At 60.4% G+C, this 56154-nt stretch carries 58 protein-coding genes and 1 tRNA gene (2 of these 59 running past the window's edge); 41 read left to right on the top strand and 18 right to left on the bottom strand.

Annotation, left to right across the window (positions count from 1 at the left end; all coding sequences use genetic code 11):
• The 7 genes from HYP802_RS0101730 to hrcA all read right to left on the bottom strand — a co-directional run.
• Nucleotides 1–959 carry the 5' portion of a murein L,D-transpeptidase family protein gene (locus HYP802_RS0101730; protein ID WP_013950292.1) on the bottom strand. 55 nt of this gene lie to the left of the window's left edge, so 959 of the gene's 1014 nt are visible here — the first part of the coding sequence; the start codon lies at nt 957–959; the stop codon falls past the left edge of the window.
• Between the two features lie 176 nt (nt 960–1135).
• Entirely contained in the window at nt 1136–1840 is a 705-nt protein-coding gene (gene pyrF, locus HYP802_RS0101735) for an orotidine-5'-phosphate decarboxylase (protein ID WP_013950294.1), read from the bottom strand.
• A 15-nt stretch (nt 1841–1855) separates the two neighbouring features.
• The gene (locus tag HYP802_RS0101740) at nt 1856–2455 is read right to left on the bottom strand and encodes an NAD(P)H-dependent oxidoreductase (RefSeq protein WP_013950295.1); all 600 of its coding nucleotides are present in this window, start codon (nt 2453–2455) and stop codon (nt 1856–1858) included.
• A 111-nt stretch (nt 2456–2566) separates the two neighbouring features.
• Nucleotides 2567–3715 (bottom strand): molecular chaperone DnaJ, encoded by a 1149-nt coding sequence (gene dnaJ, locus HYP802_RS0101745; RefSeq protein ID WP_013950296.1) that lies wholly within the window; start codon nt 3713–3715, stop codon nt 2567–2569.
• A gap of 156 nt (nt 3716–3871) precedes the next feature.
• Nucleotides 3872–5800: a molecular chaperone DnaK gene (gene dnaK, locus HYP802_RS0101750; RefSeq protein ID WP_024275018.1), complete on the bottom strand. Its 1929-nt coding sequence runs from the start codon at nt 5798–5800 to the stop codon at nt 3872–3874.
• Between the two features lie 340 nt (nt 5801–6140).
• Nucleotides 6141–6782 (bottom strand): nucleotide exchange factor GrpE, encoded by a 642-nt coding sequence (grpE, locus tag HYP802_RS0101755; RefSeq protein ID WP_013950299.1) that lies wholly within the window; start codon nt 6780–6782, stop codon nt 6141–6143.
• A gap of 123 nt (nt 6783–6905) precedes the next feature.
• The gene (gene hrcA, locus HYP802_RS0101760) at nt 6906–7976 is read right to left on the bottom strand and encodes a heat-inducible transcriptional repressor HrcA (RefSeq protein ID WP_024275019.1); all 1071 of its coding nucleotides are present in this window, start codon (nt 7974–7976) and stop codon (nt 6906–6908) included.
• 173 nt (nt 7977–8149) lie between these two features.
• Between hrcA and rph the strand changes: the two genes are divergently transcribed.
• The 8 genes from rph to HYP802_RS0101805 all read left to right on the top strand — a co-directional run bounded on the left by rph (nt 8150) and on the right by HYP802_RS0101805 (nt 14172).
• The gene (gene rph / locus HYP802_RS0101765) at nt 8150–8863 is read left to right on the top strand and encodes a ribonuclease PH (protein WP_013950301.1); all 714 of its coding nucleotides are present in this window, start codon (nt 8150–8152) and stop codon (nt 8861–8863) included.
• Nucleotides 8864–8885: 22 nt separating this feature from the next.
• Nucleotides 8886–9311 (top strand): DUF1772 domain-containing protein, encoded by a 426-nt coding sequence (locus HYP802_RS0101770; protein WP_024275020.1) that lies wholly within the window; start codon nt 8886–8888, stop codon nt 9309–9311.
• Nucleotides 9296–9730 carry a VOC family protein gene (locus tag HYP802_RS0101775; protein ID WP_024275021.1) on the top strand — a complete coding sequence of 145 codons (435 nt, stop codon included), beginning with the start codon at nt 9296–9298 and terminating at the stop codon, nt 9728–9730. The genes HYP802_RS0101770 and HYP802_RS0101775 overlap by 16 nt, the downstream gene beginning before the upstream one ends.
• Complete coding sequence (gene rdgB, locus HYP802_RS0101780; RefSeq protein WP_024275022.1) at nt 9727–10605, top strand: RdgB/HAM1 family non-canonical purine NTP pyrophosphatase; 879 nt, start codon at nt 9727–9729, stop codon at nt 10603–10605. The genes HYP802_RS0101775 and rdgB overlap by 4 nt, the downstream gene beginning before the upstream one ends.
• Entirely contained in the window at nt 10598–11905 is a 1308-nt protein-coding gene (gene hemW, locus HYP802_RS0101785) for a radical SAM family heme chaperone HemW (protein WP_024275023.1), read from the top strand. Before rdgB ends, hemW begins: the two co-directional genes overlap by 8 nt.
• Before the next feature lie 9 nt (nt 11906–11914).
• The gene (locus HYP802_RS0101790) at nt 11915–12496 is read left to right on the top strand and encodes a YqaA family protein (protein ID WP_013950306.1); all 582 of its coding nucleotides are present in this window, start codon (nt 11915–11917) and stop codon (nt 12494–12496) included.
• Nucleotides 12497–12510: 14 nt separating this feature from the next.
• Nucleotides 12511–13035: a disulfide bond formation protein B gene (locus tag HYP802_RS0101795; RefSeq protein ID WP_024275024.1), complete on the top strand. Its 525-nt coding sequence runs from the start codon at nt 12511–12513 to the stop codon at nt 13033–13035.
• A 912-nt stretch (nt 13036–13947) separates the two neighbouring features.
• Nucleotides 13948–14172 carry a hypothetical protein gene (locus HYP802_RS0101805; protein WP_013950309.1) on the top strand — a complete coding sequence of 75 codons (225 nt, stop codon included), beginning with the start codon at nt 13948–13950 and terminating at the stop codon, nt 14170–14172.
• 71 nt (nt 14173–14243) lie between these two features.
• Here HYP802_RS0101805 and HYP802_RS0101810 read toward each other — a convergent pair whose 3' ends face one another.
• Both HYP802_RS0101810 and HYP802_RS0101815 read right to left on the bottom strand, forming a co-directional pair.
• Nucleotides 14244–14792, bottom strand: coding sequence for an HNH endonuclease (locus tag HYP802_RS0101810; protein WP_172636521.1), 549 nt, complete (start codon nt 14790–14792; stop codon nt 14244–14246).
• A 154-nt stretch (nt 14793–14946) separates the two neighbouring features.
• Nucleotides 14947–15633, bottom strand: coding sequence for a hypothetical protein (locus HYP802_RS0101815; protein ID WP_029670699.1), 687 nt, complete (start codon nt 15631–15633; stop codon nt 14947–14949).
• Between the two features lie 528 nt (nt 15634–16161).
• On the opposite strand from HYP802_RS0101815, the gene gluQRS reads away from it, so the two are divergent.
• The 11 genes from gluQRS (at nt 16162) to HYP802_RS0101880 (ending at nt 25354) form a co-directional block, all read left to right on the top strand.
• Nucleotides 16162–17025 carry a tRNA glutamyl-Q(34) synthetase GluQRS gene (gene gluQRS, locus HYP802_RS0101830; RefSeq protein ID WP_013950314.1) on the top strand — a complete coding sequence of 288 codons (864 nt, stop codon included), beginning with the start codon at nt 16162–16164 and terminating at the stop codon, nt 17023–17025.
• A 279-nt stretch (nt 17026–17304) separates the two neighbouring features.
• On the top strand, nt 17305–17706 hold the full coding sequence (locus tag HYP802_RS0101835; protein ID WP_013950315.1) for a hypothetical protein: 402 nt from the start codon (nt 17305–17307) through the stop codon (nt 17704–17706).
• 87 nt (nt 17707–17793) lie between these two features.
• On the top strand, nt 17794–18741 hold the full coding sequence (gene rsmI / locus HYP802_RS0101840) for a 16S rRNA (cytidine(1402)-2'-O)-methyltransferase (RefSeq protein ID WP_013950316.1): 948 nt from the start codon (nt 17794–17796) through the stop codon (nt 18739–18741).
• Nucleotides 18738–19121, top strand: a complete 384-nt coding sequence (locus tag HYP802_RS0101845) for a YraN family protein (protein ID WP_013950317.1) — start codon at nt 18738–18740, stop codon at nt 19119–19121. Before rsmI ends, HYP802_RS0101845 begins: the two co-directional genes overlap by 4 nt.
• A gap of 431 nt (nt 19122–19552) precedes the next feature.
• Nucleotides 19553–20116, top strand: coding sequence for a F0F1 ATP synthase subunit delta (locus HYP802_RS0101850; RefSeq protein ID WP_024275026.1), 564 nt, complete (start codon nt 19553–19555; stop codon nt 20114–20116).
• 123 nt (nt 20117–20239) lie between these two features.
• Nucleotides 20240–21769 carry a F0F1 ATP synthase subunit alpha gene (gene atpA, locus HYP802_RS0101855; protein WP_013950319.1) on the top strand — a complete coding sequence of 510 codons (1530 nt, stop codon included), beginning with the start codon at nt 20240–20242 and terminating at the stop codon, nt 21767–21769.
• A 25-nt stretch (nt 21770–21794) separates the two neighbouring features.
• Nucleotides 21795–22679, top strand: a complete 885-nt coding sequence (locus tag HYP802_RS0101860) for a F0F1 ATP synthase subunit gamma (RefSeq protein WP_013950320.1) — start codon at nt 21795–21797, stop codon at nt 22677–22679.
• Between the two features lie 17 nt (nt 22680–22696).
• Nucleotides 22697–23101, top strand: a complete 405-nt coding sequence (locus HYP802_RS0101865; protein WP_013950321.1) for an organic hydroperoxide resistance protein — start codon at nt 22697–22699, stop codon at nt 23099–23101.
• A gap of 22 nt (nt 23102–23123) precedes the next feature.
• Nucleotides 23124–24557, top strand: a complete 1434-nt coding sequence (gene atpD, locus HYP802_RS0101870) for a F0F1 ATP synthase subunit beta (protein WP_013950322.1) — start codon at nt 23124–23126, stop codon at nt 24555–24557.
• Nucleotides 24558–24620: 63 nt separating this feature from the next.
• Entirely contained in the window at nt 24621–24893 is a 273-nt protein-coding gene (locus tag HYP802_RS0101875; RefSeq protein ID WP_013950323.1) for a hypothetical protein, read from the top strand.
• Nucleotides 24894–24958: 65 nt separating this feature from the next.
• Nucleotides 24959–25354 carry a F0F1 ATP synthase subunit epsilon gene (locus HYP802_RS0101880; RefSeq protein ID WP_013950324.1) on the top strand — a complete coding sequence of 132 codons (396 nt, stop codon included), beginning with the start codon at nt 24959–24961 and terminating at the stop codon, nt 25352–25354.
• 168 nt (nt 25355–25522) lie between these two features.
• Here the strand turns inward: HYP802_RS0101880 and HYP802_RS23445 are convergent, their stop codons facing one another.
• Nucleotides 25523–25849 carry a hypothetical protein gene (locus tag HYP802_RS23445; RefSeq protein WP_013950325.1) on the bottom strand — a complete coding sequence of 109 codons (327 nt, stop codon included), beginning with the start codon at nt 25847–25849 and terminating at the stop codon, nt 25523–25525.
• Nucleotides 25850–26139: 290 nt separating this feature from the next.
• On the opposite strand from HYP802_RS23445, the gene cyoA reads away from it, so the two are divergent.
• The 8 genes from cyoA to HYP802_RS21990 all read left to right on the top strand — a co-directional run bounded on the left by cyoA (nt 26140) and on the right by HYP802_RS21990 (nt 33624).
• Nucleotides 26140–27288 carry a ubiquinol oxidase subunit II gene (gene cyoA / locus HYP802_RS0101890; protein ID WP_013950327.1) on the top strand — a complete coding sequence of 383 codons (1149 nt, stop codon included), beginning with the start codon at nt 26140–26142 and terminating at the stop codon, nt 27286–27288.
• Between the two features lie 34 nt (nt 27289–27322).
• Entirely contained in the window at nt 27323–29329 is a 2007-nt protein-coding gene (cyoB, locus tag HYP802_RS0101895; RefSeq protein WP_024275027.1) for a cytochrome o ubiquinol oxidase subunit I, read from the top strand.
• Nucleotides 29330–29341: 12 nt separating this feature from the next.
• A complete protein-coding gene (gene cyoC, locus HYP802_RS0101900) occupies nt 29342–29983 on the top strand; it encodes a cytochrome o ubiquinol oxidase subunit III (RefSeq protein ID WP_024275028.1) in 642 nt (213 codons plus the stop codon).
• Nucleotides 29980–30396, top strand: a complete 417-nt coding sequence (cyoD, locus tag HYP802_RS0101905) for a cytochrome o ubiquinol oxidase subunit IV (RefSeq protein ID WP_024275029.1) — start codon at nt 29980–29982, stop codon at nt 30394–30396. Before cyoC ends, cyoD begins: the two co-directional genes overlap by 4 nt.
• A gap of 158 nt (nt 30397–30554) precedes the next feature.
• Nucleotides 30555–31244, top strand: a complete 690-nt coding sequence (locus HYP802_RS0101910; RefSeq protein ID WP_155831296.1) for an SURF1 family protein — start codon at nt 30555–30557, stop codon at nt 31242–31244.
• 31 nt (nt 31245–31275) lie between these two features.
• Complete coding sequence (locus HYP802_RS0101915; protein WP_013950332.1) at nt 31276–32604, top strand: ATP-binding protein; 1329 nt, start codon at nt 31276–31278, stop codon at nt 32602–32604.
• Between the two features lie 2 nt (nt 32605–32606).
• On the top strand, nt 32607–33143 hold the full coding sequence (locus HYP802_RS0101920; RefSeq protein WP_013950333.1) for a response regulator transcription factor: 537 nt from the start codon (nt 32607–32609) through the stop codon (nt 33141–33143).
• A 58-nt stretch (nt 33144–33201) separates the two neighbouring features.
• Nucleotides 33202–33624, top strand: coding sequence for a hypothetical protein (locus tag HYP802_RS21990; RefSeq protein WP_024275030.1), 423 nt, complete (start codon nt 33202–33204; stop codon nt 33622–33624).
• Nucleotides 33625–33645: 21 nt separating this feature from the next.
• On the opposite strand, the gene HYP802_RS0101930 is transcribed toward HYP802_RS21990, so the two are convergent.
• From HYP802_RS0101930 to HYP802_RS0101940, 3 genes are all read right to left on the bottom strand, one after another.
• Entirely contained in the window at nt 33646–33837 is a 192-nt protein-coding gene (locus HYP802_RS0101930) for a hypothetical protein (RefSeq protein WP_024275031.1), read from the bottom strand.
• 346 nt (nt 33838–34183) lie between these two features.
• Nucleotides 34184–34801, bottom strand: coding sequence for a hypothetical protein (locus HYP802_RS0101935; RefSeq protein ID WP_024275032.1), 618 nt, complete (start codon nt 34799–34801; stop codon nt 34184–34186).
• 396 nt (nt 34802–35197) lie between these two features.
• A tRNA-His gene (locus HYP802_RS0101940) sits at nt 35198–35274 on the bottom strand.
• Nucleotides 35275–35588: 314 nt separating this feature from the next.
• On the opposite strand from HYP802_RS0101940, the gene HYP802_RS0101945 reads away from it, so the two are divergent.
• The 3 genes from HYP802_RS0101945 (at nt 35589) to HYP802_RS0101955 (ending at nt 38032) form a co-directional block, all read left to right on the top strand.
• Nucleotides 35589–35783 carry a hypothetical protein gene (locus HYP802_RS0101945; protein ID WP_013950339.1) on the top strand — a complete coding sequence of 65 codons (195 nt, stop codon included), beginning with the start codon at nt 35589–35591 and terminating at the stop codon, nt 35781–35783.
• A 209-nt stretch (nt 35784–35992) separates the two neighbouring features.
• Nucleotides 35993–37177: a HAMP domain-containing sensor histidine kinase gene (locus HYP802_RS0101950; protein ID WP_024275033.1), complete on the top strand. Its 1185-nt coding sequence runs from the start codon at nt 35993–35995 to the stop codon at nt 37175–37177.
• A gap of 330 nt (nt 37178–37507) precedes the next feature.
• Entirely contained in the window at nt 37508–38032 is a 525-nt protein-coding gene (locus tag HYP802_RS0101955; RefSeq protein ID WP_013950341.1) for a hypothetical protein, read from the top strand.
• Nucleotides 38033–38042: 10 nt separating this feature from the next.
• Here the strand turns inward: HYP802_RS0101955 and glpD are convergent, their stop codons facing one another.
• Entirely contained in the window at nt 38043–39545 is a 1503-nt protein-coding gene (gene glpD, locus HYP802_RS0101960; RefSeq protein ID WP_024275034.1) for a glycerol-3-phosphate dehydrogenase, read from the bottom strand.
• 77 nt (nt 39546–39622) lie between these two features.
• Nucleotides 39623–41554: a sodium/substrate symporter small subunit gene (locus tag HYP802_RS0101965; protein WP_013950343.1), complete on the bottom strand. Its 1932-nt coding sequence runs from the start codon at nt 41552–41554 to the stop codon at nt 39623–39625.
• A 679-nt stretch (nt 41555–42233) separates the two neighbouring features.
• Here HYP802_RS0101965 and coaBC point away from each other — a divergent pair.
• From coaBC to HYP802_RS0101990, 5 genes are all read left to right on the top strand, one after another.
• Entirely contained in the window at nt 42234–43469 is a 1236-nt protein-coding gene (gene coaBC / locus HYP802_RS0101970; protein ID WP_024275035.1) for a bifunctional phosphopantothenoylcysteine decarboxylase/phosphopantothenate--cysteine ligase CoaBC, read from the top strand.
• Nucleotides 43466–44017 carry a dUTP diphosphatase gene (gene dut / locus HYP802_RS0101975; RefSeq protein ID WP_013950345.1) on the top strand — a complete coding sequence of 184 codons (552 nt, stop codon included), beginning with the start codon at nt 43466–43468 and terminating at the stop codon, nt 44015–44017. Before coaBC ends, dut begins: the two co-directional genes overlap by 4 nt.
• Before the next feature lie 151 nt (nt 44018–44168).
• On the top strand, nt 44169–45170 hold the full coding sequence (cysK, locus tag HYP802_RS0101980) for a cysteine synthase A (RefSeq protein ID WP_013950346.1): 1002 nt from the start codon (nt 44169–44171) through the stop codon (nt 45168–45170).
• A 17-nt stretch (nt 45171–45187) separates the two neighbouring features.
• Nucleotides 45188–46024 carry a molybdopterin-synthase adenylyltransferase MoeB gene (gene moeB, locus HYP802_RS0101985; protein WP_013950347.1) on the top strand — a complete coding sequence of 279 codons (837 nt, stop codon included), beginning with the start codon at nt 45188–45190 and terminating at the stop codon, nt 46022–46024.
• Nucleotides 46025–46139: 115 nt separating this feature from the next.
• Complete coding sequence (locus tag HYP802_RS0101990; protein ID WP_024275036.1) at nt 46140–47366, top strand: site-2 protease family protein; 1227 nt, start codon at nt 46140–46142, stop codon at nt 47364–47366.
• A 25-nt stretch (nt 47367–47391) separates the two neighbouring features.
• Here the strand turns inward: HYP802_RS0101990 and HYP802_RS0101995 are convergent, their stop codons facing one another.
• Nucleotides 47392–48390, bottom strand: coding sequence for a D-glycerate dehydrogenase (locus tag HYP802_RS0101995; RefSeq protein WP_013950349.1), 999 nt, complete (start codon nt 48388–48390; stop codon nt 47392–47394).
• A 284-nt stretch (nt 48391–48674) separates the two neighbouring features.
• On the opposite strand from HYP802_RS0101995, the gene HYP802_RS0102000 reads away from it, so the two are divergent.
• Nucleotides 48675–49163 carry an SH3 domain-containing protein gene (locus HYP802_RS0102000; protein ID WP_244421074.1) on the top strand — a complete coding sequence of 163 codons (489 nt, stop codon included), beginning with the start codon at nt 48675–48677 and terminating at the stop codon, nt 49161–49163.
• Between the two features lie 67 nt (nt 49164–49230).
• Here HYP802_RS0102000 and irrA read toward each other — a convergent pair whose 3' ends face one another.
• Nucleotides 49231–49668: an iron response transcriptional regulator IrrA gene (gene irrA, locus HYP802_RS0102005; RefSeq protein ID WP_024275037.1), complete on the bottom strand. Its 438-nt coding sequence runs from the start codon at nt 49666–49668 to the stop codon at nt 49231–49233.
• Between the two features lie 270 nt (nt 49669–49938).
• Here irrA and fabA point away from each other — a divergent pair, with 270 nt between their 5' ends.
• The 5 genes from fabA to HYP802_RS0102030 all read left to right on the top strand — a co-directional run bounded on the left by fabA (nt 49939) and on the right by HYP802_RS0102030 (nt 54097).
• Nucleotides 49939–50463 (top strand): bifunctional 3-hydroxydecanoyl-ACP dehydratase/trans-2-decenoyl-ACP isomerase, encoded by a 525-nt coding sequence (gene fabA / locus HYP802_RS0102010; RefSeq protein ID WP_013950352.1) that lies wholly within the window; start codon nt 49939–49941, stop codon nt 50461–50463.
• Between the two features lie 64 nt (nt 50464–50527).
• On the top strand, nt 50528–51760 hold the full coding sequence (gene fabB / locus HYP802_RS0102015; protein ID WP_013950353.1) for a beta-ketoacyl-ACP synthase I: 1233 nt from the start codon (nt 50528–50530) through the stop codon (nt 51758–51760).
• A gap of 133 nt (nt 51761–51893) precedes the next feature.
• A complete protein-coding gene (fabI, locus tag HYP802_RS0102020) occupies nt 51894–52763 on the top strand; it encodes an enoyl-ACP reductase FabI (protein WP_013950354.1) in 870 nt (289 codons plus the stop codon).
• Nucleotides 52764–52837: 74 nt separating this feature from the next.
• Nucleotides 52838–53683, top strand: coding sequence for an aspartate/glutamate racemase family protein (locus HYP802_RS0102025; RefSeq protein ID WP_013950355.1), 846 nt, complete (start codon nt 52838–52840; stop codon nt 53681–53683).
• A gap of 138 nt (nt 53684–53821) precedes the next feature.
• A complete protein-coding gene (locus HYP802_RS0102030; protein ID WP_013950356.1) occupies nt 53822–54097 on the top strand; it encodes a hypothetical protein in 276 nt (91 codons plus the stop codon).
• A 195-nt stretch (nt 54098–54292) separates the two neighbouring features.
• Here HYP802_RS0102030 and pnp read toward each other — a convergent pair whose 3' ends face one another.
• Nucleotides 54293–56154 carry the 3' portion of a polyribonucleotide nucleotidyltransferase gene (gene pnp, locus HYP802_RS0102035; protein ID WP_013950357.1) on the bottom strand. Its footprint extends 337 nt past the window's final position, so 1862 of the gene's 2199 nt are visible here — the last part of the coding sequence; its start codon lies off the right edge, out of view; its stop codon occupies nt 54293–54295.

The following is a 56154-nucleotide window of genomic DNA, read 5'->3' on the forward strand; positions in this document are numbered from 1 at the left end:
GATTGCCGGTGCGGCGCAGGGCGCGGCGGATTGGAAGCCGTCGCGACGGACGTGCCCAGCAGATAGGTTTCCCAACTCTGGCTCGCGATCATCACGCCTTTGAGCTTCTTGCCGTTCCCTTCAAGGTCGGGATCGGCCTTAACCAATCGCTTCCGGAAGCGCGGCGATAGCGGCGCCAAGCGTTTGCCGATCAGAACCGGGCAGGCGGCATTCGGATTGTCGCCGACGGATGTCAGCGGATTGACGATATAGCGCTTGCCGCACATGCCGATCTGCGGCGGCTCGCGCGTTCGGGTGAAATCGTCGTAGGCTTCTTTTAACGGCTCCCACGTATCGCATGCCGGATTGTCGGCGTGGCGCTTCATGTTGGCGGCGGTCATGCGGAACGGGAAAATGTGGATCGGCACGGATGTTTCGCCGCCGGCGAGCGCATCGCGCACGAAAGCGTAGATTTCTTCGATCTGATTGTCGGTCATGGCGAAGCAGCCGACGCTTTTGCAATCGCCGTGGACCATGATGTAGCTGCCGGTGCGGCCGAGCGAACGATCGAGCGCGTTCGGATAGCCGACGTTGAGCGCCAAATGATATTTGCTGTTCGGGTTCATGGCGCCGGGCGTGATGCGGTAGAAGCCCTCAGGCGACATCAGATCGCCCTGGGTGCGCTTTGGTCCGAGCGTGCCGCCCCAATTGCAGACAGGGAACGTCTTGATCAGCGCGTAACGGCCGTTCGGGCGGGCCTTCCAGACCTCAAGCTCGGATTCTTCCTTGAAGATACGAAGATAGACAGGGGAATTCTGGTCGATGTCCTTGAGGATCAGGGCGGCTTCCACGGCGGAGGGAAGCGGCTTTTCGGCGGACCGCTCGTCCGCAAGTGCCACGGGCGCGAAAACCTGGATGGCAACGGCGATTGCCGCAGCCAGCAGACGCACCTGCTGGGTCAAGTGCCAAAGCCAACGCATACTGTCCGTGAACCCCGCTTACGCAACGCTTAACCATCATGGACCGTCCAGTTCATGGCCAAAGACGGTTAAGGGGAGGTAAACGGCGAGTGTGCGCACGGCGTGGTGAGAGCTGGGCGCCGATGTGGCAAGGCCATGATCGGCCAGCGACTTATCGCGCGTAAGTGCCTTCGCCGCTAAGCCTGGGCGATGTGCTGCAGGAACGCTTCAGCGGCGGCTTTGGGGTCCTTAGCGGCGTTGATCGGGCGGCCGACGACGATGTGGTTGGCACCGAAGCCGATAGCCTCTTCGGGCGTCGTGACGCGGGTCTGGTCGCCGGCTTCGGCGCCGGGCAACCGGATGCCTGGCGTGACGATGAGGAAATCCGGCCCGGTTTCGGCGCGGATGGCGGCGGCTTCCTGGCCAGAGGCGATGACGCCGTCGAAGCCCGCGAGTTCCGACATGCGGGCGCGGCCGACCACGAGGCCTGCCGGCGTTATGTCGGTAATGCCCTGTTCTTCAAGGTCGGACTGATCGAGGCTCGTCAGCACCGTGACGGCGAGCAGCTTCAGGTTCGAGGAGCCACGGCCTTTGACGGCGGCTTTCAGCGTCTTGGTGTCGTGGCCGTGGACGGTGATGAAATCGACGCCCAGCCCGGCCGCAGACGCGACCGCGCGCTCGACGGTATTGCCGATGTCGAGGAATTTCAGATCGAGGAAAACGCGTTTTCCTTCGCGCTTCAGTTCCTGAGCAAGATCGAGACCGCCCGCAAACAACAGTTCCAAGCCGATCTTGTAGAAGCTGACGGTATCGCCGAGGCGATCAACAAGAGCGCGCGCTTGATCGTAAGACGACAGATCGAGGGCGACGATGAGCTTGTCTCGGGTGGCGGCGTCAATCATCGCGGTATCGTTCCTCTAGCCGTGCAGCACGCGGGCGGCGCGTGCGAGCCGCTGAATGACAGTCTTGAACTGCTCGGTCTGCTCTTTGTTTTTCAGGTGGCCGTGCTCGTCGAAGGCATCGGCGGCGCGGGGTAGTAGAAACTGGTTCGGTAGAACGAGCGCGCCCGTTCCCAGTTCCAGCATCAGGCGGAGTTGTGAGAGGCCGCGCAAACCGCCGGTGCCGCCGTTCGAGGCTGCTCCAAGGGCAAAGACGCGTGTGCGGAACACTTCGAGCGGGCTCTCGCCATCGTCGCGGATATGGCTGATCCAGTCGAGCGTGTTTTTCAAGAGCGGCGTGAAGGACGCGTTGTATTCTGGGCTCATGATGAAAACGCCGGTGTGGGCCATCATCAGGTTTTTGAGCTTGTGCGCGTTCTCGGGCTGGCCGGATGCGGCTTCAAGATCGCCGTCATAAAGTGGCATCGGGTAGTCGGAGAGATCGACGAACGTCGCCGGGATGCTGTTGGCTTCGGCGATCACGGCGCCGAGTCTCGCGACGCGCTTGTTGAACGAGGCTTGGCGGGCGCTGCCTGCGAAGAACAGAAGGCGCGGATCGGGCGCGGGGGCGTCGGTCATCTGGGTCGAAGGTCCGGATCATGAGAGCGCTTTGTGAGCCGGACCCTAGCGGCTTTCGGACCGTTGGCAAGGCTGCGCAAAGGGCTCAGAGGTGACGAGAGCAAACTGCGATCAGCCGCTCTTGCCTTCGAAGAATTCTTTCACGCGGGAGAAGAAGCCTGCACTTTCCGGGCTCGTTTCCTTGTGGCTCGCGCGCTCAAATTCTTCGAGCAGCTCGCGCTGCTTGCGCGTGAGGTTCTTGGGCGTTTCGACATCGACCTCGATGTACATATCGCCCGAGACCTTGGCGCGGAGTACGGGCATGCCCTTGCCGCGCAGACGGAACTGCTTGCGGCTTTCGGTGCCCTCGGGGATTTTCACCCGCGTCGTGGTGCCTTCAAGCGTCGGGACGTCGATCTGGCCGCCGAGCGCCGCCGTCGTCATCGAGATCGGCACCTTGCAGAAAATGTCGGCGCCGTCGCGCTGGAAGAATTCGTGCGGCTTGATCGAGAGGAAGATGTAAAGGTCGCCGGGCGCGCCGCCGCGTAGGCCGGCTTCGCCTTCGCCCGCGAGCCGAATGCGCGTGCCGTCTTCGACGCCGGCCGGGATGTTGACCGAGAGCGTGCGTTCTTTCTGGACGCGGCCTGAACCGGCGCAGTCAACGCACGGATCGTCGATCATCTCGCCGCGGCCCTGGCAATGCGGACAGGTGCGCTCAATCGTGAAGAAGCCCTGGCTGGCGCGGACTTTGCCCATGCCGCCGCAGGTGGTGCAGGTCTTCGCCTTGGTGCCGGGTTTTGCGCCGGTGCCCGAGCACGTTTCGCATTTGACGCTGGCGGGAACGCGGATCTGCGCGGTCTTGCCGGTGTAGGCTTCGGACAGCGTGATTTCGAGATTGTAGCGCAGGTCGGCGCCTGCTTCGCGAGCTGTGCGCGAGCGGCCCTGGGTGCCGCGTCGTCCACCCATGAATTCGCCGAACAGATCGTCGAAGATGTCGGACATCGAAGAGGCGAAATCCGGTCCGAAGCCGGGGCCGCCGCGGCCGCCCATGCCGCCGTCGAAAGCGGCGTGGCCGAACTGGTCATAAGCGGCGCGCTTCTGAGGGTCTTTCAGAACTTCGTAGGCTTCGTTGACTTCCTTGAAGCGGCGCTCGGCTTCTTTGTCGCCCGCATTGCGGTCGGGGTGATATTCCTTGGCGAGAGACCGATAGGCGGATTTGATCTCGATTTCGGTAGCGGACCGCTTGACGGTCAGAACTTCGTAATAATCGCGCTTAGCCATGGTGCGCTGTTCTATGACCTATTGATTGGCAAGTTGCTGGTCGAGGAAGTCGCAGCAATAACAAGCGGTTATATCAATTTTTCGCCCTCAGGCCGGGCGCAGCGTTCCAAAATTGAGAACGCCGCGACAACCCAAGGGCGAATCTAAGTTCGACTTTTAAGCCGATTTCTTCTTGTCGTCTTTGACTTCTTCAAAATCCGCATCGACGACGTCGTCGCCGCTGGCAGATTTCTCAGCCGATGCTTCGGGGCCACCTTCCATGCCTTCAGCGCCACCCTTGGCCGTGTAGACGGCTTCGCCGATCTTCATGGCGACCTGGGTCAACGCGGTTGAAGCCGAGCGGATCGCATCGGCATCTTCGCCGGCGATGGCTTCCTTGGCGGCCGTGATCGCAGCTTCGACTTCGCCCTTGATCGCGGCGACGGCCGGGATCGACTCGTTCTCGGCGAGCGATTTCTCGGTGCCATGGACGAGGGCTTCGGTCTGGTTGCGAAGCTCGACGACCTCGCGACGCTTCTTGTCTTCGGCCGCGTGGACTTCGGCGTCCTTGACCATCTTGTCGATGTCGGCATCCGAGAGGCCACCCGAGGCCTGGATGCGGATCGACTGTTCCTTGCCGGTCGCCTTGTCCTTCGCCGAAACGTGGACGATGCCGTTGGCGTCGATATCGAAAGTGACTTCGATCTGCGGCACGCCGCGCGGCGCTGGCGGGATGCCGACGAGGTCGAACTGGCCGAGCATCTTGTTGTCGGCCGCCATTTCACGCTCGCCCTGGAAGACGCGGATGGTGACAGCGTTCTGGCTATCTTCGGCGGTCGAGAAAGTCTGGCTCTTCTTCGTCGGGATCGTCGTGTTGCGATCGATCAGACGGGTGAAGACGCCACCCAGCGTTTCGATGCCGAGCGACAGCGGCGTGACGTCGAGCAGCAGGACGTCCTTGACCTCGCCCTGCAGAACGCCGCCCTGGATCGCGGCGCCGACGGCGACGACTTCATCCGGGTTGACACCCTTGTGCGGCTCTTTGCCGAAGAGCTGCTTCACGACTTCCTGGACCTTCGGCATACGCGTCATGCCGCCGACGAGAACGACTTCGTCGATCTCGGCAGCCTTGAGGCCAGCGTCCTTCAGAGCCTTTTCGCACGGACCCTTGGTCCGGTTGATGAGGCCATCGACGAGGCTTTCGAGCTTGGCGCGCGTCAGCTTCATCGTGAGATGCTTCGGACCGGTCGCGTCGGCCGTGATGAACGGCAGGTTGACTTCGGTCGAAGGGGCGCTCGACAGCTCGATCTTGGCCTTTTCGGCGGCTTCCTTCAGACGCTGAAGGGCGAGCTTATCGGAGCGCAGGTCGATGCCCTGCTCTTTCTTGAACTCATCGGCGAGGTACGTAACGAGGACCATATCGAAGTCTTCGCCGCCGAGGTGCGTATCGCCGTTCGTCGACTTCACTTCGAAGACGCCGTCGCCGATTTCGAGAATGGACACGTCGAAGGTGCCGCCGCCGAGGTCATAGACCGCGATCGTCTTGGCGTCCGTCTTTTTGTCGAGGCCGTAGGCGAGCGCAGCTGCCGTCGGCTCGTTGATGATGCGCAGAACTTCAAGGCCCGCGATCTTGCCGGCGTCTTTCGTCGCCTGGCGCTGGGCGTCGTTGAAGTAAGCGGGAACGGTGATGACCGCCTGCGTGACCTTCTCGCCGAGCTTGGCTTCGGCGGTTTCTTTCATCTTCTGAAGGATGAAAGCCGAGATCTGCTGCGGGGAATATTGCTTGCCGTGGCTTTCGACCCAGGCGTCGCCGTTGGTGCCCTTCACGATCTTGTACGGAACGAGCTTCTGGTCCTTCGTGACCTCGGGATCGTCGTAGCGGCGGCCGATCAGGCGCTTGATCGCGAAAAAGGTGTTGGTGGGGTTCGTGACTGCCTGGCGCTTGGCCGGCAGACCGACGAGACGTTCGTCGTCGGCAGTAAATGCAACAATGGACGGGGTGGTATTGGCGCCTTCGGAGTTCTCAAGCACTTTCGGTTTGCCGCCATCCATGACGGCGACGCACGAGTTGGTCGTGCCGAGGTCAATACCGATTACTTTTGCCATTCGCATCAATCCTTCTCAGTTGCGGCAGACCGGGTGGACCCTCTATTGGCATCCAACGTGCTCCCCAACGAGAGGTCAGAGGCACCGGTCCCCAGGATTTCAATTGTGTGACCGACGGTTATATAGGGGCCTGATTTCAGCGTGCAACGCTTCTTATCCCCTCCATAGATCAACTTTATCGCCTTTTGATTGCGTCAAAACGGAACTACCCGCCGTGACGCAATGCTTCAATTTGCAAGCTTTTTTCTGCGGTTGAAGCGCATCCTTGCTGAGGAGGAGGCGCCTTGATTTCGCTCAACGTTTGTTCTGGTGCGACGCTGGTCGCGACGTCGCAGCCGCATCAAGCATCGGCAGGCGGCTCCGACGAGGCAGGGGCAGCGTCGTCAGCCTTGGCGACTTTCGGGCCGCCGCGGGAGACGACGACCATCGCCGGACGCAGGTTGCGGTCATCGATCATGTAGCCGACCTGATAGACCTGCAGCACGGTGCCAGCTGGGACGTTTGCGTTCTCCTGCTCCATCACGGCTTGGTGGTGGTGCGGATTGAAGGGTTGGCCGGCCGGGTCGATGGCGCGGACACCGTGACGCTCAAGAGCCGTCTTATAATCACGCTCGGCAAGAATGACCCCATCGAGTAGGGTTTTTAGGGCCGGATCGCTTTCGACGGCATCCTTCGGCACGGCGGCGATAGCGCGCTGGAAGTTGTCGCCGACCGTCAAGATATCCTTGGCAAACTTGGTGATCGCATACTTCGCCGTCTCTTCCTTTTCCTTTTCGAGGCGGCGGCGGACGTTCTCCGTTTCAGCAACGGCGCGCAGGTACTGATCCTGCTTGGCGGCAGCTTCGGCGGACTTCTTTTCGAGATCGGCCTGAAGGGCGGCGATCATCGCCTTGAGCTGCTCGACGCTCACATCTCCCATTTCAGGGGGCGTTGCCGCGGACGGTTGCACGGTCTCGTCTATGGGCTTTTTGTCGTCGCTCATTTTTCTCTTCGCTGGAATAGCACTGCAAAAATTCCGGTGCCGGGGTATCGACCGCTAGGCGGTAAAAATCAAGGCAGTTCAAGTTGGGGTGCGTCAGAAGCGGGTCAAATAGGTCTCGATGCCTCAGCCCATCAAGCGGCTCATCAGCTTGGCTGTATAATCCACCATTGGGATGATGCGGGCATAATTGAGCCGCGTCGGGCCGATGACGCCCAGAACGCCGACGACGTGGCGGGTCTCATCCCGAAATGGGGCAACAATCAACGATGAGCCCGAAAGCGAAAACAGCTTGTTTTCCGAGCCAATAAAAATGCGGACGCCTTCGGCCGTTTCGGAGGCTCCGAGCAACTCGACGATGTCCTGCTTGGATTCGAAGGCGTCGAAGAGCTGGCGGATGCGCTCCAGGTCTTCGGCGGCGGTCACGTCTTTCAGAAGGTTGCTCTGACCGCGGACGATGAGGCTCTTGCGATCATCGGCGACACCTGACCATTCGGCGAGCCCGGCCTTGATGACCTTTTGGGTCAACACGTCGAGTTCTGCCTTGGCGGCATTCAACGACTTTTCGAGTTCGGCCCTGGCTTCGGCGAGCGTCAGGCCGCGCAAATGGGTGTTGAGATAGTTCGAAGCTTCCTGCAAGGCAGACGGTGGCAAGCCATCGGGAAGGTTGATGATGCGATTCTCAACGTTCTGGTCTTCATCGACCAGGATTACGAGGCCGCGTCCGGGTTCGAGCGGCACGAATTCGATGTGGCGCAGGCGGGCGACCTGCTTTTCGGCGAGGACGACGCCCGCGCAGTGGGACAGACCGGACATCAGTTCGCCCGCTTCGCTCAAAAGTTGATCGACCGATTTTTCGCGGCGGACGGCGATCTGGGCTTCGATCTGGCGGCGCTCGTCCGGGGTGATGTCGCCGACTTCAAGAAGACCGTCGACGAACAGGCGCAGGCCGAGCTGGGTGGGCAGGCGCCCCGCAGACGTGTGCGGCGCGATAATGAGGCCGAGCTGCTCCAAGTCCGACATGACGTTGCGGATCGAGGCGGGCGAGAGGGCGATCGGCAAGGCGCGTGAGAGATTGCGAGAGCCGACCGGCTCACCCGTCGCCAGATAGCTTTCGACGATGCGCCGCAGGATCGTCCGCGAGCGCTCGTTAAGCTTTTGCAGCTGCGTTTTGCCGTCCAGGATGGTGGCTGCCACGATTTGATCTTCCGTGTTCACCGTCAAAATCTATGAATGACAGGGGCCTACGTCAAATCCTGTGGTGTTTTCTGGGTATCTGCACCCTTCTTTCAACCGATAAGGTTTCCGGTTGAAGGCCGGGGGGGCCTTCATTAGGGTCGCGGCCGCAATACCAACAATTCAGGGAACTCATGCGACCTTCCAAACGCAAGCCAGACGAGTTGCGCCGTGTTTCAATCGAGCGGGCCGTTTCCAAATATGCCGAAGGCTCCTGCCTCATCAAATTCGGCGACACCCATGTTCTTTGCACGGCGAGCTTGGAAGAGCGCCTCCCGCAGTGGCTGAAAGGTCAGGGCCGTGGCTGGGTGACGGCGGAATACTCGATGCTGCCGCGGTCGACGCACGACCGGACGCGGCGCGAGGTGACGAGCGGCCATCCGTCGGGGCGGACGCAGGAAATTCAGCGTCTCGTCGGCCGGGCGCTTCGCGCGGTCGTCGATCTGACGAAGCTTGGCGAACGGCAGATCACGGTCGACTGCGACGTCATCCAAGCCGATGGCGGCACGCGCACGGCGTCGATCACGGGCGCGTGGGTGGCTCTGCACGATTGTATCCAGTGGATGAAAATGCGCGACATGGTGAAGGACACCGTGCTGCGCGATCACGTGGCCGCCGTATCGTGCGGTCTCTATAAAGGTGAGCCGGTGCTCGATCTCGACTATGCCGAGGACAGCAACGCGGATGCCGATTCCAATTTCGTGATGACCGGCTCGGGCGGCATCGTCGAAATCCAAGGCACGGCCGAGACGACGCCCTTCACAGAAGATAAGTTCACCGAGCTGATGGGGCTCGCCAAGAAGGGGATCGGCGAACTCGTTCAGCTGCAGAAGCTGACGGTCGCTTAAGACCAGACAACGGAGCGAGGCCATGTTCGGACCTTTTGCCCTGACGGTCGCGGCGCTGTTCACAGGCGCGGCGATCTACATCAACTGGGCAGAGCAACCGGCGCGGCTTTCTCTCGACGATGCTGCGATGCTTGCGGAATGGAAGCCCGCCTACCGGCGCGGATTTCAGATGCAGGCATCGCTTGCCGTCATCGGCTTCATTCTGGGTACGCTCGAGTGGCTGGTCACCGGCAAGGTCATCTGGCTTGCCGGTGGTGCAGCGCTACTCACCAATTGGCCGTTTACGATCTTCGCGATCATGCCGGTCAATAAGATCCTTGAAGAGACCCCGTTCGAACGGGCCAACGAAGAGACACGGGCGCTGATCGAGCGCTGGGGCATGCTGCACGGCGTGCGCAGCGTGCTTGGTCTCGTCAGTGTCGGATTGTTCCTATGGGCATCGATCTGAAGCCTGCGCCGCGACCGTCGGGCGTTCTTGAAACGGTTCTGTACGCACCCGATCTCGGGGCCATCCAAGACTTCTACGGTCGCGTGTTTGGGCTCGAACCCTTTGCGGTCGCCGAGGGACGTCATGTTTTTTATCGTTATGGACCGCAGATGCTTTTGATCTTCAATCCGGAGGCGACGCGTATTCCGCCGCCTGCGGGTGCGCTTCCCGTTCCGCCGCATGGCGCGGTGGGTGAAGGGCACGTCTGCTTCCGGGCGTCAGCTGAGGATATTGCGGTGTGGCGTGAACGGCTCGAATCGCTGGGCGTTCCGATCGAAGCCGATTTCGAGTGGCCGCGCGGCGGCCGCTCAATCTACTTTCGCGATCCGGCCGACAATTGCCTCGAATTTGCCGAGCCGCGCATCTGGGGGATGGTGTGAAGAAACTTCAAAAAGGCATGAAGCTCGTCGTCGCGAGCCATAACCCCGGCAAGGTCTGGGAGATCAACCAGCTCATTCAACCTTACGGGCTCGACGCCGTTTCGGCGGGCGAGCTGGCTCTTTCGGAACCTGAAGAAACAGAGACGACGTTTGCGGGCAACGCACGGCTGAAGGCCGTCGCGGCGGCCGAAGGTTCCGGGCTGCCTGCATTGGCTGACGACTCCGGGCTTGAAGTCGAATGCCTCGATGGCGCGCCGGGGATCTATTCGGCACGCTGGGCCGGCCCCGGCAAAGACTTCGGCGTCGCGATGAAGAAAGTCGCCGACGAGATCAGCGCATGCCACGGCTGGACGGCTGAAGGCCCGCGCGCCAATTTCATTTCGGTCTTGTGTCTCGCGTGGCCTGGCGGCGAGGTGGAGCTATTCGAGGGCAAGGTATTTGGCCATCTCGTCTGGCCGGCACGCGGCGGCAACGGCTTCGGCTACGATCCGATGTTCGTGCCGGACGGCGACACCCGCACGTTCGGTGAGATGGAGCCGAAAGAGAAGTATGCAATTTCGCATCGGACGCGGGCCTTTGCGGCCTTCAAGGCGGCGATGCTCGATGGCATTACGCCGACCGCCGCAAAGGTGAGCGCACGACGGGACGTCGATGCGTTTGCAGCGGCGGCTGCGAGCCTTTCGACGCGAGTCGAGGCCGCGGCGTTCGTTGCACGTTTAAAGGACGATCTCGTCACGCACGGTGCCGAATGGAGCAACACGACGCTTGAAAGTTTTCTTGGTGCGCTTGCCCGAGAGTTAGAGCGTGCGCCATCGAAGGATGAACCGGCGTGGCGACAAATCACGAAAGCAATGCTGGCTGCAAGCGATGACTGATCGCGACACCACATTCGGCGTCTACGTGCACTGGCCTTTCTGTGCGCAGAAGTGTCCGTACTGCGACTTCAACAGTCACGTTCGCCACAAGGGCTGGGACGAGGCGCGGTTTCTTTCGGCCTATAAGCGCGAGATCGATTGGGTGGCGGATCGCATCGGCGCGCGGATTGCGACGAGTGTGTTTTTCGGTGGCGGTACGCCATCGCTGATGCAGCCTGCGACGGTTGCGGGCATCCTCGATCACATTGCGAAGCGCTGGGGTATTGCGGATAACGCCGAGATCACGCTCGAAGCCAATCCGGGCAGCGTCGAAGCGGCACGTTTTCGCGGTTTTCGCGACGCGGGCATCAACCGCGTTTCGATCGGCGTGCAATCTCTACGAGATGAAGAACTGCGCAAGCTCGGACGCATTCACAGCGTTGCGGAAGCCAAGGCGGCGCTCGATGTTGCGCGCGGCACGTTCGAGCGGTTTTCGTTCGATCTGATTTATGCACGTCCCGGACAGACCGCAGACGCGTGGCGTCGCGAGCTTGGCGAGGCGCTCGATCTCGCGGGTGATCACCTATCGCTTTATCAACTGACCATCGAACCCGACACGCCTTACGCCGCGCTTCATGCCGCTGGTAAGCTCGTCATTCCGGATGACTACGATGCAGGGGCGCTTTACGAGATCACCGAGGAGATGACGGCGGCGCGCGGGCTCGCGGCTTATGAGGTTTCGAACTACGCGCGCGCCGGTTCGGAAAGCCGGCACAATCTCCTTTATTGGCGCTACGGCGAATATGCCGGGATCGGGCCGGGGGCGCATGGCCGGATTGTGGTCGATGGTCAGCGCGAAGCGACAATCGCCGAGCGCAATCCGGAGGCGTGGGTCGAACGGGTCGAAGACGGAGGTCATGGTTTTATAGAACGGATCGCATTGTCTGACGCAGAGCAGGCGGACGAGATACTTCTAATGGGCCTGCGGCTCTCCGAAGGAGTCGAGCTTGCGCAGCTGGCGAAGATCGGGGGGGTGCGCCCGAGCCAAGCAACAATCGACGAACTGGCGGAACTCGGGCTGCTGGAGACGCTGCCTGCGTCCTTGCGCGCCTCCCCGGCCGGTGGCGACTGGCGGCGGAATGAGCTTGACGAGATTGTCATGTGCTCAGGTCCAGGACTTGCTCCCGAGACGCAACCGCTGTCTGGCGTGCGCATCCGGGTGACACCGCAAGGCCGGCTCGTGCTTAACGCCGTCGTCGCCAAACTCTCAAACAGCTTTCAGCTGACGGACCGCATGGACAAGCTCAGAAGCGCCGTTTAAGCAGCGCTCATGCTGAGGGGACTTTACGATTGGACGATGCGGATGGCGGCCAGCAAACGGGCGCCGTGGGCGCTTGCGGCCGTTTCGTTCGCCGAGAGTTCGTTTTTTCCGATACCGCCCGACATTATGCTGATCCCGATGGTCCTGAGCGACCGGCGGAAAGCGTGGTGGTATGCGACGGTGGCGACCGTCGCATCCGTAATCGGCGGCATTCTCGGGTACGCCATCGGGTACTATTTCTTTGAGGCGGTCGGACTGCCCATCCTGAAGTTCTACGGTCGTGAGCATGCGCTCGATAGCTTCATGGCCTTTGTGCAGGAGTATGGTGTCGAAGCGGTCATCATTAAGGGCGCGACGCCGATCCCTTACAAGGTTGTGACGATTGCGGCTGGCGTTGGCAAAATGAATCTCGGGGCGTTTCTCGGCGCGAGCATCGTTGCGCGGGCCATGCGTTTCTATCTGGTCGCCGGTCTCCTATATTTCTTCGGCGAGCCGATCCGCGCTTTCATCGAGAAACGCCTTGGGATGGTGATGACGGTGTTTCTCGTGCTGCTGGTCGGCGGGTTCGTGGCCGTCAAATACATCTTCTAAGTTGGATTGAAGTCATGGCGTTTGCAGCACGGTCGGCTCGGGGTACGGATTATCAGCTCGGCGCGCTGGCGCTATTTGGAGCGATTGCGACGATCCTGACGGCGCTCGGGTTTCAATACATTGGCGGCTACGTGCCGTGTATGCTGTGCCTGATCGAACGCTACGCCTATTACGCGGGAATTCCGGTTCTTTTCATCGCGTTGGTGCTGACGGCGGGCGGCTATCGGCGGATGGCCGCGCTGCTCTTCGTGTTGGTCGCTTTGGCGTTTCTGGCGAATACGGGGCTTGGCATCTATCACGCCGGAGCGGAGTGGAAGTTCTGGCCCGGCCCGAGCGCCTGTGGCGGTGGGGAATCCCTCACGTCGTCCGCCGGAAATCTTCTGAACGACATCCAGCACATCAAAGTCATCAAGTGCGATGAAGCGGCGTTGCGCTTCCTCGGCATCTCTTTTGCTGGCTGGAACGTCGTCGCTTCGGTGCTGCTGATGGCGGTTGCGTTCGGTGCGGCCTCGGCGGCTTGGACGCGCCGTAACATCTGAGGCGCGCCAGCGTTCCCAACGTCCTGACGCTTGTCCACAATTCTCAAAATCCATGAAAACGTTGATTTTGTTGCTGGCCTAATACTGTCAAGGCGATGTCGCGGTGAATATCACCGGTAAGCCGTGATCGCGCCTTCGCGTTGCCCGAATGTGACGGCTATTCTTGCTTCGTTCGCGGGGCACGGAACGAAACCCGAGCCGGCCCATGTGGATTGTGTGGATATCGTACCAGCGTTGGGAGCGTTCGTGGTGGCGTCTGCGTTGAGTTTGTCGAGTGCAATGCTTGGGACGAGTGACAGCAATCCATTGTCCGAGGCCCAGTCCGCACCATCTTTGAGTACGAGTGGCGTTGTTGCGTTTCGTAGGCGTTCGTTGCGTAGCGTGGTGTCTGTGTACGGACCGAGCCCGAAAGACGTTCTGTCCGAGACGTTTGCAAAATTTAGGCGAACTGCTTCGACAAACTCGTCAAAGCGTATGTCCTCGCGGTTCGCCCGCACTCCTCACGGAGATCGCTCTTTCCCGGAGCGGACCTCTAACGGTTTTGAGGCAAGTGCGCGTTCACCTGATTGGGGATGGCGTCCAGTTGGAGACGTCGCGGGCGATGTGGTGCGAAACGCCATGGTCGCTGCGGCTCTCGCAAAGGCGCAGTGAACCCCTAAGTCGAGCGTTGAGTATCCGGTCGCGTATGCGTCGAGTTTTAAGAGTTGGGAAAAAGGATTTCGGAGAGCGCTGGCTTTCCAACGAGTTGGCAGACGCACGGAGCGTGATTGGAGTTAGCCCTCAATCGAGACATCATGTGACACGGTCTCGCGTAGTGATGTCACAGCGCTCTGTGTGTCTGCCGCCATCGTTAGAAACGCTGAAGCTTCGGTAATCGTTCCACGAATTTCGGTTTAGCGGAGTGCGAAGACAATGACCCCCTCGGTTCCGGAACACGTCAGCCCCATTCAGTGGCATCAGGCCATTGCGGTGAGCCGCGAGCAGTGCGCCAGGATCTTTCGCGATGGCGGCGCGCCGAGCGACGCGCTGGTCGCATTCGGATTGAAATGCGAAGACGGCGCCGACTCCGATTGGGAGCGCGTGGTCGATCTCGTTGCCGCCGAGCTTTGCGCCCATCCGATGGCGCGGGCCGCTTAAGATCGGGCGACGGCCGTACGTGCCCAAATGTGGTGGCCGGGCGTGACCCGGCCATGCGAGGGCGCGGAAGGCTACGGCTCGAGTTCGGTATCCCAGTAGAGATAGTCGAGCCAGCTTTCGTGCAGATAGTTCGGCGGGAAAAGCCGGCCGTTGCGATGCAGTTCGAAGACCGTTGGCCGATATGGCTCGTGCGCCGGGAACATGCCCGCGGCGCGCGGCATCAATCCGCCCTTCTTCAAATTGCACGGTGCGCAGGCGGTGACGACGTTGTCCCATCGCGTCTGGCCGCCACGCGAGCGCGGAATGAGATGATCGAACGTCAGATCATTCCTGTCGCCGCAGTACTGGCAGGCGAAGCGATCGCGCAGGAAAACATTGAAACGCGTGAAGGCCGGATAAAGCGCCGGTTTCACGTAGGTCTTCAGCGAAACGACACTCGGCAGCTTCAGCTCGAATGACGGGCTTCGGACGTAGCGTTCGTATTCCGAGACGATATTTACGCGGTCCAAAAAGACCGCCTTCACCGTGTCCTGCCAGCTCCACAGGGACAGCGGGTAGTAACTGAGCGGCCGGAAGTCGGCGTTCAGCACAAGAGCCGGACAATTGTCCGGTATTGTCACGTGAGCATTCACAGTCGCGCAAACCTCGCGGTTTTTCGATCCGTCGAATCGCGTCTTGGCCCCACTCGGACGCCGGGATACTAGCCGCGCGTATCAGTTCTGTGAAGCATTCGAGCCCATCTGTCGCGGAAATGATTTTTCCGTTATATTTCAGTTATTTATTTGTTTTTGTCCGGATCGGCTTTTGGGCTTTCCCCAGGAGAGCGCGGCGCGCGAAGGCGTAATCGGCCCATAACAGCCGGGCGGCGACGGCGCGTGCGGGGCGCCAGCGATCGGCGATTCGTTCCAGTTCCTCGGCCGTGGGGCGGTTTTCAAGCTTGAAGTGGTGCTGCGCGGCAAGCTGCAAGGCGAGATCGCCCGGCGCGAATGCGTCGCGGCGGCCCAAAGCAAAAAGAATATAGATGTCGGCGGTCCAGGGGCCGATGCCATGGATCGCGGTCAGACGTTCGACGATGACGAGATCATTGGCGGCGTTGAGGGCTTCGAAGTCGAGGCCGTCGTCGAGGACAGCGCGCGTCAGGGCGCGCAGCGTGCGGATCTTGCCGTCCGAAAGTCCAAGCCGTTTGAGGTCGCTATCGCTCGCCGCTTGGATTGCATCAGGCGTGAACGGGAAAAGCGCTTCGGCGACGCGTGTCCAGATGGCAGCGGCGCTCTGGGCTGAAAGCTGTTGCCCGACGACGATTTTTGCCAGTCCGGAGAAATCGGCGGGAAAATCCCGTGGCGGTGGAAGGCCGGTGCGTTTCAATATGCGCGACATGACCTTGCATTGACCGGCGAGCATAATCGCCGCTGCCTTGAGCTGGCGTTCGGTCGTTACGGTCGCATGGCGGCGAGGGGTCAAACGCGTTGTTCCGGGAAGGATTTGCCTCATTCAATTCGCGGGCGATCTTATCGCGCAATGCGGAGCCGGCGAAAAGAGGACGTGGAAAATGACACGGATTGCTGGAATTCTATTGGCGGCGCTCTTTATCGCTTTGCTGATTTCAGACAGTGCGGCAATGCGATTCTGAGGCGTCACGCTTTCGCCATGGCGAGGTTCGACAAGTTTTGGAATGACACACGGAGGCATCTCAGATCAGTGAGTATGGCGCCGACGTAAGACGTGCATGGCAATTGCAAGCATGCCGATCTTTCCGCAAAAGGTGACCATCCGTCTATCGAAGATTTTCAAAACTTCCCTGATCTCCGGCCGCCTTTTCGGTGCATTCAGATCGTGTGCCGGTGAAATTGCTTTGGCATAATAAGTGTCGCGTTCTCTGAGGGTAAGTTCAACAGTTTGGATCGTAGTTGAGGTCATGATTTATCAGTCTGCTGAGTGGAATGCCGGTCATTGTGTCGTTGACGCGCGTTTTGTGAGCCGAAGCGCGTGATGGCCTCGGTTACGCGTTTCGCGCCATCACCCAACGGTCTTTTGCACGTCGGGCACGCGCTCTCTGCTATCATCGCGCACGACACGGCACGGCGGAACGGCGGACGCTTTTTGCTGCGCATCGAGGATATCGATCTCGAACGCCGGCGGCCCGAATTCGTCACGGCAATCTTCGAAGATCTCAATTGGCTTGGGCTGACGTGGGAAGAGCCGGTGCTGGTGCAGTCGGAGCATTTCTCCGAATACCTTGCGGCTGCTGATCGGCTGATTGCGATGGGCTTGCTCTATCCGTGTTTTGCAACGCGCAAGGAAATTGTCGTTGCGGCGGATCCGACAAAAACCGATCCCGATGGCGTTCCGCTTTATCCGGGAATTTGGCGTGGTGCTTCCGCCGAAATAGTTGGTGAGCGGATGGCTGCGGGAGAGACGCCGGCGCTTCGTCTCAACATGGAAGGCGCGTTGCAGGTTCTGAAATCGAAACGCGGCGATGAGCCGTTGACGTTCGTCGAGGTTGAGGATGACGGTTCGCAGCGGACCGTTGTGGCCGATCCGGCGCGCTGGGGCGATGCCGTGATCGTGCGCAAGGAAGTGCCTGCGAGCTATCATCTTTCGGTCGTCGTCGACGATGCGCGGCAAGGCGTGACGCATGTTACGCGCGGACAGGATTTGCTGGCGGCGACCGATCTGCAGCGTCTGCTGCAAGAGTTATTGGATCTGCCGCAGCCGGTCTATTCGCATCATCGGGTGATCCGATGGGCCAACGGGCAAAAACTTTCGAAGTCCAATCAGGATATGGGGCTCCGGGTGCTGCGCGACGAAGGGGCGACAGCGGACGATATCCGGCGGGTCATTTTCGAAGTCTGATCGTGCCGTAACGTTTTTGTGGCCGTTGCGATATGGCGAAGCGTGTTCCGGGGCGGAATTAAATTCCCTAAGGCGCCAACTTTTTTGATTCGGCGCCGGTGCCATATTTCATTGCCGCGTTTCCGGGTCGTATTCCGCGCCGAATTCGTGCGCGATATTTCCCTTATTACTCTTAAGATTCAAAAATAATCGAAAAGCAAATTGGCCCCTCCTTGTAACTTTGGCCAAATCACGTCAATTTTAATCGTTCTCTAATCTATCCACCGGATTCTCGCATTTATGGCAGAAACATCGAAAATTGTCGGTGCCAGATTATCCGTCGCAATTGCGCACGGACTTGCAATCGTCCGTCAATTCGTCATTTGGGCCTTTGCGGACGTCCCGGAAACGGTTGAAGTTCGCAGGCCGGTCGAGCCGCGCCGGCTATCGCTTGCCGATCAATGGAGCCGACTGTCCGACATCGTGATCGGGGCGGCGCAGCAAGCTGAAACAGCGACGCGCTGCCATGCCTCTGCAACCCAGCAGATCGATCTGGCGCAATATGCTTTGTCGTCTTTGATCGATGAATTGTCGTCCGTCATGGATATGGGCGATCGGGTTCGCCGTCGCGCGACGGTGCATGTGTTGGGTGTGGCGCCGATGCCGGCGCTGCGGCCGATCGGCGGCGCAATCGCTGCTTAAACGCTTCACGCAAGACGGCTTTCGGCGTTGGTCCTGGGTTGATATGGGTAGTTCGACTGCCCGCATTTCAGGATCGAGACAATCTCCGTGGCCGATGACCGCTCATCTCTTTCAGCAATAGCAACGCCAAATCTTGGACCGGCGGCGCGTGCGCGGGGCGTGATTGCGGGGCTTTTGTCGGAGCCGTTGGCGGCTGGGCTTTATCTGGTCGCGACGCCAATCGGCAATCTCGGGGATATCACGCTGCGTGCACTGTCGGTGCTGGCGCGGGCCGACATCATTTATTGCGAAGATACGCGTCATTCCGCGAAGCTTTTGCAGCATTATGGCATTGCCACGCGGACGCGGCCATTTCACGACCATAATGAAGAGCGCGAAAGCGCGCGCGTTATTGACGAACTCAAAGCCGATAAGCGCATTGCGATCATATCGGACGCCGGGACGCCCCTGCTTTCGGATCCGGGATTCAAACTTGTGCGCGCTGCGGCGGCGGAAGACATTCCAGTCGTCGCTATTCCCGGCGCGTCGGCGCTGCTGCCAGCGCTGACAACCAGTGGTCTGCCGACGGATGCATTCTTCTTCGCGGGCTTTTTGCCGCCGAAGCAGGCGGCCCGGCGGGCGCGGCTTGCGGAATTATCGGCCATTCCTGGCAGTCTCATCTTTTATGAAGCGCCTCACCGTGTCGCGGAGACGATTCCGGATATGGCGCGTTTGCTCGGTAGCCGAGACGCCGTCATCGCCCGCGAACTGACGAAGCTGCACGAGGATGTTCGGCGCGGCACTCTGGCGGAGCTTGCTGAGGCAACTCCAATGGAGGGCCTCAAGGGCGAGGTTGTCATTGTCGTCGGGCCGGAGCAGGCTCAGGCCGTTAGCGACGAGACGTTGACGGCGCGGCTGGCGGGGGCTCTTGAGGTTATGAGCCTCAAGGATGCCGCCAAAGCCCTGGCCGACGAATTTGGGGTTCCGAAAGCGCGGGTTTATGGGCTTGGGATCAAGGCGAAAGATGAACTAAAGGCGAAGGACGTGGGACGATGAGTTCGAACGTCAATGATGAGCTTCGGCAGCGGCTTGAGCGCAAGCGGCGGCACCATAGTGGTGTCAGGGCCGAGACGATCGTTGCGGCGGTCTATATGGCGACCGGGCATCGCATTTTGGGCCGCCGGTTCAAGACCCCGGTCGGGGAAATCGACCTGATCGCGATCAGGAAAAACCGGGTGGCTTTCATCGAGGTCAAACGGCGGCAGACAACCGAAGAAGCCGAAGACGCCATTACGCTGACGATGCGCCGCCGGGTGCGCCGCGCGGCCGACCTCTGGCTGGCGCGCAACCCGCAATACCGCGAGCACGACGTCGGTTTCGACCTGGTGTTCGTGCTGCCCTGGCGCTTTCCGATTATCATGCGGGATGCACTTTGAGACAAAAAAAAGACCCGCCGAAGCGGGTCTTTAAGTGATTGAACGTGAAGTGCAGGGACCGTCATCGTCTAGGAACGCGCGAGCGCGATAGATTTGCGCTGCATGTTGATGAACGTTTAGCTGGTCGAGCCTGAACGTAATTTGAACGGCGCTCGATCCCTTTGTTCATCCCTCCGGAAGCCGGCCGGGCCGCGAAACGCCCGAAATTCAGGCTCCTTGCGAAAATGTAATGCGGCAACGCGCCCTCTTGGCGCACTGTTGAAGCCTTGCAGAGTGCATGTTAAGGACAGCCCGGCTTTGGAAGGGGGCTGCTGGTGGGTTCCGGCCCCGGCGCTCTTTTTTTGTCAAAGGCCTTTCCTTGGAGCGGGCGCAATTTCGGGCCTTTTCGTGCCCCGCCCTCTATGCGCCCGAAGGCGCGAGGTGAGAGCGACGTGGCGACGGACGAAACAAGCGTGGACGGAGTGGCCGGACGATATGCGTCGGCCTTGTTCGAGCTGGCTAAGGAAAGCTCGAACATCGAGGGGATCGAAAGCGATCTCGTAAATTTCCAATCGTTGCTCGATGAAAGCCCGGATCTGGTGCGCCTTGTGTGCAGCCCGGTGATCGCCGCCGACGATCAAGAGAAGGCGATGGCCGCCATTCTCGACAGGGCAGGCATCGGCGGCTTGACCGCGAACTTCCTGAAGCTCGTGACCGCCAATCGGCGCCTGTTCGTCATTCAGGACATGATCAAAGTTTATCGCTCGCTCGCTGCCAAGGCGCGCGGCGAAATCACGGCTGAGGTCACCAGCGCGTTTGCGCTCAACGACGAGCAGATCTCGGCTCTTAAAGAAACGCTGAAAGCTTCTGTCGGCAAGGATGTGACGCTGCAGTCGCGCGTCGATCCGAGCATTCTCGGCGGCCTGATCGTCAAGGTTGGCAGCCGCATGATCGACTCCTCGCTCAAGACCAAGCTTCAGAACATGAAGACGGCGCTGAACGGAGCCGGGGCTTAAGGCCTGACAGTTTCGCTGCTGGCTGCGAGGCCGGCGGTGTCACCGCAAGGTTTGCACTTAACAAATTGGCATAAGGGGCCGGACCAGGCTCCGTAAATGGAAACGACCAGGGAAGAGGTCTCAATGGAAATCCGGGCCGCAGAAATTTCTTCGATCCTGAAGGATCAGATCAAAAACTTCGGCAAGGAAGCCGAGGTTTCCGAAATCGGCCAGGTGCTGTCGGTCGGCGACGGCATCGCACGCGTCTATGGTCTCGACAACGTCCAGGCGGGCGAGATGGTCGAGTTCCCCGGCGGCATCCGCGGCATGGCGCTGAACCTCGAAGCCGATAATGTCGGCGTCGTTATTTTCGGCGACGATCGCACGATCAAGGAAGGCGACACCGTCAAGCGGACCGGCGCCATCGTCGAAGTTCCGGTCGGCAAGGGGCTTCTCGGTCGCGTCGTCGATGGTCTCGGCAACCCGATCGACGGCAAGGGCCCGATCCAGTTCGAGAAAAAGATGCGCGTCGACGTCAAGGCGCCGGGCATCCTGCCGCGCAAGTCGGTGCACGAGCCGATGGCGACGGGTCTCAAGGCCATCGACGCGCTCATCCCGATCGGCCGCGGCCAGCGCGAGTTGGTCATCGGCGACCGTCAGACGGGCAAGACGGCCGTCGTGCTCGATACCTTCCTCAACCAGAAGCCGCTCAACGCAGGCAACGACGAAAGCGCGAAGCTTTATTGCGTGTACGTTGCCGTCGGCCAGAAGCGCTCGACGGTTGCGCAGTTCGTGAAGGTCCTGGAAGAGCGTGGCGCGCTTGAATATTCGATCGTCGTTGCTGCGACCGCGTCCGATCCGGCGCCGATGCAGTACCTCGCGCCGTTCACCGGCTGCACGATGGGCGAATACTTCCGCGACAACGGCATGCACGCCGTGATCGCCTATGACGATCTCTCGAAGCAGGCTGTCGCTTACCGCCAGATGTCGTTGCTGCTGCGTCGTCCGCCGGGCCGCGAAGCTTATCCGGGCGACGTTTTCTATCTCCATTCTCGTCTGCTCGAGCGCGCCGCTAAGATGGGTGACGCTGCCGGCAAGGGGTCGCTGACGGCGCTTCCGGTTATCGAAACGCAAGCCAACGACGTGTCGGCCTACATTCCTACGAACGTCATCTCGATCACCGACGGCCAGATCTTCCTTGAATCGGATCTCTTCTATCAGGGCATCCGTCCGGCCGTGAACGTCGGTCTGTCGGTGTCGCGCGTCGGCTCGTCGGCGCAGACGAAGGCGATGAAGCAGGTTGCCGGCAAGATCAAAGGCGAGCTTGCACAATATCGCGAAATGGCGGCCTTCGCGCAGTTCGGTTCGGATCTCGACGCCGCCACGCAGAAGCTGCTCGCACGCGGCGCCCGCTTGACGGAACTTCTGAAGCAGCCGCAGTTCTCGCCGCTGAAGATGGAAGAGCAGGTTGCGGTGATCTTCGCGGGTACGCGCGGCTACCTCGATGCCATTCCGGTGTCGGCTGTCGGTAAGTTCGAAGAAGGCGTTCTCGCCGGGCTTCGCTCTGAAAAGACGCTGCTTGAGACGATCGCGAAAGAGAAGGCTCTGTCGGCAGACTCCGAGAAGAAGCTGGTCGAGTTCCTCGACAAGTTTGCCAAGGGTTTTGCAGCTTAATCGGGTTCCTTGAGGAGAACGCCCGATGGCGAGCTTAAAAGATATGCGCAACCGCATCGCCTCGGTGAAGGCGACGCGGAAAATCACGAAAGCCATGCAGATGGTTGCGGCGGCGAAGCTGCGCCGCGCGCAGGAAGCCGCAACTGCCGCCCGGCCCTACGCCGAGCGGATGGCCACCGTGCTCGGCAGCCTGGCTTCGAAGGTTGCGGACAAGAATGGCGCTTCGCCACTTCTCGTTGGCACCGGCAAGGATCAGGTGCATCTGCTGATCGTCATGACGGCGGAACGTGGTCTATGCGGCGGTTTCAATTCGAACATCGCCAAGCTAGCGCGTTCAGATGCGAACCGTTTGATCGCCGCGGGCAAGACGGTGAAGATCATGACGGTCGGCCGCAAGGGCGCCGACAACCTGCGTCGCGATCTCGGCCGCAACATTGTCGAGCGCAAAGACTTTCAGGGTGTGCGTCAGCTGACGTTCGGGCATGCCGAGGGCCTCGCGAAGCGAGTGCTTGAGATGTTCGAAGCCGGCGAGTTTGACATCGCAACGCTCTACTTCTCGGAGTTCAAGTCGGTTATCGCGCAGAAGCCGACGGCGCTGCAGCTCATTCCGGCAACCGTGCCTGAGGCGGCACCGGACGCTGCGAAGGGCGCAGGCGCCATTCACGAGTACGAGCCGAGCGAAGAAGAAGTCTTGGGCTTCCTGCTATCGCGCAATATCTCCACGCAGATCTTCCGCGGTCTGCTCGAGAACTCGGCATCGTTCTATGGTGCGCAGATGACCGCGATGGACAACGCGACGCGCAACGCCGGTGACATGATCAATAAGCTGACGATCGCTTACAACCGTCAGCGTCAGGCAAACATCACTAAGGAATTGATCGAGATCATCTCCGGAGCGGAAGCGGTCTAGGGCGAGGTAGATAGATCATGGCCTATGTAACGCGTGCAACGACGAAGGGCGGCCGGGACGGCCGCGCAGTTCTCGAAGAGGGCAAGCTCGCTCTTGCGATGGCGCTGCCGAAGGATCTCGGTGGATCGGGTGAAGGCCATAACCCCGAGCAGCTGTTTGCGCTCGGGTGGTCGTCTTGCTTCGGTCAGGCGGTTCTGCTGCTGGCCAAGAAGCACGGACTCGACGGTCAGGCCGCCAAGGTTACGTGCGAAGTTGAACTCGACAAAGATGCGACGAGCTTCGGCCTCAAGGCGCATCTGACGCTCGCGATTCCTGGCGCCGATAAGGACAAGCTGCAGGCGCTGATCGAAGAAGCGCATCAGATCTGCCCGTATTCCAAAGCGACACGCAACAATATCCCGGTGACGCTCTCGGTCGCCTGAAACAATTCCGCTGGAGATAAAAATGGCTAAAAACGTAGGGAAGATTCACCAGGTGACGGGTGCCGTCGTTGACGTGCATTTCGCCGACAAGCTGCCGGAAATTCTGAACGCGCTTGAGACCACCAACAACGGCAATCGTCTGGTTCTCGAAGTCGCGCAGCACCTTGGTGAAAACACCGTGCGCACGATCGCGATGGACTCTACCGAAGGCTTGGTCCGCGGCCAGGAAGTCACCGACATGGGCGCTCCGATCTCGGTTCCCGTCGGCGACGAGACGCTCGGGCGGATCATGAACGTTATCGGCGAGCCGGTTGATGAAGCCGGTCCGATCAACAGCAGCTCGGTGCGTGCTATCCACCAACCGGCGCCGACGTTTGAAGATCAGGCAACGGAAGCACAGATCCTCGTCACGGGCATCAAGGTCGTCGACCTGCTCGCTCCTTACGCGAAGGGCGGCAAGATCGGCCTGTTCGGCGGCGCGGGCGTCGGCAAGACGGTTTTGATCATGGAGTTGATCAATAACGTTGCTAAGGCCCACGGCGGCTACTCGGTTTTCGCGGGCGTCGGCGAGCGTACGCGTGAGGGCAACGATCTTTATTACGAAATGATCGAGTCCAACGTGAACAAAGACCCGAAGAAGAACAACGGGTCGGCTGCCGGTTCGAAGTGCGCTCTCGTTTACGGTCAGATGAACGAACCGCCGGGTGCGCGTGCACGCGTCGCTCTTTCGGGTCTGACAGTCGCCGAGCACTTCCGTGACCAGGGCCAGGACGTGCTGTTCTTCGTCGACAACATCTTCCGCTTCACGCAGGCGGGTTCGGAAGTGTCGGCGTTGCTCGGCCGCATTCCTTCGGCGGTTGGTTATCAGCCGACGCTGGCGACCGACATGGGCGCCCTGCAGGAGCGCATCACCACGACGCAGAAGGGTTCGATCACGTCGGTGCAGGCCATTTACGTTCCGGCCGACGACTTGACCGACCCGGCGCCGGCAACCTCGTTCGCTCACCTTGATGCGACGACCGTTCTTTCGCGCTCGATTGCTGAAAAGGGCATCTATCCGGCGGTTGATCCGCTCGACTCGACGTCGCGCATGCTCGATCCGCGCATCGTCGGCGAAGAGCACTACGCCGTTGCCCGTAAGGTCCAGGCGATCCTGCAGAAGTACAAGTCGCTGCAGGACATCATCGCGATCCTTGGCATGGACGAGCTTTCCGAAGAGGATAAGCTCACCGTCGCGCGCGCTCGTAAGATCGAGCGTTTCATGTCGCAGCCGTTCCACGTCGCGGAAGTGTTCACCGGCTCGCCCGGCAAGCTCGTTCCGCTCGCCGATACCATCAAGGCGTTCAAGGGCCTCTGCGACGGTGAGTACGATCACCTTCCCGAGCCGGCGTTCTATATGGTCGGTTCGATCGACGAAGCGATCGCGAAGGCAGAGAAGCTCGCGGAAGCGGCATAACAATAAGGCTGAGCGTTTTCGAGCGGAGGACCCGTCCGAAGGCGCCGCCAGGAGAAAGAGTTCATGGCGGAAGCCGGAAAGACGTTTGGAAGCTGCTGCGAAGAGCTGAAAGAAGCTCTTGAAGGCGGCGACTTCGAGCCCTTGATCACGGTCGGGCCCGATGAGGTCATCTACATGACTGTCGGGCTCGTCGATCTCGAAGAAGAAGAGCCGGGTCTGGTCGATCATCCGCTTTTCTTCTGCCCGTTCTGTGGCACCAAGCTGCAGACGCCGGAAGAGGTGAGAGCCAAAGCCGGCGCCGAAGACGACGGCGAAGAAGAGCCGCGCCAGGCTTGATGGCGCCAAAATAAAAAACGACGGCATTAAATAGGTCGAACGCCTTCGAAGGGTCGGAAATCACCATGGCAGGCACATTCAGGTTTGAACTCGTCTCGCCCGAACGGGTGTTGATGTCGGTCGACGCCGAGCAGGTGGTCGTGCCTGGCACAGACGGAGAGTTCACGGTTCTCGCCGGTCATGTGCCGGTCATCTCGACGCTTGTTCCGGGCGTTCTCGATGTTACGGCCGGCAGTGTGCACAAGCGGCTCTTCGTTAAGTCGGGCTTTGCGGAAGTCGATCCGGCGCGCCTGACGGTTCTGGCTGAAAAGGCCTATGACGTCGACGAGATGTCGGCGGCGACGATCGCTGCGGAGCTCAAGACTGCGGAAGCGGAACTCGCCGCCGCAAAGGACGATGATGCGAAGCGCATGGCCGATACGCTCGTCGGTGAGCTGAAGCGGCTTTCGCCGCAGGCTTAAGCGGCGCGCTCAGACACGATCTATAACTGAAACTCAAAGCGCTTCTTGCAGGCTGGGACGATCTCAGCCTTGCGAGGAGCGCTTTGTCATATCTTAGATCGCCGACCGGTGCGCCATGGTTCTGATGGGTCAGGCCTTCAGGCAGCGCTGTCCGTCGGTTGTTTCCCGTCAGGGTTGGTCCTCTCCTGTCCGTTTGTCGATCCGGAACGAGCCGACATAGCGGGCTGCCTTGCTGCCGACGCCGTTTGGCAAAGGCGCGGCGTTGGTTTGAATTTCGTTGCCATCGCTCAGCGTCATGGCCTCAAGCGCAACGGACCTCTTGGTGAAGGACTTCCAGGCGACCGGAATTGCGTGCAGGTCCGGGCCGACCTGCCAGGCGAAGACATCGTATTTCCCGGAGCATGTTTCTGACGCATCGCAGCCTTGATCAGCTCTTGCGCGGTTTTGGGATCTAAGGGGATCGTCATCAGAACCCCCGGACGCAAGTGGCGCCATGCGATCGGAGCGTCCTCGTGCCTCTCGAGCGGGGGTGGCTCGGTTCGGCATTTTTGGGCACGGCGCCTCCGAGCGACAAATTGGATGGCAAATTTCGTTCAAATCAGGTGTAGTTTTGCCGAGTTCTCAACACCGGTTCGATCGTCACTGAAAGCTATATCTAGGTGTGTTACCCAGGCCGCGGATGTCCTGCGGCCAACTGGCGTTGGGCAAATTGTCCAATTTTGCTTCAACCTGTGCGCGTTTAGCGGGAGATCAGGGGAAGCTCTGTCGATAGGACGCGACCTGCCTTGAAACGTTTTTATATATTCGCTCTGTTGCCGTTTCTTGCCCTTCTGGGCGGCTGCAACGCAATCGTGCTCAATCCCGCCGGCGATATTGCCATCCAGCAGCGCGATCTCGTGATTATCTCGACCGTTCTGATGCTCTTGATCATCGTTCCGGTCATGGCACTCACGGCGTGGTTTGCCTGGCATTATCGAGCCTCGAACACGAACGCGCGATATGAGCCGAACTGGTCGCATTCGACCCATCTTGAGCTGATCATCTGGTCGGCACCGCTTCTGATCATCATCTGCCTTGGCGCCGTAACGTGGATGGCGACGCACATGCTTGATCCGTGGCGCCCGCTCAACCGCACCGGCCCGGACAAGGAAATCTCGGCCACCGCAAAGCCGCTTACCGTTCAGGTCGTCGCGCTCGATTGGAAGTGGCTGTTCATCTATCCAGAACAGGGCATCGCGACCGTGAATGAAATGGCGGCTCCCGTCGACCGGCCGCTCAATTTCAAAATTTCTGCGTCGTCGGTGATGAATGCGTTCTACGTTCCGGCGTTGGCCGGCATGATTTACGCGATGCCGGGCATGCAGACCCAGCTGCACGCGGTGATCAACAAGGCGGGCACCTATAAGGGCTTCTCTTCGAACTATAGCGGCAACGGCTTTTCGGAGATGCGGTTCGACTTTCTGGCAATGGACGATGCCGGCTTCGACAAGTGGGTGTCGGACGTCAAGGCATCGCAGACCGGCAAGCTTGGCCGGACCGAGTATCTTGATCTTGAGCGTCCCAGCGAAGCTGTGCCCGTCAAGAAATTCTCGAGCGTCGATCCGCAGCTCTTCGATCTGATCGTCAACATGTGCGTCCAGCCCGGCAAAATGTGCATGCACGAAATGGCAGCCATCGACGCCAAGGGCGGGCTTGGGCTCGCGGGCAACAACATCGTGCAGTCTCTCGAGTACGACAAGTATGCACGTCGCGGCGATGGGCCGGTCGTGAAGAAGTCGTACGTCGCAAGCGTGTGCACGAAGACGGCGCCGATGGGCATGGATGCGCAGGCTGCTGCCGCAGTCACGCCTGTCAGCTCGACGCCGCTCGTCGGGGCCGGGCTGCCGCAGCCGGGCATGTTCCAATCGTTTGCGCGAAAGCCATCAAATTCCTGAGCCGTCGGGCTCCTGACCGGGATAGTTTCCAGAGATGTTCGAAAACTTTGACCTTCAGAAAGCGATATTCGGGCGGTTGACGCTCGAATCTATTCCCTATCACGAGCCGATTTTGGTGATGACGTTCATCGGCGTCGCTATCGGCGGTGCGGTGGTTCTGGGCGCCATCACCTACTACAGGCTGTGGGGCTACCTCTGGCACGAATGGTTCACGAGCGTCGATCACAAGCGGATCGGCGTCATGTATATCGTGCTCGGCCTGGTGATGCTGCTTCGCGGCTTCGCCGACGCCATCATGATGCGCGCGCAGCAGGCCATCGCCTTCAATGGCAACGAGGGCTATCTGCCGGCGCACCACTTCGACCAGATCTTCACGGCGCATGGCGTGATCATGATCTTCTTCGTGGCGATGCCGCTGGTCACGGGTTTGATGAACTATGTCGTGCCGCTGCAGATCGGCGCGCGCGACGTCGCCTTCCCGTTCCTCAACAACTTCAGCTTCTGGATGACGGTTTCGGGCGGCGTGCTTGTCATGGCGTCGCTGTTCGTCGGTGAGTTCGCGCGGACCGGGTGGCTCGCCTATCCGCCGCTTTCGAACTACGCCTACAGTCCAGATGTCGGGGTCGATTACTACATATGGGCGCTGCAGATAGCCGGCGTCGGAACGCTTCTATCGGGCGTCAACCTGATCGCGACGATCGTGAAGATGCGTTGCCCCGGTATGACGATGATGAAGATGCCGGTCTTCACCTGGACCGCGCTTTGCACCAACGTTCTGATCGTGGCGGCCTTCCCCGTTCTGACGGGTGTGCTGGCCCTGCTCTCTCTCGACCGGTACGTCGGCACGAATTTCTTCACGAACGACTTCGGCGGCAACCCGATGATGTACGTGAACCTCATCTGGATCTGGGGCCATCCCGAAGTTTACATTCTCGTGCTGCCGGTGTTCGGCGTGTTCTCCGAGGTGACCGCGACGTTCTCGGGCAAGCGCCTCTTTGGCTACACGTCGATGGTCTACGCCACGGTCTGTATCACGATCCTGTCGTACCTCGTCTGGCTGCATCACTTCTTCACGATGGGCTCGGGCGCTAGCGTCAACTCGTTCTTCGGCATCACGACGATGATCATCTCGATCCCGACGGGTGCGAAACTCTTCAACTGGCTGTTCACGATGTATCGCGGCCGGATTCGCTTCGAGCTGCCGATGATGTGGACCGTCGCGTTCATGCTGACGTTCGTGATCGGCGGCATGACGGGCGTCCTGCTCGCAGTTCCGCCGGCGGACTTCGTGCTTCACAACAGTCTCTTCCTGATCGCGCATTTCCATAACGTGATCATTGGTGGCGTCGTGTTCGGCTGCTTTGCGGGCATCGCGTACTGGTTCCCGAAGGTCACCGGTTTCAAGCTCGATCCGTTCTGGGGCAAGATGTCGTTCTGGTTCTGGGTCTCGGGCTTCTACCTCGCCTTCATGCCGCTCTACGTTCTTGGCCTGATGGGTGTGACCCGCCGCCTGCGCGTGTTCGACGACCCGTCGCTGCAGATCTACTTCGTCATCGCGGCGTTCGGTGCGTTCCTGATCGCACTCGGTATCGGTTCGTTCCTCATCCAGCTCGCCGTCAGCATCAAGAACCGCGAGAAGCTGCGCGACCTCACCGGCGATCCCTGGAATGCACGGACGCTCGAATGGTCGACGTCATCGCCGCCGCCGGTCTACAATTTCGCCTTTACGCCGGTCGTCTACGATCACGATGCGTGGTGGGACATGAAGGAGCACGGCTATAAGCGGCCGATGGGAGGCTTCAAGCCAATCCATATGCCGAGGAACACCGGAGCCGGTGTCATTCTCGCCGGTCTTAGCTTCATCACCGGTTTCGCTTTGATCTGGTACATCTGGTGGCTGGCCGCCGTTGGCTTCGTTGCGCTACTGGCGACCGCGATTGATCATACCTTCAACTACAATCGGAGCTTCAACATTCCGACGCAGCAGATCGTTGAAACCGAGAGCGAGCGCACTCAGCTCCTTCAATCGGTGGGGGCCTGAGCGATGACGACAATGACGGCAAGTGCGTCGGCGTCCGGGGCCGGAGAGGCAAAGGAAACGCGCCCCTTCTACGTGGCCGATGAGCACGAGCACGGTGACGGTGGCAGCACCCAGCTGGGCTTCTGGCTCTACCTGATGAGCGACTGTCTCATCTTTGCGGTGCTGTTCGCGACTTACGGTGTGCTTGGCGGCAATTTTGCAGCCGGGCCGTCGCCGAAAGATTTGTTCGACCTGCCTCTGGTGGCAGTCAACACGTCGATGCTGCTGTTCTCGTCGATCACGTATGGCTTTGCTGTGCTTGAGATGCAGAAGAACCGCAAGCAGGGCATGCTGATGTGGCTGGCGATCACGATGGCGTTCGGCGCCGCGTTCATCGGCATCGAGCTGTTTGAATTCACGCACATGATCCTCGAAGGCGCGACGCCTCAGAGAAGCGCATTCCTCTCGTCGTTCTTCACGCTCGTCGGCACGCACGGCCTGCACGTGACGTTCGGCATCATCTGGATGATCACGCTGATGGTTCAGGTGACGAGGTTCGGCCTGAATGAGCCGAACAAGCGCCGCATCCTATGCCTCAGCATGTTCTGGCACTTCCTCGACGTCGTCTGGATCGGCGTTTTCACCTTCGTTTATCTTATGGGAGTGCTGCGATGAGCACGGACGCGCACGCCAATCACGGACATGCCGCGCATGGGCATATTGCTCCTGGCGGCGGTCATGACGATCACGGGCATGGCAGCGGCCATCCCGAGTCGACGCTCAGCGGCTATCTGACGGGCTTCGTTCTTTCCGTCGTCCTGACGGCCATTCCGTTCTGGCTCGTGATGTCGGGCGCGCTCGGAAGCAAGGAAGCGACGGCCATCTCGATCCTGGCTATCGGTGCGGTCCAGATCGTCGTCCACATGATCTACTTCCTGCACATGTCGCCGAGTTCGGAGGGCGGTTGGACGCTGATGGCGCTGATCTTCACGGTCGTCATGGTCGTCATCACGCTGACCGGCTCGCTGTGGGTGATGTATCACCTGACGACCAACATGATGCCGATGGATCCGAGCCAACTGCCGTGACATCCGACGCCGGCGGGCGCGGGGGACGAGAAGCGGCGCCCTCGGGCGCAACGGAGTTCAATGCGGATGCGCCGGGTCGCGACTCGGCGCGCACACCTCGTTCGCTGTCTTCGCTGGCAGTCATCAGCCTCGTGGCGCTGCTCGGTGTTGCCGGTCTCATGTGGCTTGGCATTTGGCAGGTTGAGCGGCGAGCTTGGAAGCTCGATTTGATTTCCCGCGTCGAGAGCCGGGTTCACGCAACTCCGGTGCCCGCGCCGGGTCCGGCCGATTGGCCTTCGATCACCGCCAATAACGACGAGTATCGACGCGTCACGGTTTCCGGCCACTTTCTTCATGATCGCGAGACGCTCGTCATGGCCGTCACCGACGAGGGCGGTGGCTATTGGGTGTTGACGCCGCTCAAGACCGCGACAGGTTTCGAAGTGCTCGTCAATCGCGGTTTCGTACCGACCGAAAAGAAGGAGCGTGAGACGCGGCTTGCGGGAGAGATCGACGGCAACGTAACCGTTACGGGTTTACTGCGCATGACGGAGCCGAAGGGCGCATTTCTGCGCGGCAACGATATCTCGGCCGATCGCTGGTATTCCCGCGACGTTGACGCCATCGCGATCAAGCGCGGCCTCGACAATTATGCGCCTTACTTCATCGACGCCGATGCAACACCCAATCCGGGCGGCTATCCGGTCGGTGGTCTGACGGTGATCAAATTCCCGAACAATCACCTCGTTTACGCGTTGACGTGGTTTGCGCTGGCGCTGATGCTCGCGGCTGCCTTCGTCCGGTTCCTGCGCGAAGAGATTCGCATCCGGCAAACGCCGCAGGGGGCCGGCGGTGCGGCTCCGGATTGAGGTCCTCTGATCCCTAGTCTGTGCGCCCGGTATGTCGAAGTTCAGTGACCTCCAGTTCCCTTTTCAGAGCGACGAACTCGCGGCATCGCCTGCCAATGGAGCCGATGCCATTGGCGTGGAAAACATGCTGCTGTTGGTCCAGCTTCGCTGGATCGCGGTTGCGGGCCAGGTGGCGACGATTGTGTTCGTCTGGACCGTCCTTGGGGTCAATCTTCCGCTCGTGCCGATGGGCCTCGTTGCATCGTCGTTGGTGGTTCTCAATCTTGCAAGCCTCTGGTGGCTGCGGCGCGGGCGTGACGTCGGCGCCATGGGTTTGCTCGTTGCGCTGCTACTCGACGTCGCCGGTCTGACGGCACAGCTCTATCTCAGCGGCGGGGCGATGAACCCGTTTGCCTTCCTTTATCTTCTTCAGGTTACGCTGGCAGCGGTGCTGCTCAATGTGCGGCTGACGTCGGTGGTGCTGGCCGCGACGTGCGCGAGCTTCCTTTTGCTTACGCGGTTTTATCGTCCGCTTGAAATTCCGGCCGGAGAGATCAACCTCTTCACGCTACATGTTATCGGCATGCTGGTCTGTTTCGCGGTCGATGCGGCGTTGCTGTTCGTGTTTGTCACGCGCATTACGCGCAATCTCAGGGAGCGCGATGCGCGCCTTGCAGCGCTGAAGCAGCATGCCGCCGAAGAGGATCATATCGTGCGCATGGGGCTTTTGGCGTCGGGTGCTGCGCATGAACTTGGTACGCCATTGGCATCGCTGTCGGTCATTCTCGGCGATTGGCGTCGGATGCCGGTCATCACGGGCAATCCCGAGCTGTTGCAGGAAGTCGATGAAATGCAAGCAGCCGTGAAGCGCTGCAAATCGATCCTGACGGGCGTGCTGCTGTCGGCCGGTGAGGCACGCGGCGAAGCCCCGAGCGTGACCACGGTGACGACCTTCTTTAATGCTCTGATCAACGAGTGGCGGGAAGCGCGAACTCCAAACTATCTCGATTATAACAACGCGTTCGGTGCCGATCTGTCGATCGTTTCCGATTCGACGCTGAAGCAGATCATCTTCAACGTGCTGGACAACGCATACGATTCGTCGCCCGACTGGGTCGGCGTTTCGATTTCGCGTGATGGTGACATGCTTATTCTGCGCGTGCTGGACCGCGGTCCGGGATTTGCGCCGCAAATGCTCGCGCAATTCGGAAAGCCCTATCAATCGAGCAAGGGGAAGCCGGGCGGCGGGCTTGGATTGTTTCTGGTTGTGAATGTGGTCCGCAAACTCGGCGGCAGCGTCATAGCGGCCAACCGCCCCGAAGGCGGTGCGTCCGTGACGCTCAAGCTGCCGCTTTCGGCCCTTGCCCTTGGAGCCCGCTAGACATGGATGATGCCAACCCAACGCTGGTGATCGTCGAAGACGATGCGTCTTTCGCCGCGACGCTCAAGCGTTCGTTCGAGCGGCGCGGGTACAAGGTTGATCACGCCGAAGGCCCCGAGCAACTTCACGACATCCTGCAGGTCCGCACGCCGGGCTTTGCCGTCGTCGATCTGAAGCTTGCTGGCGCTTCCGGTTTGACATGCGTCGAAGCCCTGCATGCGCATGATCCCTCGACCGTTATCGTCGTGCTCACGGGCTTTGCGAGCATCGCCACCGCGGTTGAAGCGATCAAGCTCGGCGCGCGGCATTACCTCGTGAAACCGTCGAGTACGGACGATATCGAGGATGCGTTCGAGCGCGCCCAAGGCGATCCCGGTGTTGCGCTCACGGAACGCCCGACGTCGATCAAGACCGTCGAGTGGGAGCACATTCACCAGATCCTGGTTGAGACGAATTTCAATATTTCCGAGGCGGCGCGGAGGCTTGGCATGCACCGCCGGACGCTGGCGCGGAAGCTTGAAAAGCGGCGCGTAAAATAGCTGTCGCCGTAATCCTGTTCTGCTAGCTTAACGTCAGCAAGCGGAGGGGTTTGGCATCATGCGCAGCGGTTCGGTTTCCATTCATCAGTCGACGACGTTTGTCGGAGTGATGGGATTGACGCTGCTTATTGCTGTCGGCTTTGCAGAAACGAAAGAAGCGCATCGGACGCCGCCGTGCGATGTCGATTGTGTGAGCCGGGACGCCGGTTATGCCTGGGGCAAGGAACTCGGCATCGACGATCCCTCGGAATGCGGAGGAAATTCCGCGGACTTCATTGCGGGCTGTCAGGCCTATGCGACGAAGCATGAAGATCCGATGGCACTGCCGGCGGACGACGCGCAGAGCGATCAGCAATCCGATGACGAACAGGATCAGGCCGACGGCATGACGGTTGACGATAACATCAATGTGCTCACCGGGCCGAGCGCCGATCCGGACTCCAATCTTCCGCTGCCCAGCGAGGCGCCGAGCCAGGACTAAAGCGAGGCCTTCATAGCGCGTTTAGTTCTGCGGGATTTGCGGGCCGGAGACGGGAGCCTGGGGTGCGGGATGCGGCTTGTCGGGAAATGGCCAGCCCGGCCAGTAGAGCCGCACAAGGACGACGAGAACGAAAATATAGATGGCGAGCAGCCACGCGCGGCGCGAGGTCAGGTCATGCTTGGGTTTCGGCTCGGGCGTGTTGTCGGAGGTCATGCTGGTCCTGCAAAGTAAGGGGATAATATAGGATCAAGGAGTGGGGCGAGCGTAGCGAGCACCCCTTCCTACGATCCCTCAAATCTCCCATAAGAGCTATATAGGTAAATGAGTGAATGCCTGAGCCCGCCGTTTAGATACGGCAAATTCTACAGGCGTCTTGAAATGTGGGGTATTTCGTCGGAAGGGGCTTCTTTGAGAGATAAAAGGAAAAAGGTGTAGGGTAATTTCCTTCTTTTCTACAAACGTCTCCCTTAAGGGGATCAGGGGTTTTACCCCTACACGTTGCTACGCTCTCCTGACGTGATATTCGCCTAAAACCCGGAATCGGGCCAGGACTGAACCATTATGACCTTTTGAATTTAAGGAAAGAAAATGGGCCTGCTTGTTGTTTCTCATCAGCCGGAGGCTCAATCATATCTAGAAAGCTTTGAGAGGGACGGGCGCTGAATGGCCTGCCGTGACTCGGGTAAACGACAATTCTCAACGTCCGACGATATGCAGAGTTCGGCAAGTCTTTTGCTAGCTGCTGGCTTATCAATTTTGGATCGAGATAATAAACCGCCTCATCTCCATCTCTGAGTTCTGCGGGCAGCTTGCTGTCGTAACCCGTGTTGCCCAGTGTCTGATAGAAAAATTTCTTCTTGGCGCGTCCCCACCGAAAATATCCGGCTGTCCATCCTATCATGGTGACTCTTACAGGTCGGATTGCCTTATTGATTATTTTGACGACTAAGTACTCAGGTTGTTTTCCTGGTAGACCCACCAGCACCATTACATTGGCGCTCACCGCGAGGGAGATCTTTTCTCCTCGCAATCCTAACCACAGCGCAGCAACAACAGCTGCAATAGTTGCTAGGGATGAAACCCAAACGCCGGATACTTCCCAAAGTCTAAGGGTATGTTCTGACCCATCGAAGAGCCACCCTAAGTTAGGCAGATACGAATAGATGCCATCGAACATTTGTTCGCTCAGCGAATATTGTGAAATCGAAATCCTAAAAATAAGGGGCACCTCTCGGCACCCCTTTGGTCGTTAATGGCTCTTAACGGACAAGTGAATAATAAACCTGATCCGTAGACGTCTAAGTAGAGCTTTCATCGGGTATCTCTCTAAGTCTGAGGATGCCCCGGCCCTGCAAACAGGATGATCCCGTACCCGCCCGATTAGTTCGCACGATTCGCTCTGCAACTCAAATCGGAGCGCAAGATACAGCGGCTATTTCTTCAGTTGGGTCGTCCGCAGCGAAGCGTAGGACGAGGAGCCCGAACACCGTAACGATGTTAGGAAGGTGCTAGGCATTGGGGGGACGACAGCGAAATCAAAGGCGCTAGGAAAGAGCTAGCCTGTTAATTTGGATGGTACCGCCTCCCAGAGTTGAACCGGGGACCTCTAGATCCACAATCTAGCGCTCTAACCAACTGAGCTAAGGCGGCACAAGCCGTTTTCAGGGTAACTTTAGCGCGGTTGGCTGGCGCAGTGCATCTGCAAACGCCTCATCCGTCGCGCCGGAGATCCCCGATTGTCGAGCGGCCCGGAGGTACGCTCGGCGAGCGCTGGTTCCATCACAGGCTGGGGCGAGGGTCAAGGGCGACTTATCGCTCTTTCTGCGGTCCGCCCCGAATTTTCGGGGGGCCTACACGATTGAATATTAACTTTGCATGAACGCATGGAACTCGCTCCCCCGACGGGAGTATAGTGCGCTAGTGGGGAAACCGTAGGGACTGTTTTCGGGGGAAAACGGAAAATCATGACCCTTTGTCATTACAGCTCGGAAGAGCTCGATGAGCTTCAGCAATTGCTGAAAAGCATCATCGACGAAGCACACCAGATGTCGCTCAATATTCCAGATGAGGACATTATCGAGAAACTCTACGACCTGGCCGATCGCGGCGAACGCGACCCGGAGAAGCTCCGCGAGGCCATTCTGACCAAGGCTGCGTAAACCGACGAGGTTGGTGCGCGCCTAGATTGTCATTCTGCGTTTTCGTTCAATCGGTTGATGTGATTCCACCCGCGGTGCAGCGAGGCGCTCGCGCCCGTCTCGCGGTTGGCAGTGGAAAATCGTGCGTTTCGCCATTCTAGGTGTCCGCAAATCACGTACGTTGACGTGGTGCGTTGCGAATAAGCCTTTGGAACGGGCGAACTTTCACGATGGCTGTCGCGGCTAAACCCGTACTCCCGAATGGCCGTGACGATGCAGCGCCGCTCGATGCCGAGCAGGACGCGCAACCCGCTGTCGTCATCGACACTGAAGCTGCGGAAATTCTCGCCGCGAACGAGCGCGGGCGGTCTGCGCTCGGGCTTTTCCCTTATGCAACCTTTCCGATGGCGCTTGATCCGGCGATGCCTGCCGTCGCGCGCCTTCGGCAGATTGCGGCGGCAACGAACCTCGGCAAGGGGACGCCGGAGACCTTGCTGTTCTGGAACAGCGGCCGGCTGAAACGCGTGAAATGCAAGGTAGCGCAACGCGGCGGCAAGGGCTCGAAGGTTTTGCTGCTTCACATCGAGATGGTGGAGGCTCCGGACGATAGCTATCCGCCGTCCCGCCGTGCGGGCACTTCGGCCGGCGCGGTCGAAAAGCTGCCGGACACGCCGGCGAGTGCGCCGGTCGCGGCCCAGCCGGTGGCGGCGTCTATAGCCGCCGGGCTGGACGTCGATACCATCGCCAAGCTCGCGCACGAGCTCAAGACGCCGCTGACGGCGATCGCGGCGGCTGCCGAGATCATGCGCGACGAACGGCTCGGCGAGATGAAGAACCAGCGCTACTTGAGCTACGCTGCGGATATTCACGAAAGCGCAACGCACGCCCTCGACGTCATCACGTCGCTGCTTGCAGAACGCGCCAAGCCTGCGACGGCCGCGTCGCGTCTCATTGCAATCGATCTCAATGCCATCGTCGACCGCACGGTTTCGAGCGTGAAGGCGCTAGCGGAATCGTGTGGATTGAACCTTTCATTCGATTCCGATGGAAGTACCCCGCATGTCGTCGCCAATCCGACGGCGCTGCGGCAGATCCTGCTCAATCTGCTGACCAACGCGATCAAATTCACCCCGCAGGGCGGAGATGTCCGCGTCGCGACCGGACACCTGGACGATGGGCGCGTGTTTCTCACGGTCCGTGATACCGGTGGCGGAATGAGCGGCATCGGTGCGGCGGCGGGATCGATATCGGCCAGCGAATTGAAGCCCGCGTGGGCACGCAGCAACGGCATCGGACTGCCGCTCGTCGAATCGCTGGTGCGTGACATGGGGGCGGAGATCGAGATCGACAGCGCACCTCAGAAAGGGACGGCGGCGACGATCCTGTTCGGCGACTTCGCACGCCGTTTCAAGTGATCCGGTGAGGGCGTCGGAAGCACGCCATAGCTAGTTGAAAATTATAAAAATTCTAATGTGAGCGATGCGACTTAGTAAGTGTTGACCGAGTCGCTATCGTCGCGTTAGCTCAGATGACGATGTCATCGGCGACATCGCGCGTCAGTCACTCGTCAGTTGCTGGCGTCAACCGATACCGGGGCCTTGAACCTCGATTATTGGAGCGGACAATGGACTTTTTCTCCAGCGCTATTCATTGCGCACTTTCTCAATCATCAGCACTCGTTTCATCAGGTCTCGACTCCGGCGTCGTCGCCGCGCTCGTGAGCCTCTCGGCGGAGGGTTCGCACAATGGCTAATTCGGCATCCAATTCCTCTCTCGGACAATCGGCGCGTTCGGCGAAGGTCGTGCCCTTGCCGGCGCGTGCACCTGAGCGGCTGGTTGCCGTCGGCTTCCGCTGCTGGCTCGCCGGATTGTCGACCGGCGATATCAAATGCTGGGAAGACGCGTGGAACACGTTTTCGGGCATGCTCGGCCCGGACAATGCCAAGGCGCTGTTGCTCGACCTTTCGAAGTTCGTTCGCGCCGTCAAAGCCAACGCGCAGCGCGACATCGAGATTTCGCCGGCGGGCTGCCGCAGCTTCTGCCGCGACGAGTGCCTCGCGATCTCGATTATCGCTGCGTGTCAGCATGATGAGCGTCAGGCGCTGACGGCTGCGGCTGAAGCGCTGATCGGTTCGGGCGATATCGGCGATACGCTTAACGGTGCGCAGGCGCTGGCAGCGGCGTTGCGCAAGACCAACCAGATGCTCGATGCGGATTCGATCTGCCCTGCTACGTGCGGCCTTCGCGCGTCGCGCCGGCGGTTGATGTAAGCACAGCGGCCTACGCTTTATCGAGATCGTTCTGAATGCGTTCGGCGGCCATTGCGCGCTCGCCGAGCGCCAAGTGCAGGCCTACCTTCGTGCGCCGCCAAAGAATATCGTCCGCGGTCACGGCCCATTCCTCCGATTTGAGATAGGCGATTTCGTGGGCTGTCAGACCGCCGCCTAAGTCTTCGCCAAGGTCTTGTTCCGATCGCGCTCCGGCGATGAGGTCTTGTGCGCGCGTGCCGTACCGGCGAGCGAGACGGCGAAGACGAGTTGGCGCAAAACCGCTGTTCGCTCGGACGAAGTCTGCCAACCACTGTTCGAACGATTGTCCACCAAGGTCGCCGCCCGGCAATGGCGTCGTCGCGGTCGTTCCGCGGGGCATGTTCGGGAAGTAGGGATGGAGCGCGCTAAGAGCGGCTTCGGCGAGCTTGCGATAGGTGGTGATCTTGCCGCCGATGACGTGAAGGATTGGCGGCGATTGCTTGGCTTCCAAGTCGAGCCGGTAATCGCGGCTGACGGCGGATGCGCTTTGCGCGCCATCGTCATCGAGCGGGCGCACGCCTGCGAAACTCCAGACGATGTCGCTATGTTTTGGAGCATTCCGAAAAAAGCGGCGCGCGACGTCGAGCAGATATGTTTCTTCAACGCGGGTCGGCGTGGCATGGCGTGGATCGCCCGACAGTTTTTCTTCCGTCGTGCCGATCAGCGTGAAATCATCTTCGAACGGTATTGCAAACACGACGCGGCCGTCTTCGTTTTGGAACGTGTAAGCGTCATCAGCACCGGTGATGCGCGGGACGACGATGTGACTGCCTTTGACGAGGCGAATGGCAATCGCGTTTGCCGGCGGTTGTGTCGTCGTCGCCAGCTTCGCGACATCAGCGACCCAAGGACCAGCCGCATTGACGATGGCGCGGGCAGCGCAGCGTTGGCCATCGCGTCCGAACGAAGCGATCCATAGATCATTTTCAGTTGTGAGCGCCGTGACGGCGGTGCGCGTCAGGATGCGGGCTCCGGCATTGCGGGCGGCGAGCGCATTCAGAACGACGAGGCGGGCATCGTCGACGGCGCAATCCCAATACGTGAAGCCAGACACGATCTCTGGCTGAAGCGGTTTGCCCGCAGGTTCGCGCCGCAGATCAATCGCGTGCGAGGCGCCGAGCGACTGGCGCGTGGCGAGGTGGTCGTAAAGGAAAAGTCCGGCGCGCATCATCAGAGCCGGTCGCATGCCTTCGACTTGCGGCAGCACGAAACGCAGCGGACGGACGATGTGCGGGGCTTTTGCCAGCAGGACTTCCCGTTCGGCGAGCGCTTCTCGGACAAGGCGAAATTCGAAGTGTTCGAGGTAGCGGAGGCCGCCGTGGATCAGCTTGGAGCTTGCTGACGACGTTGCGCCTGCCAGGTCTTCGGCTTCGGCCAACAGAACCGACAGGCCGCGTGACGCGGCGTCGGCGGCGATCCCGGCACCGTTGATGCCGCCGCCGATCACGAGCAAGTCGTAGACTTCATCGGTCATGCAAAACCCATGGGGAACCCGCTCCACGACGTTGGTCGTTGCGGGATTCTAGGCGACTCGCTCAGAAGCGCGAAGGATCAGCTTTCTGTCGGGCCGCCGGCTTTGCGGCTGCGGAACAGCAGGCTGAAGAGCAATCCGGCGATGAAGCCCGCGGGTACCGAAACCAGCGTGATGGCCGCCGGTTGCAGTCCGCCCCAGTTGGCAATGGTCGTGACATGGGCGACGAGCGTGGCGCGAGCGGCAGCTTGAGCTTCCGGTGTCGTCGCTGCAGCAAGTGCGGTTTGCAACTCTGTGAAACGGTCGGCAGCTTCGGGCATGGCGTTCGACAGGCCGCCGCTCAGGCTGAACAGTTCCACCGGCCAGACGTGGACGCCGAAAAGGTAGATGCCGGTGATGGCGATACCGACCAGCATCGCAGCGATGGCGCCGACCTTGTTCATGTGCCGCCAATGTAAGCCTAAAACGAGGGCGGGGAAGAGCCCTGCGGCGAGGATCGCAAATCCTTCAGCGGCGAGCAGGCCCGTGCTCATCGCCGCATAAAGTGCGCCGAGCGCACCTGCCACAAGCATTGTGCCGCCGACCGTCACGGCGCGGAAATCGAGGTTCACGAGATCGTTGGCGTCGCGGTTCGCGCGGATTTCGCCATCCGCAACGACGATGCCGGAGATGAGCGCGTTGCCCATAAGGATCGAGGCCAGCACGGCGCCGATCAGCAGTGGGTATTGTAGCCAAGGATCGAGGCCCGAGATCTTCGGTGCGGCGACGACGAAGCCGTCCGTCGTAAACGCAAGGTCTTGCAGCCGGACGAAGCCGCGCTGGCCCGAGGCCTTCTGGCAGGCCGCTGTCAGTTCGGTTGGCGCTTCGGAATTGCGGTCGCAGACCTTCACCCAGCCGAGCGCGCTGGCTTCTGCCAGCGATTGCGGAATGGCGGCAATCTCGATGCCCTTCGACATCGCCTGTTCGAAGCCGAGGCGGCTATAGATGGCGAGCGGCGGCAAGCTCGCGATGATGATGGCAACCGCGAAAAGTGCAGCGGCGGTGCGCTTTACGGCAGAGCCTGGTGCGACGGAGGATTGCGAGACGTGGCGGCCGAGAAGATGCGGCGCGACGACAATGCCGAACGCGACTGCCAGCAGCAGCCCGGCGAAGTTTTTCATCGACAGCTGCAGGAATGGCGACGCCATCGGCTTCAGCGATTGGAAGTCCGAGAGGCGATTGATGATCAGTTTCTGGCTGATGCTGGCATGACTTTGCAGGGCGGCCCCGAGCGTCAGATGCGGCATGGCCGAGCCGTCGGCGTAAAGCGCAAGGCCAATCAGCGTTGCGAGCAAGCCGCCGCAGATGATGATAAAGCCGATGCCGTTGATCTTCTTGCCGGGCAGCAGAGAGCCGGCCAACCAGATGGCGGTGATCGCGAGGGTAAGAACGAGGATCGCCTGCGGCAGCGGCAGGTTCGATAAGCTTTGAAAGGCCAGCGATCCGGCGCGGATATCGGCCGCCAGCAAAAGCACGCAGCCGACGAAGGCAATCAGGAATGCGAGGCGGCGCACGACATTGCTGCCGTAGCGGATGGCGAAAAAGCCGCTGATCGATTGTACCGGATAGAGCACGAAGCGCGGCGCGACGAGAATGGCGAGAAGCGCGATGCCGGCGACCATGCCAAGCGGCAGCGCCAAGCCGTCATATCCCATGGCCGCGATATAACCGGTGAAGCCCAACAGCGCGACTGCGCCGACGCATTCACCGGCAAAGACGAGCGCCGGGCCGATGCCTTCGCGCGCCGACGTGCCGCCCGCGCGCCAAGCGTAAAACGCGACGAGCGCAACGAGACCGATGATGGCGCCCTGGGCTGCGATCCAGAAGCCGAGCGGGAAGCCGGCGAAGTGGAAGAGATTGAGCGTCAGCGCGCACAGCGGCAGAGCGACGGCCAAGATCAGCCATAGCATCAAGCTTGCGAGCAAAAGGCGGCCCGACGGCCGGCTGGCGCCTGCGATATCCCCCAAACTCATTCTGAAAACCTCTTCCCATCCCCGCTTAGCATCGAACGCGCGCTATTGGCGTCAGAAAGGCGTTCCGATCAAGGCGGGGAACATTACCGATGAGAGCTTCTGAACTAAGATCAGAAAAATGCCGGTGGCGGCGGAATGATGGGCCAGAACGACCCTTGTTTTGTTCGTTCGAAGGCCGGAATTGAATTGGGGTGGCTCGACTGGCGAACCACCCCAATAGTTTCGTCCCTAGACTTGGACCTTTATTCGTTTTTATCCCTGCGACCGGTCCCAACCATCGCGGAGTGGGCGCACCATGTACCATTGTGTCTTCTGCGTCAAGTCACCGCGCGACATAAATAATTTCGATTTTGTGACTGCCTAATCGATGGTCAATTTTGTTGCCTCGGAGGGGTGCACCGCGCTCGGTTATTGGTCGATTATGGCAAAATAGCGGGAGGAAATGAGTGCCGCAGCAACAGGCGGGTTTCGCCTGCTCCCAGAGCGTGGAAATCGCCATCGTGAGGCGCCGTCGAGGGGGGGCGTCGAGCCTGTGCAACTTATGCCGCCCCTGGCTTCCTGGGACGTCCAGGAATGTCTGTCTGACCGGTATTCAGAGCCGTTTAACGCCCCGCACGCCAGGACGTGCTAAGCTCGGTTTTGATCGGCCAACAACGGGCCAGGAAATGGATTGAACGCTGTGGCATCGGCCAAACGCATTCTACTGATCATCGGCGGCGGGATCGCGGCCTACAAATGCCTGGAGCTGATCCGCCGGCTCAAGGAGCACGGCCACAGCGTCCGGGCGGTGATGACCAAGGCCGCGCATCACTTCGTGACGCCGCTATCGGTCGGAGCGCTGACGAATGAGCGCGTGCTGACGGATCTCTTTGATCTCGATGAGGAGCGCGAGATCGGCCACATCCGGCTGGCACGCGATAGTGATGTGATCGTCGTCGCGCCCGCAACAGCGGATCTGATGGCGCGGATGGCAGGTGGGCATGCGGACGATCTCGCGACGGCGGTGCTGCTGGCAGCCGACAAGCCGGTGCTGGTCGCGCCAGCGATGAACCCAGCGATGTGGCTCAATCTGGCGACGCGACGAAACGTGGCGCAACTCAAAGAAGACGGCATTCGCTTCGTCGGACCGGCTGTTGGCGAGATGGCGGAGAGCGGCGAAGCTGGCCCTGGCCGTCTCGTCGAGGTTCCGCAGCTCATTGAAGCCATCGAGAGTGTGCTTGAATCGCACACGGATACCGTTGGTCCGCTCGCAGGGCGGCACGTCGTTATTACAAGTGGGCCGACGCACGAGCCTATCGATCCGATCCGCTATCTGGCGAACCGGTCATCCGGCAAGCAGGGTTTTGAACTCGCGGCGGCCGCGCGCGAACTTGGCGCCCGCGTAACGCTGATTACCGGGCCCGTGTCCTTGCCTGAGCCGCGCGATGTCACGGTCGTGCGAATCAAGACGGCTGATGAAATGCTTGCGGCGGTGCGCGCGGCGCTTCCTGCCGATATCGCCGTGTTTGCAGCAGCCGTTGCCGATTGGCGTGTCGACCGGCCGCAAACGGAAAAGATCAAAAAGGCCGAAGGCAAAAGCGCGCCGATGCTGACGCTGTCGGAAAACCCCGACATTCTGAAAACGATTGCTCAATCCGGTCAGATGCGGCCATCGCTCGTCATTGGCTTTGCGGCCGAGACGCAGGACGTGCTGGCGCACGGGCAAAAAAAACTGAAGACAAAGCGTGCGGACTGGATCGTTGCAAATAATGTTTCGCCGTCGTCCGGCGTGATGGGAGGAGAGAACAATACCGTGCATGTGATAACGGCGAGCGGCGTCGAGAGTTGGCCGGAGATGAGCAAAGCCAAGGTGGCGCGAAAGCTCATGGAGCGTGCGGCCGGAGAGCTTCACAGCAAGCGGACGGCTGCAGAATGAAAGTGAAAATCAAGCGGCTGCCGCACGCCGACGGTCTTCCGCTTCCCGATTATCAAACACCCGACGCGGCCGGTTTCGATCTTGTGGCGGCGGTCGCTCCCGATACGACGGTAACGATCCTGCCGGGCGCACGCGTGCTCATTCCGACGGGATTGATCTTCGAGATTCCGAAGAAGATGGAAGCTCAGGTGAGACCGCGTTCCGGTCTTGCCATCAAGCATGGCGTGACGGTTCTCAATAGTCCCGGTACGATCGACGCCGACTATCGCGGCGAAGTCGCAGTCATTTTGATCAATCTCGGCAAAGAGCCGTTCGTCGTGACTAGGGGCGAGCGCATCGCGCAAATGGTTATCGCGCCCGTTGCCCGCGTAAAATTGCGTGAGGTCAAAAAGCTTTCGAAGACGAAAAGAGGTGCCGGCGGTTTCGGCTCGACGGGCGTAGGTGAGGCGGCATCCCAACCGAAGTCCCGCAAGGAGAAATCCGTTTCCGACGACGGGGAGGCGGCGCAAACAAAATCCGGCTCTCAAAAGCGGGGACGCTCGTCGTAAGCATAAAAAATGCAATGCTTATCGGCGCCTACGACTATGCATCGCCTCTTGAGAGCGGTGCTCGAACCTGCGAGAAACGACCCTACATTCAGATGTAGTCGGTGCAGACACGCGCCAACGCAACCCGAGACTTCTCAAACCGAGACAGGCCATGACAGAGACGCTTGAGATCAAGACACTGGACGCCACAAAGAGCTGGGGGCGCGGCCGCGTCTATGACAGCATCACCGAGACCATCGGTCATACGCCGCTCGTGCGTCTTTCGAAAATCCAAGAGGCTGCGAAGCTCAAGGCAGACATTCTGCTGAAGCTCGAATTTTTCAATCCGCTGTCGTCGGTCAAGGATCGTATTGGCGTGGCGATGATCGACGTGCTCGAAGCGGAAGGCCGCATCAAGCCGGGTAAGACCGTTCTGATCGAGCCGACATCGGGCAACACGGGTATAGGTCTCGCGTTCGTTGCAGCGGCGCGCGGATATCGCCTCATCCTCGTCATGCCAGAGACGATGTCGATCGAGCGCAGAAAAATTCTGGCGCATCTCGGCGCTGAGCTTGAATTGACGCCTGGACCGGGCGGCATGCCGGCGGCGGTCACGCGCGCGGAAGAGCTTGCGAAGACGCTGCCGGACGCGGTCATTCCGGGTCAATTCGATAACCCGGCGAACCCGCTCGTTCACGAAAAGACGACGGCGGAAGAAATCTACAACGACACCAACGGCAAGGTCGACGCGCTCGTGGTTGGCGTCGGCACAGGCGGCACGCTGACCGGTGTCGGTCGGGCGCTGAAGAAGCGCATTCCAGGCCTCAAGGTCATCGCCGTCGAGCCGTCGACGAGTGCGATACTGTCCGGGCAGCCGCGCGGTCCGCACAAGATCCAGGGCATCGGCGCCGGTTTCATTCCGAGCATTCTCGATAAAGGCCTGATCGATGAAGTCGTGACGGTGTCGAGCGAGACGGCATTCGATGTGTCGCGCATGGTCGCGAAGGTGGAAGGCATTCCGGGCGGCATCTCGACGGGTGCCAACGTTGCCGCCGCGATCACGGTTGCCGAGCGGCCGGAATTCGCAGGCAAAACGATCGTGACATTCGCGCCGTCGTCGGCGGAGCGGTATTATTCCAGCGAGCTGTTCGTCGATCCGCAGCCGCGGAGCTAAACGCGCAAGAGGTTCTTATGGCGACACTCACGTCCGAAGAGGTGCAGCGTTACAAGCGTCACCTTGTGCTGCGTGATGTCGGTGCGCCTGGACAGCAGAAGCTGAAGGGCGCGCGTGTTCTCGTTATTGGTGCCGGCGGACTTGGTTCGCCGGTCGTCACCTATCTTGCGGCGGCGGGTATCGGCACCATCGGCATCGTCGACGACGACACCGTTTCAATCGACAACCTGCAGCGTCAGATCGCGCATCGCACCGAGGACGCCGGGCGACTGAAAGTCGAGAGCGCACGCGATACGATGCTGCGTCTTAATCCACTCGTCACGGTCGAGACGCATGCGGAGCGCATGAATGCCGATAACGCGATTGCGCTGATTTCCAACTACGACATCATTGCTGACGGCTCGGACAACTTCGCGACACGCTACCTCGTGGCGGACGCGTGTTATTTCGCCAAGCGGCCACTCGTCTATGCGACGCTCGGATCGTTCGACGGTTATGTCTCGACGTTCAAGCCTTACGAGCGAAACGCCGAGGGAGAGCCATATCCGACACTGCGCTGTCTCTTTCCCGAGGCACCGCCGCAAGGGCTTGTCGCCAACTGCGAAGAGGTGGGCGTACTCGGTCCGGTTGCCGGCGTCGTCGGCACGCTGCAGGCGACGGAAGTGGTGAAGGAAATTCTTGGTCTCGGTGAAAGTCTGGCGGGGCGATTGCTGATCTATGACGCGCTCGCGGCGCGCTTCGAGGTCGTCGCCATCGCCTGGGATCCGGACAATCCGCTGTCAGGCAAGCAGCCGACGATTGTCGATCTGTCTTCGCACCGGGCGTCGCAGAATTCGGCCTGCGCCGCCGAGTGACCCCGTCTCCGTGCTGACCACTGTCGCGCGCAATTAAAGGCCCGTTCCTTCCAATCGTTTGCGTACCTGGCGTGGCTCGCGATAAAAGAGCCAGCGTCAATTGCGAGGTCGCAGCGTGTTACCTCTTCTGCAGAATCTTCTCTTTCTGATCATAGAACTGCTCAGGGTGCCATTCGATCTTGTCGTTGGCACGAAGCGGCGGATCTATGAGGTTTCGCGCTTCGTCGATGCGCCGAAGACAGTGGCGTGGAATGTCGTCTCGGCGCACAAGATCAAGCTCGAAGGGCCGCCGCCGATGGAGCTCGATACCGAGCCCGATCCAGCGCGTCCGGGCGTGTTTACGGGAACCTGTCAGTACAACGACAAGCGGCTCAAATTCGCTTACCAGATCCTGGCGGAGACACCGGGCGAAGCGATGACGTTGCGTCTGCTGACGGATGAATGCGATCCGATCTATCGGGTCGGCGACGATTACATCGGCGCTGTTGCCGTTGCGGGCGACGACCGGCAATCGGTCATCACGGAATGTTGCGAGCTGACGCACACCAAGATTTCGACGCGGCTGTTAATGCCGCTGACAGTCTTGCGCAGTCTCTACAGCCTGAAGCGAACTGCGGAGGCTCGCGCGGGACGGCGCGGGCGCAATTTTGGCGATCAACTGACGAGCGCGGTTATTACCGGGGCGCTGACGTTTGCGAGCTTCTCAGCGCTTTTCGATATGTCGACCGCCGTGATTTTGCTGCTCGTGGTGTTACTGCATGAGCTTGGGCATGTGCTGGCAATGCGCTGGGTCGACATTCCCGTACGCGGAATTTATTTCATTCCGTTTTTCGGTGGTGTGGCGGTCGGCGAGGGTTTCGGCAAAAGCGAAGCGGTGCGTGGTTTCGTGGCGCTGATGGGACCGGCGGGCAGCATGCTGACGACGGGGCTTTTCCTCTGGCTGTCGTTGCAAAACGACGATCCGTTTCTTGCAGACCTCGTGTTGCTGAGTGCGGTGGTGAACGGCTTGAACCTGCTGCCGATCCTGCCTCTCGACGGCGGCCGGATATTGCAGGCGTTGACGTCGCGCCTGTCGCCGCGTGGGGCACGTTCGATCCATGGCGCACTGCTGCTTGTCGGTGTCGGACTCGCCGCCTGGTTCGGCGACTACCTTTTGATGGCGCTCATTCTGCTGATTGCGCCTGGCGTTTTATCGAAGCAGACGTATGCACTCAACCAGGTGATGCCACTGACACGCCGGGAGATGGCGTGGCTCGTCTGCGGCTACGGCGCGACATTGCTTTTCTATATCGGCGTGGCGGAGCGCATCTGGACTACGGCGCTCGTCGCGGGCGGTTCTTGAGGCCGCCCGCGCGAGAGAGATTGCGTCAGAGCATCGCCGGATGGACGCGGTCGGGCGGCGCGTGGCCGTCGGAGTAGGCCTTGATGTTGATGATCACCTTTTCACCCATGTCGATGCGGCCCTCGATCGTGGCCGAACTCATATGCGGAAGCGCGACGACGCGGTTCGATGCGAGCAGGCGTGGATTGACGGCCGGTTCGTGCTCGAACACGTCGAGACCGGCGCCGGCGATGGCGCCCGATTCCAGCAGGCGGACCAACTCGTTTTCATCCACGACTTCGCCGCGCGCGGTGTTCACGAGATAAGCCGATGGTTTCATCAACTTCAGACGGCGCGCCGAAAGCAGATGGTACGTCGCTGGCGTGTGAGGGCAATTGATCGAGATGATGTCCATTCGCGTCAGCATCTGATCGAGGCTTTCCCAATACGTGGCCTCGAGTTCTTCCTCGACCTCTTCCATGACACGGCGGCGGTTGTGATAGTGGATCTGCAAGCCGAACGCCTTGGCTCGGCGGGCGACCGCCTGACCAATGCGGCCCATGCCGATGATGCCGAGGCGCTTGCCGTAAATGCGGTGTCCGAGCATCCAGGTCGGCGACCAGCCCGTCCACGTCGTTGCGGGATCGCGCATGTAGGCGGCGCCTTCCGCGAGACGGCGCGGAACCGCGAGGATCAGCGCCATCGTCATGTCGGCGGTGTCTTCGGTCAGTACGCCTGGGGTATTGGTGACAAGGATGCCGCGGTTACGCGCAGTATCGAGATCGACGTTATCGACGCCAGTGCCGAAGTTCGCGATCAGGCGCAGCCGCGGTCCGGCCTGGGTCAGGACCGAGCGGTCGATGCGGTCGGTGACGGTCGGAACGAGGACGTCGGCGGTCTTCACGGCTTCTACGAGCTGAGCGTGGCTCATCGGCTTGTCGTCGACATTCAAACGCGTGTCGAACAGCTCGCACATCCGCGTCTCGACGACATCGGGGAGTTTCCGCGTAACAACAACAACAGGTTTCTTGGGGGACGTCGGCATTCGTTTCCCATGGCTTGAAAAATGCGGCTTTGGACGAGATGACTGGGCCGCTTGAGAAAGTGCGGCCCCGTGTCTATCAGATGGCCTTTGCTAAGACAAAGTCCTGAAATCAAATAGCAGACGCCCCACTGCCGGGCATGCATCGATCCATGCTCGAACGCGGGGGCTACGAGCTATTCCAAATGACTGAATTCGCCATCACAAATCCCAAGCGCGGACGAATTCCGCTTGCGGTCTCGCGGGTTAGGCTTGCCGTTGCGGCCATATCCGTGGCGATTGCGGCAATGTCGGCCGTCGTACCGGCAAAGGCCGACGATTCGCCGCCTGTGACCGGCAGCGGCCTGCCGGTTCCGCGTTTCGTCAGTTTGAAATCGGATCGCGTAAACCTCAGGAACGGCCCAGGGACGGACTATCCCACTGGCTGGGTCTATCGCCGGGCCGGGCTGCCGGTCGAAGTGATCAAGGAATTCGAGACGTGGCGCGAAGTTCGCGATTCGGACGGGGTCACGGGCTGGGTGCTGCAGTCGCTGCTGTCGGGCCGGAGAACCGGGCTCGTGCTGCCTTGGGAGCGAAAATCCGGATCGTCGCCGCTGGTGCCGATCATGGCCAGCGACAGCTCACGGTCGGGCGTCGTCGCCAAGGTGGAAGCCGGCGTAATCGCCGATCTGCATTCCTGCGACGGCCGCTGGTGCCGCGTGACCGTCGATCAGTACAGCGGCTACATAGAGCAGAAGAAGCTCTGGGGCGTCTACGAGGGCGAGACCTTCAAATAAAGGACGCGCTGATGCAAAAGCCCAAGCGCCGCCAGCGCGGTTGGGCTTTGCCGACTATTCGCCGCGGTTAGATTTTCGCGAGGCGCACGACGACGTCGACGTGCGTGATCTTCATGCCTTCGGGCGGCTCGGGCAGGCCTTCGACTGAAATCGCGTCGCCGGCGATATCCATCAGCTCGCCGTTGGGTTCGAGCAGGAAATGATTGTGGTTGGAGGTGTTGGTGTCGAAGTAGGCCTTCGACCCCTCGATTGCCAACTCGCGCAGGAGACCCGCGCGCTTGAACTGGTGCAGGGTATTATACACGGTCGCGAGCGAGACGTGCTCTCCGAGACCTGCAACCTCGGCATGAAGCTGCTCTGCCGTCACGTGACGGTCACCGCCCTCGAACAGCAAACGGCCGAGCGTCATGCGCTGGCGCGTTGGCCGCAGACCCGCCTTTCGGAGGAGGTCGGAGGTGTTTGCCGGCATCCCGGTTTCCATATCGAGCGGAGATTTCTCGGACATTTCCGTTTGCAGAACCGTGTTGGCGTCACCACGTTCGATCGCAAGAATCGCCCGTGATGCAACGTGCTTCGAAGATCTGAGTATAGTCACTTGCCGGAAAACCCGCAACTTGCGGTCAAAACGGCTTTGAGGCGGGGATTTGGCCTGTTACACGCACCGGCTGGTCATGCTAGGCGCTCGGCCAAGCGTGTGTTAGGACCCGCTGATCTTGAACGGCCGGAGCATATTGTGCACGTACACGACACTATCGGCCATGAAACGAGGGGATACATGGCAGAACGCCGTTCTAGTTACGAATTCGATGATCTGCTCGCTTGCGGCCGTGGGGAGCTGTTCGGGCCGGGAAATGCCCAATTGCCGCTGCCGCCGATGCTGATGGTCGACCGGATCGCGTCGATTTCGGAGACGGGCGGCGCACACGGCAAGGGTCAGATCGTTGCCGAACTCAAAGTCGCCGGAAACGAGCGCCTGGATTGGTTATTTGCCTGCCACTTCAAGGGCGATCCGGTCATGCCCGGCTGTCTCGGTCTCGATGCGCTGTGGCAATTGACCGGATTTTTTCTGGGCTGGCTCGGACTTACGGGGCAGGGCCGGGCGTCAGGCGTCGGCGAGGTGAAATTCACGCGCGAAGTGACGCCGGACGTGAAGCAGCTTGAATATATCATAGACATCAAGCGGGTTATTGCTCGAAAGCTGAAGCTCGCCGAGGCTGACGGGGTCCTGAAAGCCGACGGCGAAGTGATATACACAGCCAAGGACTTGAGGGTCCTACTCAAGTCGAGCGAAGGCCCTTAAGCGTGGCCCTAGGGCCCGGTTGCCAGGGTGGGCGGCAGCAGGAACCGCAGGAGTGAAGGAGCGCATGCGGCGCGTAGTTGTGACTGGGATGGGTGTTGTGTCCTCGATTGGGAACAACACTCAGGAAGTTCTTGCTTCGCTGAGAGAGGCGAAGTCCGGCATTTCTCGCGCCGAGAAATACGCTGAGCTTGGCTTCAAGTGTCAGGTCCATGGCGCGCCCCATATCGACTGGGAAAGCATGGTGCCGCGCAAGCCGAAGCGTTTCATGGGCGCGGGCGTCGGCTGGAACTGGATCGCGATGGATCAGGCCATTCGCGATGCGGGCCTTGAGCCGTCGGATGTGGTGAATGAGCGCACGGGCGTCATTCTGGGCTCGGGCGGACCTTCTACGAAGGCCATCGTCGAGGCGGCGGAGACGACGCTCCGGACCGGCAGTCCGAAGAAGATCGGCCCGTTCGAGGTGCCTAAAGGCATGTGCTCGGGGCCGTCGGCCGCGCTTGCGACCGCTTTCCAGATCAAGGGCGTTAACTATTCGATCGCGTCGGCCTGCGCGACCAGCTCGCACTGCATCGGCAATGCTGCCGAAATGATCCAGTGGGGCAAGCAGGACATCATGTTCGCAGGCGGCTGCGAGGAACTCGATTGGACGCTGTCGGACCTATTCGACGCCATGGGTGCGATGTCGACGGGCTTCAACGCCACGCCGGAGCGGGCCAGCCGGCCGTTCGACAAGAACAGGGACGGCTTCGTGATCGCGGGCGGCGCGGGCGTCGTGGTGCTTGAAGAGCTGGAACGGGCCAAGGCTCGCGGAGCCAAGATTTACGGCGAACTCAAGGGCTACGCCGCGACATCCGACGGCTATGACATGGTCGCACCGTCCGGCGAAGGTGCGGAGCGCTGCATGCGCCTCGCCATGAAAGGGTTCGACGGTAAGGGCTTGCCCACGATCGATTATATTAATCCGCACGGAACCGGCACACCGGTCGGCGACGCCAAGGAAATCGACGCCATCCGGGCCGTCTTCGGCGATAAAATCCCGCCTATCTCGGCTACCAAATCGTTAACAGGGCACTCGCTCGGCGCTATTGGTGTGCAAGAGGCGATTTTCTCACTGCTGATGATGAACAATGGCTTCATCGCCGAAAGTGCAAATATCGACGAGCTTGACCCGGCGTTCGCTGATGTGCCAATCGCTCGCAGTCGTATCGACAACGCCAGCCTTAACTGTGTGATGTCGAACAGCTTCGGTTTTGGCGGCACCAATGCCACTCTCATTTTCTGCCGGCATGATGCCTGATTAACCGATGCTTTCCTGGTCGCCGCTAGGACTGCTCAGCGGCGAACGGTTGAGAGCGATGAGAGTATATAAGCGTGGTTCAGGCTGGTTTGACGTACGCGGGCGTACCTTTGGTGACAAAACGAGGCTTCCTATGACCGACATCGATATCGCTAAGCCCGGCCCGATCATGGCCGGCAAGCGTGGCCTCATCATGGGTGTTGCCAACGACCGTTCGATCGCGTGGGGCATTGCCCGCGTCCTTCACGGTCAAGGCGCCGAGCTGGCATTCACCTATCAAGGTGGCGCATTCGGGCGCCGCGCTGTGCCGCTGGCGCAGTCGATCGGCTCGAAGATCATCGAGGAATGCAACGTTCTCGATCTCGAAAGCGTCGATCGCGTTTTCAATCGCATCAAGGACGAGTGGGGCAGCATCGACTTTGTCGTGCACGCGCTGGCCTATTCCGATCCCAAAGAGCTTGCTGGCCGCTACGCCGACACGACGCGCGAAAACTTCATCAACTCGATGGTGATCTCGTGCTTCTCGTTCACTGAGATCGCGAAGCGCGCTTCGGCGCTGATGCCGAACGGTGGCTCGCTGATCACGCTGTCTTATGGCGGTGCGACGCGCTGGGTGCCGTCTTACAACGTCATGGGCGTCGCGAAAGCCGCGCTTGAGGCTTCGGTGCGCTATCTCGCAGCGGATTTCGGACCGCAGGGCGTTCGCGTCAATGCGCTCTCGGCCGGTCCGATGCGCACGCTCTCGGGCGCTGGCGTTTCGGATGCGCGCGTGATCTTCAATTTCCAGCGCGATAACTCGCCTCTGCAGCGCACGCCGACGCTCGATGAAGTGGCGGGTTCGGCGCTTTATCTGCTGTCGCCGCTGTCGGGCGCCGTGACGGGCGAAGTTCACTTCGTCGATTGCGGCTATAACACCGTGTCGATGCCGTCGCTGCAGAGCCTGAAAGAACAGGACGCTGAGGCCAAGCCCGCCAGCGCATCGCCGTCGGCTGCGGCGGAGTAAAATCCGCACGTCTGGCATCGGGCGATCGTCGGCCCGGTTGACGTTCACAATTCGCCGTCGCAAACACTCCGGCCATGATCGGGGTGTTTGATTCAGGGCTGGGTGGACTGACGGTGCTTCGCGCGCTCGTTGCGCGTTTCGACACGGTCGATTTCGTCTATCTCGCCGATCACGCCCACGTCCCCTATGGCAATCAGGCGTCGGAAGCCATCGTCGGCTATACGCGCGACTGTGTCGAAGAGCTGTTTGCGCGCGGCGCCAAGCTCGCGCTTCTGGGCTGCAACACGGCGACGGCGGTGGCGCTTCGACGATTGCAGCAGGAGTGGCTACCGGACAGTCGCTGGGCAGGCGGACACAATGTGCTCGGCATCGTCGCGCCGACAGTCGAAGGCGCAACACAGACGCCGTGGGCGGTGACGTCGCCGCAATATCCGCAGAAGTACAACACCGACACGATTGCCGTTTTCGGCACGACGCGGACGATCACGTCGGGCGTCTATCCGGAAGAGATCCGCAAGCGCTGTCCGAAGGTCACGGTCGTGCAGCAGATCTGCTCGGAGCTTGCGGGCGCCATCGAGCAGAAACGGCCGGAAGCGGAGCTTGATGCGCTCGTTCGCGAGGGCGTCGAGGCGATGCTTGCCAGCAACGGCAACATGCCGCCGCATCGCGCTATTCTCGGCTGCACGCATTTCCCGCTCGTTGAGCATCTGTTCCGGAAATATCTGCCGCCGTTTACGCGCATTCTTTCCCAGCCTGAAGTCGTGGCCGACAGTTTCGAGGATTATCTGGCGCGGCGGTCGAATTACCTCAACGGCGATGAACGGGGAAAGCTCACGCTGTTGACAACAGGTGACCCTCAGGACGTCAGCGAGAAAGCCCGGGTTTTCTGGCCCGACGTCCCTGCCTTCGCCAAGGCCTGAAGCGTCCGTGCAACGCTGCGACATTTTCGCGGGTTATTTGTCATTGATCCGTTGGCGGAATAGTTCCCCGCTGGTAGACGTCATGGTGTCTACAACTCCGGCGGGGTGCCGAAGGCATAGGGGAGAGGGATAGGCCCGATGACAACAAAGTTTCCGTTCGCTGCCATGGTGATCGCTGCGGGGCTGATGTTTGCAAGCGGACCAAGCATCGCGAATACGAGCGTAGCCGTCGGCAGCCTGAAGGCCGTGGCTGCTGCTCAGGGGGCTACGGTTCAAAAAGTGGGCTACTGGAATCGCTGCCGATGGGGCATCGGCGGCTATCACAAGTGGGTGCCGGGCGTCGGCCGTGTGCAGTGCACTGCGCGCAAATGCTGGCGCAATAGCTGGGGTATTCGCCGCTGCCGCTGGTATTGATCCGGCGCAGTTGTCATCCCGGACGAGGTGTCGCGAGCGGGAGCTCGATACAGCGGGGAAGTGGCTTCTCCTCCGAGTTCTAGGCCCGCAAGCGGCATCACCTAGGATGGCCGTTCGAGAGATCAGGCGGGGTAAAAAAAGCCGCCGGACTGCGGGTTCCGGCGGCTTTCGTCATTTCAGCAATGAGGCGAGGGCTTAGCCGCGCTCACGGCGCGGACCGCGACCGCCACGGCCACCTTCGCGGCGCGGCGGACGGCTCTCGAAGACTTCTTCCGGCTCGCCTTCAGCGCGCGGGATTTCCTGGCCGGTCGCCTGATCGACGATCTTCATCGACAGACGCGTCTTGCCGCGATCGTCGAAGCCAAGAAGCTTCACGTAGACTTCCTGGCCTTCCTTCACGACTTCGCCGACCGTCTCGGGACGGCCCTGCGCGAGCTGCGAGATGTGGACCAGGCCGTCCTTCGCGCCGAAGAAGTTCACGAACGCGCCGAACTCCATGACCTTCACGACCTTGCCCTTGTAGATGTGGCCGACCTCGGGTTCGGAAGTGATGCCGCGGATGCGGTCGAGGGCTTTCTCGATCGATTCACGGTTGGCGGAAGCGATTTTCACGGTGCCATCGTCTTCGATGTCGATCTTAGCGCCCGATTCCGCGACGATTTCACGGATGACCGAACCGCCCGAGCCGATGACTTCGCGGATCTTGTCGACTGGGATCTTGATCGTCTCGATGCGCGGGGCGAACTCACCGAGTTCGGAACGCGCACCCGTGATCGCCTTCGACATTTCGCCGAGGATGTGGATACGGCCCTCATGCGCCTGCTCGAGAGCGACGCGCATGATTTCCTCAGTGATGCCGGTGATCTTGATGTCCATCTGCAGTGACGTAACACCCTTATCGGTGCCGGCCACCTTGAAGTCCATGTCGCCGAGGTGATCTTCGTCGCCAAGGATGTCGGAGAGGACGACGAAGTCATCGCCTTCCTTGATCAGGCCCATCGCGATACCAGCCACCGGAGACTTCAGCGGCACGCCGGCGTCCATCAGCGCGAGAGACGAACCGCAGACCGTCGCCATCGACGAGGAGCCGTTCGACTCGGTGATTTCGGAGACGACGCGGAGCGTATAGGGGAACTCTTCCTGGCTCGGCAGCATCGGGTGGATGGCGCGCCAAGCGAGCTTGCCGTGGCCGATTTCGCGGCGGCCCGGAGAACCCATGCGGCCGACTTCGCCGACCGAGTAGGGCGGGAAGTTATAGTGAAGCAGGAAGCGCTCTTTCTTCGTGCCTTCGAGGCTGTCGATGAATTGCTCGTCTTCCCCCGTGCCGAGGGTTGCGACGACGAGCGCCTGCGTCTCACCGCGCGTGAAGAGCGCCGAACCGTGCGTGCGCGGCAGAACGTGGACTTCCGAGAGGATCGGACGAACCGTCTTGAGATCGCGGCCGTCGATGCGCCGCTTCGTCTTCAGGACGTCACCACGCATGATGTCCATTTCGAGCGACTTGAACGCGTCCCCGAGCAGGACTTTCTCGTTCGGGTCGTCAGCCGGAATGGCGATGCCTTCGGTGATCGCCTTCTTGGCTTCCGAAACGAGGTCCTGACGCTTGCCCTTTTCCTTGGTGGAGAAGGCTTCCTTCAGCTTCGCTTCGGCGATCTTCTTGACGTCGGCGGCGTATTTCGCCTTGTCGGCGATCTTGATATCCCACGGCTCTTTAGCGGCTTTTTCGGCGAGCTTGATGATCGCCTGGATGACCGGCTGCATGTGCTTGTGGCCGAACATGACGGCTTCGAGCATCTGGGATTCCGGAAGTTCCTTGGCTTCCGATTCAACCATCATCACGGCGTCGGTCGTGCCGGCGACGACGAGGTCGAGAGCGGTTTCCGCCATCTCGTCGATCATCGGGTTCAGCACGAACTCGCCGCCGATGAGGCCGACGCGCGCAGCGCCGATCGGGCCGAGGAACGGCAAGCCCGAGAGCGTCAGCGCAGCGGAGGCTGCAACCATGCCCAGAATATCGGGATCGTTTTCGAGGTCGTGCGACATGACCGTCACGACGA

It is taken from the genome of Hyphomicrobium sp. 802, assembly GCF_000526135.1.
Taxonomy (GTDB): Bacteria; Pseudomonadota; Alphaproteobacteria; order Rhizobiales; family Hyphomicrobiaceae; genus Hyphomicrobium_B.

Coding starts and splice junctions, on each gene's coding strand:
- pyrF (WP_013950294.1), bottom strand. CDS start 1,840: ATGATTGACGCCGCCACCCGAGACAAGCTCATCGTCGCCCTCGATCTG.
- HYP802_RS0101740 (WP_013950295.1), bottom strand. CDS start 2,455: ATGACCGACGCCCCCGCGCCCGATCCGCGCCTTCTGTTCTTCGCAGGC.
- dnaJ (WP_013950296.1), bottom strand. CDS start 3,715: ATGGCTAAGCGCGATTATTACGAAGTTCTGACCGTCAAGCGGTCCGCT.
- dnaK (WP_024275018.1), bottom strand. CDS start 5,800: ATGGCAAAAGTAATCGGTATTGACCTCGGCACGACCAACTCGTGCGTC.
- grpE (WP_013950299.1), bottom strand. CDS start 6,782: ATGAGCGACGACAAAAAGCCCATAGACGAGACCGTGCAACCGTCCGCG.
- rph (WP_013950301.1), top strand. CDS start 8,150: ATGCGACCTTCCAAACGCAAGCCAGACGAGTTGCGCCGTGTTTCAATC.
- HYP802_RS0101770 (WP_024275020.1), top strand. CDS start 8,886: ATGTTCGGACCTTTTGCCCTGACGGTCGCGGCGCTGTTCACAGGCGCG.
- HYP802_RS0101775 (WP_024275021.1), top strand. CDS start 9,296: ATGGGCATCGATCTGAAGCCTGCGCCGCGACCGTCGGGCGTTCTTGAA.
- hemW (WP_024275023.1), top strand. CDS start 10,598: ATGACTGATCGCGACACCACATTCGGCGTCTACGTGCACTGGCCTTTC.
- HYP802_RS0101790 (WP_013950306.1), top strand. CDS start 11,915: ATGCTGAGGGGACTTTACGATTGGACGATGCGGATGGCGGCCAGCAAA.
- HYP802_RS0101795 (WP_024275024.1), top strand. CDS start 12,511: ATGGCGTTTGCAGCACGGTCGGCTCGGGGTACGGATTATCAGCTCGGC.
- HYP802_RS0101805 (WP_013950309.1), top strand. CDS start 13,948: ATGACCCCCTCGGTTCCGGAACACGTCAGCCCCATTCAGTGGCATCAG.
- gluQRS (WP_013950314.1), top strand. CDS start 16,162: ATGGCCTCGGTTACGCGTTTCGCGCCATCACCCAACGGTCTTTTGCAC.
- HYP802_RS0101835 (WP_013950315.1), top strand. CDS start 17,305: ATGGCAGAAACATCGAAAATTGTCGGTGCCAGATTATCCGTCGCAATT.
- HYP802_RS0101845 (WP_013950317.1), top strand. CDS start 18,738: ATGAGTTCGAACGTCAATGATGAGCTTCGGCAGCGGCTTGAGCGCAAG.
- atpA (WP_013950319.1), top strand. CDS start 20,240: ATGGAAATCCGGGCCGCAGAAATTTCTTCGATCCTGAAGGATCAGATC.
- HYP802_RS0101860 (WP_013950320.1), top strand. CDS start 21,795: ATGGCGAGCTTAAAAGATATGCGCAACCGCATCGCCTCGGTGAAGGCG.
- HYP802_RS0101865 (WP_013950321.1), top strand. CDS start 22,697: ATGGCCTATGTAACGCGTGCAACGACGAAGGGCGGCCGGGACGGCCGC.
- atpD (WP_013950322.1), top strand. CDS start 23,124: ATGGCTAAAAACGTAGGGAAGATTCACCAGGTGACGGGTGCCGTCGTT.
- HYP802_RS0101875 (WP_013950323.1), top strand. CDS start 24,621: ATGGCGGAAGCCGGAAAGACGTTTGGAAGCTGCTGCGAAGAGCTGAAA.
- HYP802_RS0101880 (WP_013950324.1), top strand. CDS start 24,959: ATGGCAGGCACATTCAGGTTTGAACTCGTCTCGCCCGAACGGGTGTTG.
- HYP802_RS23445 (WP_013950325.1), bottom strand. CDS start 25,849: ATGGCGCCACTTGCGTCCGGGGGTTCTGATGACGATCCCCTTAGATCC.
- cyoB (WP_024275027.1), top strand. CDS start 27,323: ATGTTCGAAAACTTTGACCTTCAGAAAGCGATATTCGGGCGGTTGACG.
- cyoC (WP_024275028.1), top strand. CDS start 29,342: ATGACGGCAAGTGCGTCGGCGTCCGGGGCCGGAGAGGCAAAGGAAACG.
- cyoD (WP_024275029.1), top strand. CDS start 29,980: ATGAGCACGGACGCGCACGCCAATCACGGACATGCCGCGCATGGGCAT.
- HYP802_RS0101910 (WP_155831296.1), top strand. CDS start 30,555: ATGTGGCTTGGCATTTGGCAGGTTGAGCGGCGAGCTTGGAAGCTCGAT.
- HYP802_RS0101915 (WP_013950332.1), top strand. CDS start 31,276: ATGTCGAAGTTCAGTGACCTCCAGTTCCCTTTTCAGAGCGACGAACTC.
- HYP802_RS0101920 (WP_013950333.1), top strand. CDS start 32,607: ATGGATGATGCCAACCCAACGCTGGTGATCGTCGAAGACGATGCGTCT.
- HYP802_RS21990 (WP_024275030.1), top strand. CDS start 33,202: ATGCGCAGCGGTTCGGTTTCCATTCATCAGTCGACGACGTTTGTCGGA.
- HYP802_RS0101930 (WP_024275031.1), bottom strand. CDS start 33,837: ATGACCTCCGACAACACGCCCGAGCCGAAACCCAAGCATGACCTGACC.
- HYP802_RS0101935 (WP_024275032.1), bottom strand. CDS start 34,801: ATGTTCGATGGCATCTATTCGTATCTGCCTAACTTAGGGTGGCTCTTC.
- HYP802_RS0101945 (WP_013950339.1), top strand. CDS start 35,589: ATGACCCTTTGTCATTACAGCTCGGAAGAGCTCGATGAGCTTCAGCAA.
- HYP802_RS0101950 (WP_024275033.1), top strand. CDS start 35,993: ATGGCTGTCGCGGCTAAACCCGTACTCCCGAATGGCCGTGACGATGCA.
- HYP802_RS0101955 (WP_013950341.1), top strand. CDS start 37,508: ATGGCTAATTCGGCATCCAATTCCTCTCTCGGACAATCGGCGCGTTCG.
- glpD (WP_024275034.1), bottom strand. CDS start 39,545: ATGACCGATGAAGTCTACGACTTGCTCGTGATCGGCGGCGGCATCAAC.
- HYP802_RS0101965 (WP_013950343.1), bottom strand. CDS start 41,554: ATGAGTTTGGGGGATATCGCAGGCGCCAGCCGGCCGTCGGGCCGCCTT.
- dut (WP_013950345.1), top strand. CDS start 43,466: ATGAAAGTGAAAATCAAGCGGCTGCCGCACGCCGACGGTCTTCCGCTT.
- cysK (WP_013950346.1), top strand. CDS start 44,169: ATGACAGAGACGCTTGAGATCAAGACACTGGACGCCACAAAGAGCTGG.
- moeB (WP_013950347.1), top strand. CDS start 45,188: ATGGCGACACTCACGTCCGAAGAGGTGCAGCGTTACAAGCGTCACCTT.
- HYP802_RS0101995 (WP_013950349.1), bottom strand. CDS start 48,390: ATGCCGACGTCCCCCAAGAAACCTGTTGTTGTTGTTACGCGGAAACTC.
- HYP802_RS0102000 (WP_244421074.1), top strand. CDS start 48,675: ATGTCGGCCGTCGTACCGGCAAAGGCCGACGATTCGCCGCCTGTGACC.
- irrA (WP_024275037.1), bottom strand. CDS start 49,668: ATGTCCGAGAAATCTCCGCTCGATATGGAAACCGGGATGCCGGCAAAC.
- fabA (WP_013950352.1), top strand. CDS start 49,939: ATGGCAGAACGCCGTTCTAGTTACGAATTCGATGATCTGCTCGCTTGC.
- fabB (WP_013950353.1), top strand. CDS start 50,528: ATGCGGCGCGTAGTTGTGACTGGGATGGGTGTTGTGTCCTCGATTGGG.
- fabI (WP_013950354.1), top strand. CDS start 51,894: ATGACCGACATCGATATCGCTAAGCCCGGCCCGATCATGGCCGGCAAG.
- HYP802_RS0102025 (WP_013950355.1), top strand. CDS start 52,838: ATGATCGGGGTGTTTGATTCAGGGCTGGGTGGACTGACGGTGCTTCGC.
- HYP802_RS0102030 (WP_013950356.1), top strand. CDS start 53,822: ATGACAACAAAGTTTCCGTTCGCTGCCATGGTGATCGCTGCGGGGCTG.